Here is a 57671-nt window from a genome sequence, read left to right as displayed (position 1 = left end):
TCAGCTGAGAGTGGGTGCCCCCGCGTTGTCTTAGAAGAGAGGATACAGCAGCACTTCTGTAATTATGAAGCAGTCCTGACAGCGCTAATGATTGACTTTCCTCAGTATATCCCATTGCCAAGTGGCGGCAACTTGGTAAAGTATTTTTCAATGAGAGCCCCCGATCACCGTTACAGGAGGTACTGCAATGAGTAAGCTCGCGAGGATTGCCGGTCTGTTCCTGATAACAACCATGCTTTGCTCCTGCGCCTCGGTATCGGTGGTCGATACCTGGCGCAATCCCAGTTTGAAGGCGCCGAAGCTGCACAGGGTACTGGTGGTCAGCATCACCAAGAAATATTCCAGCCGCAGGGTCTATGAGGACATGCTCTCCAGCGAGCTCGCCAAGCACGGGGTTGAAGCGGTGGCAGGGTACTCCCTGATGCAGCCCGGTGAGAAGTCCGACTGGACGGCGCTGGACGCCGCGGTGAAACAGGCTGGGGCCCAGGCGGTACTGACCCTGCAGACCATCAAGGTCGAACAGCAGACGACGGTCCAGCCCGGCTACGTCACCACCTATCCAGGGCACTGGTATCCTGAGGCCTTCCCCGCCTGGGACCTCTACGGCTATTACGGCTCGATGGCCAATTACGGCCCTGCCTTTATCTCCACCTACGACGTAGCCACCATGCAGGTGAACCTCTTCGATGCAGCCTCCGGAAAACTCCTCTGGGCCGCCACCGTGACCAGCGACGAGCCGGAAAAGATCGTCTCGGTCGGCAAGGACCTGGCGCGGCTGGTGGCAGAAGAACTGGCGAAGCAGGGGCTCATCTGACGGCAAGGGCTTGACGGTTCATGACGCAGGAAAAAGGATTCCCTCGGGCGTCCTTTTTTTATGCCCGGGCCTGATCGTCGACCATCGCGCGGCAACGGGAGGGCGACCTATGCCCCTGAAACCATGGCAGGTGCAGCCTCGCTCCTTTTATGACCGCGACACGGTCACGGTGGCTCATGAGCTACTCGGATCTTTCCTGGTGCACGTAGTGGACGGCGAGGAGCGGGTGGGTAGGATCGTCGAGGTCGAGGCGTATATAGGGCCTCATGATCTTGCCGCTCATTCTTCCAGGGGGCTCACTCCCCGCACCCGGATCCTTTTCGGCCCCCCAGGCTATGCCTACGTCTACCTGGTCTATGGCCTCCACTGGTGCATGAACGTCGTCACCGAGCGGGAGGGGCATGGCTCGGCAGTCCTTTTGCGTGCGCTGGAACCGGTGCAGAACCTGGATGACAAGACGAAAGGTCCCGGGCTGTTGTGTCGGGCCATGCAGATAGACAGCCGGCTGAACGGGCATGACCTCTTGAGCCCGGATTTCTTCGTTGCGGCCGGACCTAGGCCGGAAATCTCGGAAATCGTGGCGCGGCCGAGAATAGGCGTTGATTACTCAGGGATCTGGGCCGGCAAGCTTCTCCGGTTCTATCTGAAAGGGAACAGGTATATCTCCAAACCGTAGCTCTCTCCTACCTCCCTAATCTCCGTCGTTTCTGTCTACGCTCTGCACTTCCTCCTTCCTCGTCACAATCGCCAATGAACCTGGAAATACTTTCCCTGTCTAAGCCTTGAATGCTTGCGAGATCTCGTCTGCGGCAATGAGTAATCGATTCGCCATGACAGCACGAGGAAGGGGGCCTGCATCGAAAAACGAAGAGCCGATTCCTCAAAGATATTCGGTGCTCTTAGTGCAATGCCCTGTCCTTTGGATATAATCAGAGAATTCATGAACTTCGAGAAAGGGCCGCCGGCATGGCTAATGGCAACTCACAGCAGATACGTTTGGGCATAGGCGATGCGCATGTCCCGCTGCACTCGCATATCGCCTACTTCGTGGAAGATGACGAAGACCTGGCCGCGGCCCTCGGGTTTTTAACCGAGGGGCTCAAAGGCCACGACCACTGCGTCATAATCGGCGATCACAAAATGAACGAACGGAGCTGCAGCTTCCTCGCGGGAAGGGGAGTCGACCCAGGTGTCTTGATCGAGACGGGCCGTCTCGCCCTGGTAGGGGGAGTCGACTCCGGCGAAGCCATCGTCGACACTCTGGTCAAGACCTTTTCCCGCATGATCCAGGCTGGTGCCAAGGTCGTCAGGCTCATGGCAAACCTCGGATGGCTCGAACAGGGCTGGCCGTCGGTGATGGATCTTCTTGCCCTTGAAGCAAAGGTCAACCGGATCGCGGAGCGCTTCCCCTGTGTCCTCCTCTGCCTTTACGACATGCGTACCCTGCCGGGCATCATCATGCGCTACGGTGCCCTGGAAACCCACCCTCTCGCCATTCGCGGCCAGACGATCGAAAAGAACCCCTTTTACCTGCCACCCGAGGCCTCTCTCACCCAGCTCGATGAGATGTCGACAACCTTGTGCGACTTCGAGCGCGTCTCCATGGAAAGGCGGCGCAACGAACAGGCCCTGCTGGCCCTGCGCGACATGAGCACGGTGCTCCAGTCGACCCTGGAACTGGACAAGATCCTCGAGGATGTCCTGCGGACAACGGCGGGGGTGGTCGGCGCCGAAAGCGGCATCGCTGCCTTTTGTTCCCCCGATGGCGCCTCCGGATATCTCCACCTCATCAAGGGAGAGGTCGCCTCCCCGGAAGAGGGGTGGACGGGGAGGGAGCCGATTCCGGGGAGGCTCATTTTCCTGCCAACACCATATCTGTCCAACGACGCCAGGCACGACGCCAACATTGACCCGGCAGTTGCCGAACGCTACGGCATCACCGGCGTGATCAGCACCCCGATCCTCGACTCCGGCGGCTTCATGATCGGCTTTCTGGAGATGCACAACAAGGTCGACGGCTCAGGATTCTCTTCCTTTGACCAGGGACAGTTGGCCTCGGCTGCCCAGATAGCCGCCCTGGCCGCCAAAAATGCCAGCGCCTTCCGCAGGATCTCCCTGATGGGGGCAAGGCTTAGGGAAAGCACCGAACGTTATCGACATTTGGTGGAGGGGCTTGATGCCATAGTCTGGGAGGCGGACGCCGAGACATTCCGCTTCACCTACGTGAGCCGGCAGGCCGAGACCATGCTCGGTTACCCCGTTTCCCAGTGGCTGGAGGAATCCGATTTCTGGGCGAGCCACATTCATCCCGACGACAGGGAGAGGGCGGTGGGAATCTGCCGCCTGGCCACCGCCCAAGGCAAGGACCACCGCTTCATCTACCGCTTCATCGCCGCCGACGGGAGGGAGGTGTGGCTGCGCGATCACGCGAGGATCGTCCTTGACAACGAAGGAGCGGTAAGTCAGTTGCGCGGCTTGATGGTCGATATCTCCGAGGCCATGGCACTGCAGGAGGCGCTGCAGAAGAGCGAGGCGAAATTCCGCTCGATCTTCCAGGGTGCGGGCATCGGCATGGCCATGGTCGACGCCGACGGAAGGCTGCTGCAGACCAATCCAGCCCTGCAGTGCATGCTGGGGTACCCGGAACCTGAACTGGAGGAAAAGACCTTTTTCGGGCTGAGCCATCCCGATGATGTCCACTCCGGGGTCACGGGCTTCAGCGCCCTCATGGCCGGCTCCCTCACGCGCTTCCAGGTGGAAAAACGGTTTCTCAGAAAGGACGGCCGGGAGCTGTGGGGATGGGTGACCTTCTCGGCCGTGCAGGTCGACGGCGGAAGCCAGTACGCCATCGCCATGGTCGAGGACATAACCGAGCGCAAGGAGGCCGAGGCCGAGGTCGCGGAACTCCTGGCCCAGGTGCAAAGGGACGCCGCAGAGCTCGAGAAGCGCGTGGCCGAAAGGACCTCCCAGCTGGAGGAGATCAACAGCGAACTCGATTCCTTCGCCCACTCGGTCTCGCACGACCTCAGGGCTCCGCTGCGTGCCATGCAGGGATTCGTGGAGATCCTGCTCGAGGACCTGTCCCTGGGGGACCGGGAGCGTCACCAGTACCTGCAACGGACACTTTTGGCCGCTCAAGGGATGGACCGCCTGATCCAGAACCTGCTGGCTTACAGTCGCCTGAGCCGCCAGGATATCATGCTCAAGCCGGTCAGTCTCGACGAGGTGGTGAAGGAGGCCGCCCAGCAGCTGGAGCTGGCCAGCGGCGGGAAGAAATACCTCCTGGAGGTAGCGGGGCCATTGCCGGAGGTGGTCGGGCACCACGCGGTGCTGGTCCAGGTGGTGCTGAACCTCCTGACCAACGGCGTCAAGTTCGTGCCGGCAGGGGTCACGCCCAGGCTCCGCATCTGGGCTGAACTCTCCGAGGGGCACTGCCGGCTCTACGTGCAGGACAACGGCATAGGCATCCCCCCCGAGCACCAGGAAAGGATCTTCAAGATCTTCGAGCGCCTGCACAGCATGGAGGAATATCCCGGCACCGGGGTGGGGCTCGCCATCGTGCGCAAGGCGGTTACCAGGCTGGGGGGGAAGATCGGGGTCATCTCCCGGGAAGGGGAGGGGAGCCGGTTCTGGATCGAGTTCCCGGTGGCGGGGGGAATTCGCAGCGGCGAATAGCTCTGCGCTCGGCAAGGTCGAGGGGAAAGGGCGTGACGGCCCAAACCGTGAAAGAAAGAGAGATCTGGAGCAAAGATCATGAACGAGAAGCGATCCTCGGAACTGCAAAGACTCAAGGCGGCCCTACGCAGGCAGCGTAAGCTCGCCGAGGAGAAGCTGAGACAGTCTGAGGAGAAATTTAGCAAAGCCTTCAGGCTCGCGCCCGTAGGCATGACCATCACCACGCTGTCCGACGGGAAGTTCGTGGAGATGAACGAGGCGGTCGAGCGCCTGAGCGGCTACCTGCGGGACGAAGTCATCGGGCACAGCGCCTTCGAGTTCAACATCTGGCAGGACCCTTACGAACGGGCCAGGGTGATCTCGGAGGTAACGGAGAAGGGGGAGGTGCGCGAGCGCGAAATGATCATGAAGGACAAGGAGGGGCGCACCTTTTGGGGTTCCTATTCGGCTGTGACGATCGACATCGACGGGCGGAAGCATCTCCTCAGTCTGGTGAGCGATATCGGGGAGCGGAAACGGGCACTGGAAGCGCTGCAGGAAAGCGAAGAGCGTTTCCGGCTCCTGGCCGAAAACGCGCCGGTGCTGATCTGGGTGACCGGGAAGGACAGCCGGTGCACCTATTTCAATAAGACCCGGCTGGAGTTCACCGGAAAGAGGCTGGAAGAGGGGGGCGGCGACGGATGCAAGGCTGACATCCACCCCGACGATTTCGACCGCTGCGTCGGCACCTACCTTTCGGCCTTCAACGAACGTCGCAAGTTCAACATCGAGTACCGTCTGCGGCGCGCCAGCGGCGAGTACGGCTGGATTGTCGATACCGGCGTCCCGCGGCTCTCCGCCAGCGGCGATCTGCTCGGATTTATCGGCACGGGCTTCGACATCACGGAGCAGAAAAGGGTCAAGGATGAGCTGCAGCAGGCGAACCAGCTCCTGGCGCAGAGGGTGGCGGAGCGGACGGCGGAACTGACCGAGAGCATCGAGAAGCTGCAGGGGGAGATCAACGAGCGGATCAGGATGCAGCAGGCTCTGCAGGCGGAAACGACCGAGCGGATCAACGCCCAGTCCGAACTGCGGGAAAAGGAGCTGCTCCTTTTGCACCAGAGCAGACTGGCCGCCATGGGGGAGATGATCGGGAACATCGCCCACCAGTGGCGCCAGCCGCTCAATTCCCTGGCGCTGGTGGTCCAGGACATCCGCGCCACCTACAAGAACGGGACCTTCGATATCGAGTACCTGGACGAGAGCGTCGACAAGATGGTCGGCACCATCCGCCATATGTCCCAGACCATCAACGACTTCACGGACTTCTTCAGGCCCATGAAGGAGAAGGTGGAGTTCTCGGTGCTGGATGTCCTGAAGAAAACGCTTTCGCTGTTGGAGGGGAGCTTTCAATCGCAGCAGATCCAGATCGAAATCGCGGCACCCTCCGACCCGTTGGTGACAGGCTATCCCAACGAGTTCTCCCAGGTGCTGCTGAACATCATGATGAACGCCCGGGACGCCTTTTGCACCCATGAGGTGGCCTCCCCGCTGATCACCATAGAGGTGGCCAAGACCAGGAAGGGGAAATGCCTGCTGACCATCACCGACAACGCAGGGGGGATACCGGAAGAGATCATGGACAAGATCTTCGACCCGTACTTCACGACCAAGGGGCCTGAGAAGGGGACAGGGGTCGGGCTCTTCATGTCCCGCACCATCATAGAGAAGAAGATGGGGGGGACCTTGACCGCACGCAACGCCGGAAAGGGGGCACAGTTCCAGATAGAAGTATGACACGGTTAGAGCACTGGACGGCTGAGCCTGCGCTGGGGCATCCGCAGGGAAAGGAGGCGCTGTGACAACCGCACTCATCATCGAAGATCATCCCGACAACATGGTGCTGATCGGAAGGCTGTTGGAGAAATCGGGATACAAGACGCTGCGGGCCGTGACCGGGGTGGAAGGGTATGAACTTGCCGTGCGGCAAAGACCCGATTTCATCATTCTCGACGTGCAACTCCCGGATATCGACGGCACCGAGGTGCTCTGCAGGATCAGGGCTGAGCTGGGAGAAGGTATCCCCGTCATCGCCATGACGGGCAACGCCATGAACAGCGACCGGGAGAGGATGATGGCCGCGGGGTGCGACTGCTACATCGAGAAACCGTTCGACTCGCTGCAGATCATCGCGCAGATCAGGATGGTGATAGGAGAGGCCGATGACAGCTCCACTTGCTGACCCCGATGTCCATCCCGGGAGCATCACGGTGACGCCCGAATCGCTGGTCCACCTGGGGCGGAACTGGGTCTGGGACATCGCCGCAGACAGGCTTTACTGGTCCGAGGAGCTCATCAGGCTGCACGGCGTCGATCCGGCCACCTTCGACGGTGACGCCGCCTCGGCAGCCAGGCTGGTGCACCCGGATGACCTGCCTAAGCGGGAGCGGGCCATCGCCGAGGCGCTGCAGGGGAAGAGGGTCGAACCGTACGAGTTCCGGGTGCTGCACCCCGACGGCAGCGAGCGGGTGGCCATGCTCAAGGACCTGCAGCTGCTCCGGGGGCCGGACGGCAAGGCCTCCTTCCTGGTCGGCGTGGTGCAGGATATCACCGAGCTCAAACAACTGGAGGAGGAGCTGAAACTATTGAGCGCGGAGCTGGAGGCGCGGGTGCGGGCACGGACCGCGGAACTGGAGAGGGCTAACGCCAGGCTCCAGGAACTGGACCGCCTCAAGTCGATGTTCATCGCCATGACCTCTCACGAACTGCGCACGCCCCTGAACTCGATCCTCGGCTTCATCAGCATGACACTCCACGGTCTCTCCGGCGACCTGAACGAGGAGCAAAGAGACAATCTCTCCCGGGCCTACGGATCGGCCACCCACCTCCTCTCCCTGGTCACCGACGTCATCGACATTTCCAAGATCGAAGCGGGGAAGACCGAAGTCTATCCTGAAAGCATCCTCCTGGGCGAGCTGCTGTCCGAGGCTGCGGGGGGGATACACCCCGAGTTAAGCTCCAAGGGGCTGAGCCTGGAGGTTGACGTTGCGGGGGGGATCACCCTCTTCACCGATAGAAAGAGGCTGCTGCAGTGCCTGATCAACCTCTTGGGCAATGCGGTGAAGTACACCGAGCGAGGCAGGATCTCGGTGGTGGCCAAAACGATCGGCAAGGCGGTCGAGGTTTCGGTCACCGATACCGGTATCGGCATGACCCAAAAGGATCTCGCCAGACTCTTCCAGCCCTTCGAGAGGCTCGACTCGCCGCTCAGGATAAAGACCGGGGGGGCGGGGCTGGGACTGTATCTCACCAGGAAACTCTGCACCGACATCCTGCGTGGCAAGATCTCCGTGCAGAGCAGGGAAGGGGAGGGGAGCACCTTCACCATGACGGTAGCCAGGGACATCAGGGATGCAAGGTGAGGCGGTGACGGGAGAAACCTATGAATATGAAGATTCTGATCGTCGATGACGATGAAAATTCAAGGGTTTTTCTGGAACGCGCGCTTCTTAAGCAGGGCTACCAGGTGGAGAGTGTCCAAAACGGCGCCCAGGCCCTGGCCAAGGCCGACCACTCCCCGCCGGAGCTGATCATCTCCGATATCCTGATGCCGGAGCTCGACGGCTTCGAGCTCTGCCGCAGGGTCAAGACCGACGACCGGCTGCGCGGCATCCCCTTCGTCTTCTACTCGGCCACCTATGTAGCCCAGGAGGACCGGCGGCTGGCGATGAAACTCGGTGCCTCGCGGTTCCTGATCAAGCCGATGCAGCTCGAGGCCTTCATCGGCCTGATCGCGGACGTCATCCGCGAATGCCAGCAGAAAAAGCTGCCGGTTCCGAACCGCCCCCTGGCGGAACGAAACGAGCTCGACCGGATGCAGATGGAGGCGCTGGCCCGGAAACTCGAGGACAAGGTGGCCGAGGTCTATCGCGAAAGGTCGGCGCGCAAGAAGTGCGAGCAGGATTACGAGGAGCTCAAGGCCACCCAGAAAGAGCTGATCAGGGAGGCTGTGGCGAAGGAGCGCCGCAAGGACGACGAGCTTATGCTGCAGGGGCGGCAGGCATTCATGGGCGAAATGATCAACAACATCGCCCACCAGTGGCGTCAGCCCCTCAATACGCTGGGGCTGCTCGCCCAGGACATGCAGATGACCTACAAAATGGGGGACTTCAGCCGGGAGTTTGTCGAGGCAAACCTGAAGAAGACCATGGACCTGATCGGGGAAATGTCCCAGACCATCGAGGACTTCAGCACCTTCTTCAGGCCCGACCGGGCGAAGGTCAACTTCAGGGTCAACAAGATCGTCTCCAAGATCCGCTCCTTCCTGGAAGACGGGTTCAAGGCCAGGGGGATCACCATCGAGGCACGCTACACCGGTGACCCCCTGTTGCGGGGCTACCCCGGCGAGTTGTCGCAGGTGATCCTCAACATCATGATGAACTCCAGGGACGCCTTGGCACGGTGCACGGCCGGGAATCCTTATGTCACCATCCAGGTCATGCCCGACGGCGGCAAGACCGTCATTCTCATCACCGACAACGGCGGCGGGGTACCTCCGGAAATCATCGGCAAGATCTTCGACCCATACTTCACCACCAAGGGGCCGGACGGAGGGACAGGGATCGGACTCTTCATGTCCAAGAGCATCATCGAAAAGAACATGGGTGGCAGCCTCACGGTCAGCAACGTCCCGGGAGGCGCGCAGTTCAGGATCGAGCTTTAAAGCCGCCGACTTCGACAGGCTCTGCGTGAACCGTTGGTGCTCTCCTTGTCGAAGCGGGTTTTAAATAGGTTCAGCTCCGCATGGGTGCAGGTACGGCGAGGCAGGTTCGGGTTCGGGTGGATGGCTGGCTAGGGCGGCGAGGCGGACAATGGGCGAAGCATCGATGACACTGAGAATAGTTCCCGGAGCGGAAGATCATCCCGCCCTGGGAAAGAGCGTCAACAAGGCCCACCTGGTAAATCGGCTGAATTACATCAATTTCCAGGACCAGACGATACTGGTCAACCTGCGGCACGTGATCTACGACAACGCCATCTTCCTGAGGACGCGGCCGCTCCCTTGCGCGGGTGAGCGGCTGGACTGCGTCTGGGCCGAGGAGGAGGGGCTGCGGGAGCTGCTCAAGACCTACCAGTTCGGCTACCTGCTGATCCCGGACGGCAAGAAGTACCTGCTGGTCAACTCCGAGGTCCTGAACGTGGACGAGCGGGGAATCTCCCTGGTACTGCCGGTAACCTGCCGGGAATTCGAGGCCAGGAAGATCAAGCGCCACCCAGCGGACGGAGTCTCTGTGCAGTTGATCCAGCATGCCGCCGTGTTCGAGGGCCGGCTGGTCGATTTCACCCCGGTGGCGTTGCGGATTTCCGGGCTGCCCGCCCCGCCGGCCACCTTCCAGTGGTTCAATCCCGAGGGGGAGTTGAGCCTGCGACTTCTGAAGGGGAATGAAGTCCTCTATTCCGGCGCCTTCGACATCATCTCGCAAAGCTCCGACCAGACGATCTCGCTGGTGCTTAACCAGGTCCACAGCTCCATTCAGCGCTACAAGAGCAAGAGGTACCGCACCATCAGGCAGCAGCTGGTCCCTTCGCCCAACATCGTCTTCGACCACCCGATGATCGACAAGAGGATCAACCTCAAGGTGGTCGACCTCTCGGGAACCGGGCTCGCCGTGGAAGAGAGCGAGGGGGAGTCGGTACTGATGGCCGGCCTGATCATACCAGACCTGAAGCTCACCTTCGCCCAGGGCTTCAGCGTCAACTGCAGGGTACAGGTGGTGTCGCGCAACGTGAGCGGGGAGGCGGAGAGGCTGGTCCGCTGCGGCCTGGTCATCCTGGACATGGACGTGCGCGACCACGTGCGGCTCCTTTCCATCCTGCACCAGGTGGTCAACCAGCGATCCTACGTCGGCACCGAGGTCGACATGAACGACCTGTGGGACTTCTTCTTCGAGACCGGCTTCATCTATCCCGGGAAGTACGCCCACTTCCAGATCAACAAGGAGGAGATCAAGAAGACCTACGCCAAGCTCTACGGCGACAACCCGCAGATAGCCCGCCACTTCATCTACCAGGACCGGGGGGCGATCCTGGGGCACATGGCCATGGTGCGCTTCTACCAGAACTCGTGGATGATCCACCACCACGCCGCACGGAAATCGGTCACCATCAAGGCCGGCCTGGCGGTGCTGGACCAGGTGAGCCACTACCTGAACGAGCTGGAGCACTTCGCCTTCGCGCACCTGCGCTTCGTCTACTGCTACTACCGCCCCGACAACAAGTTCCCCAACCGGGTCTTCGGCGGCTTTGCCAGGCAGAACCGGGACCTGCGGATCTGCTCGGAGGACAAGTTCGGCTATTCCCATTACCGGCACCAGGAGGGAGAGGAGCGGGCGTTCCCCGAACGGTGGGAACTAACCCGGAGCAGCCACTACGACCTGATCGAGCTGGGGAACTTCTACCGCTACCATTCCGGGGGGCTACTGGTCAGGGCCTTCGACCTGGAGCCGGACAGGGCCGAGGAGGACGAGCTGGACCGGGAATACCGCGCTCTAGGTTTCAAAAAGGAGAAGTACTACTACTCGCTACGCAAGGACGGCAGCCTCAAGGCCTTCATCCTGGTGAACTGCACCGATGCAGGCTTCAACATGGCCGAGCTCACCAACTGCGTCACCATGATCATTCTGGACGAGGAACTCCCCCGCGAACTGGTGGAGATTTCCCTGGAGAGGGCGTCACGGCACTATGACGGGCAGGAAATGCCGGTGCTGACCTATCCGCTGTCCTATCTCGACGAGCATTCTTTCCCCTACGACAAGACCTACGTCCTCTGGATACTGAACCTCGAGTACACCGACAACTACTTCGAATACTGCGAAGGCCTCTTCAGGACGGTCAAAAAGAGAGGCGGAGAAGGCATCTGAGCCCGGAGATCGAATGGAAGCTCCCAAGGTCCACGACAGGCCGCTGTACAACAGCAGGATCATCAACTCCTTCATCCTGCTGATCAAGCACAAGTACAGCTATGTCAATGTCTCCGAGCTCCTCGATTACGCCGGGATGAAGGAGTACGAGGTGGCGGATCAGGGGCACTGGTTCAAGCAGGACCAGGTCGACCGCTTCTACGAGAAACTGGTGCAGCTGACCGGGAACCCGAAGATCGCCCGGGAGGCCGGCCGCTACGCCGCCTCGCCCGACGTCATCGGCGCCATGAGGCAGTACATCCTGGGGCTGGTCGACGCCTCCAGCACCTTCGACATCATCAACAAGACCACGGCCAAATTCACCCGGTCGTCCAGCTACGAATCTCGTACCATCTCCTCCAATATGGTCGAGATCGTGGTGACCCCGATCGAGGAGGGGCTGGAGAAGCAGTACCAGTGCGAGAACAGGATCGGCTTCTTCGAGGCCATCGTGCTGATCTTCAACCACAAGCTGACCGACCTGCAGTACTTTCCCGAGATTCAGCACCTCCCTACCATCCAGCAACCCGAGTGCGTCTTCAGGGGCGACAAGGTCTGCCGTTACATCATCACCTGGGAGAAGTCGCTCCATGTCTTCTTGAAGAAGGTGCGCAACGTGGTGGGGGTCTTCCTGGCGGTGTTCTACCTGACCCTGATGTTCACCGGGCACTGGCGCATGATCGTTGAATACCTGCCGGCTTCGCTCTGCGTCTTCCTGCTGCTGGCCATGGGCTCGGAAAAGGGGGAGAAAGGGGCGCTCAAGGCGAGCCTCAACAACACCAAGGAGTCGATCGACAACCTCCTGGACCAGATAGATCTCAACTACAACAACGCCATGCTGACCAACGAGATCGGGCAGACGCTCGGCTCCTTCAGCAGGGTAGAGGAGATGCTGCCGGAGGTGGCGCGCATCATGGCGCACCGGCTCGACTACGACCGCGGCATGATCCTTTTGGCCAACCCCGACCAGAGCAGGCTGGAGGTCGCCGCGAGCTACGGGTACACCCGGGAAGAGCTCCTCTGCCTTGGCGCCTTCCCCTTCAAGCTGGACCAGCCGGACGGCTCCCACGACGTCTACATCGACTCATTCCGGGAGCAGCGCCCCTTCCTGGTCAACGACCTCGAGCACGCCAAGGACACCCTCGGCTCCCGAAGCCTCGCCTGCGCCGAGACCACCGGCACTTTCGCCTTCATCTGCTGCCCGATCTTAAGCGAAGGAGTCTCTCGCGGGGTGCTGGCGGTCGAGAACGTGAAGGCCAAGAAGCCGCTGGTGGAGCGGGATATCAGCCTTCTGATGGGGATCGCCTCCATGATTGGCATCAGCATCCGCAACTGCGAGCTGATCGGCGACCTGGAGCAGGCCAAGGAGGAACTCGAGCAGCGGGTGGCCAAGAGGACCGAGGACCTGGAGAAGAGCCGGAAGAAACTGGAGCTGCAGCACGAGGAGCTGGAGCGGACCTACCACGACCTGGAGTTTGAGACGACCCAAAGGCTCCGGGCGCTGGAGGAACTCTCGCAGAAGGAGCGCATGCTCCTGCAGCAAAGCCGCCTTGCCGCCCTAGGCGAGATGATCAGCAACATCGCCCACCAGTGGCGCCAGCCCCTGAACGAGCTGGGGCTCATCGTGCAGGAGCTCCCCATGATGTATGATAAGGGGAACTTCACCCGGGAATACCTGCGGGAGAGCGTGGCGAAGTTCATGAAGCTGCTGGCCCACACGTCCAAGACCATCGACGACTTCAGGGACTTCTTCAAGCCCGACAAGGAGAAGACCCCGATCGCGGTCAAGGAGGTGGTGGCGCAGACGCTCACCCTGGTCGAGGAAAGCTTCAAGAACCTGCAGATCGAGGTCAGGTTGATTGAGGAAGCGGGACCGGTAATGCTCGGCTATCAGAACGAATTCTCCCAGGTTATCCTCAACCTGCTCTTCAACGCCAGGGACGCCTTTCAGGAGCGGGGCATCCGGCAAAGGGAGGTGGTGATCAGGATCCTGGAGGAGGGGGGCAAGGCGGTGGTGACGGTGACGGACAATGCCGGCGGCATCGCGGAGGAGATCATCGACAGGATCTTCGATCCCTACTTCACCACCAGGGGGCCCGAAAAGGGGACCGGCATCGGTTTGTACATGTCCAAGATCATCATCGAAAAGAACATCTCCGGCAGGCTCTCGGTTCGCAATACGGAAAAGGGCGCGGAGTTCAGGATTGAAGTCGAAAGTATCCGCTGATCTTGAGGAGATACTGTCATAGAGGCGTCTCGTTTCAATATTACATCAGGACCTGTGCCATCAAGCGGGTTAGCCCGTACCTGAAAGGCTCCTGAAAAAGCAATCCAAGTGGCAGCTTCAAACAGGGAACGCTTGCGGCAGTTACAGAAGTTGGCCAAAGAGCATGCACGGGAACCTTCAGCTCTGAGCAGGACCGGCACGCGTTGACAACATTAAGGGGCGGGATAGAATGATTGGGCATTATTCAGCGGTTTGCGATGGTTCCTCAGGTCCAGACTCTGTCACGGCCGAGCTGCCGAAGAAAGTAACTTTGGTGTGCCCGGCCACGCTTGTTTGAGCCGCCGGCACGTTACTCCGGGACGGAGGCGGGGTTCCCCGCAGAGGGGCCGCGGCAACATTATGGAGAAGGCAGATGGCAGAGCCGTGCATCATTCTCATCGAAGACAACCCGGACGACGCCTTCCTGGCCAGCCGCATCATCGCCAAGGTCTGCCCGGAAAAAATCGTGGTGGTACGGGACGGCGAAGAGGCGGTGACCACCTTGACGGACATGGCCGAGGACGGCAGCTACCGGGACATCCGCCTGGTCTTTCTTGATCTCAAGCTCCCCAAGATGAGCGGCATCGACGTGCTGCAGAACATCAGGGGAAACCGGCTCTTGCAGGGGCTTGCCGTGGTGGTGCTGACTTCTTCGGATAACGACCTGGACCAGGAGCGATGCAGGGAGCTGGCGGTGATCGACTACATCTTCAAGCCGATGACCACCGAGCGGCTGCAGCGTGCCCTGGCGCTCCTGAGAGCTCAGGGAGTGCGGTGAATGGAGGGAGCCCGGACAACGGACACAAGATGGGACCGATACCTTACGACATAAGCGGGATCACGCTCCTCTACGTCGAGGACGAGGCCGATGCCAGGAGCATGGTGACCAAGATGCTCGCCATGAACTATCCCAAGCTGAAGATCCTGGCTGCCGAAAACGGCGCCGTGGGCCTCGACCTCTACCGCGAGCACGCTCCCGACATGGTGATAACCGACATCAACATGCCGGTCATGGACGGCATCCGCATGTCCAGGGAGATCAAGGCCATCAACACCGAGGCCAGGATCATCGCCGTGACCGCCCACAGTGACACCTCCTACCTCCTTAACGCCATCGAGATCGGCATCCACTACTACGTCTTGAAACCGATCAACTACGAGGAGCTCTTCGCCGTTACCGACAAGATCCTCGAACAGATCGTGCTGAGGCGGGTTGTCGCGGAACAACACCAGAGGATCATCGAGAGTGAACGGCAGCTGGCCGGGGCCCAGCGGATCGCCCACCTGGGGAGCTGGCAGCGCGACCTGGTTGACGGCAGCATGAACTGGTCCGAGGAGATGTACCGCATCCTGGGCCTGGAGCCGGGTTCCATCGAGGTCACCTACCAGGCCTTCCTCGAGAGGTTCATACCGGAGGACCGGGATGCCCTGGGCAAGGCTCTCCACCAGGCTGTGGACGACAGGGAGGAGGTGGGGGCGCTCTACTGCCGGATCGCCCGCCCCGACGGCACCGAGCGGATTCTGCGGGTGGAAGCGGAGGTACTCCTGGACGGAACGGGGATACCGGCGGTCATGATCGGCACCTCCCACGACGTCACCGAATTGAAGGAGGCGGAGGAAAGGATACGCTCCCTCACCGACGAACTCGAGCGCCGGGTCGTCCAGCGGACCTCGCTCCTGCAGGCGAGCCTCAGGGAGCTGGAGAACTTCAGCTACGTGGTCTCCCACGACCTGCGCGCTCCGGTGGCACGCATGGAGGGCTTCTGCCAGGCGCTGATCGAGGACTGCGGCGACTGCACCAACCCAAACTGCAGACAGTACGCAGAGCGAGCGGAGAGGGTGGTGCGGCAGATCAAGCACATCATCGACGCCTTCAACAACCTGAGCCATTACGCGAAGTGCAGGCTGGTGGTCGGCGAGGTCGACCTCACCGGCATGGCAAAAAACATCGCCGCCGCCTTCCGGCAGAGCGAACCGGAGCGGCAGGTCGAGTTCCGGATCGGCGAGGGAGTGAGGGTCCGCGGCGACCAGCGCCTCCTGCAGGTCGCCATGGAGCACCTTTTGGGCAACGCCTGGAAGTTCACCTCGAAAAAGCCGACCGCGACCATCGAGTTCGGCTACAGCGAAGAGGAAGGGGCCCGGATCTACTACGTGCGCGACAACGGCGCTGGCTTCAACATGAAGTACGTCGATAAGCTGTTCAAACCCTTCCAGACCATCCACAGTCCCGGGGAATACACCTGGGACGGCACGGCCATCGGCCTGGCCACGGTGCACAGCATCATCCTGCGCCACGGCGGCCGGATCTGGGCCGAAGGCGAGGTCGGCAAGGGCGCCACCTTCTATTTCACCCTCGAACCAAACCCCGAGCCGGGAAGCTTCCTCGATATCGTGATAGAGGAAGAGGCCAGTTGACAGCGGGAGCCGGAAACGGTCGCCCTCGCGCCCTGGCCGCCGTCTGCAGCCGGCTGCATTATCCCATCTGGTGAGGAACCATGCCTGACAAGGACGGATCGATAAAATCCATTCCGGAATGCGAGGCCAAGGCTTACCTCGCCGCCATAGTCGACTCGTCCAACGACTGCATCGTCAGCAAGACCCTGGACGGCATGATCAGCAGCTGGAACCGGGGAGCACAGAACCTCTACGGCTACTCCGCCGAGGAAGTGGTAGGCCGCCACATCTCGGTGATCGTCCCCCCCGACCGCCTTGAGGAGCTGGAAAAAGTCACCGAAACCATCAGGCGCGGGGAGAGGGTGGAGCGCTTCCAGACCCAGCGCATCAGGAAGGACGGCAGGCGGATCGACGTCTGCGTGACCCTTTCTCCGATCCACGGCAACGACGGCGCCATCATCGGCGTATCCGCCATCAGCCGCGAGATCACCGAAGAGCTGAAGATGGAAAGGTCGCTTAGGGAAAGCGAGCGGCGCTATCGCACCCTGATCGAGATGGCACGGGACGCGGTAGTGGTGCACCAGGAGGGGCGATTCGTCTATGCCAACTGCGCAGCGCTCGGCATCTACGGCGCCAGATCCCTGGAGGAGCTGCAGCAGATGACGCTGGTAGACCTGGTGCATCCCGACGAGCGCGAGGAGGTCCGAGAGCGGATGCAGCAGCTGTTGGAGGGGGAGGAGATCCCGCTGCGCGAATACCGCCTCTTGCGGGTAAACGGCGAGGAGATACCGGTCGAGACCTCCTCCACCCTGATCGATTACGAGGGCCGCCCCGGGATACAGATCATCGCCCGCGACATCAGCGACCGCAAGAGAGCGGAAGAGGAGCGGGAAGCGATGCTCCGGGACCTCTTCTACGAGCGCTCCCGGTTCCAGACCGTGGTGCGGCAGCTCGCGGTCGGTATCTTCATCGCCGAGGCCCCTTCGGGGAAGCTCCTCTTCGACAACGACGTGTCCAGGCACATCTTCCGCCAGGAACCAGCAAAAGTCGAAAGCCTCGCCGACTACAGCCAGTGGGACATCCGTACCGTCGATGGCAAGCCGATCCCGGTCGAGGAACTGCCGCTGGTGCGCGCACTCAGGGGCGAGGTGGTCACCGAGACCGAGCTCCAGGTGATCAGGGGGGATGGCACCATCGGTTACGTGCGGATGAACGTGGCGCACCTTGCCGATCCCGACGGCGCTATAACTGCTGCCATCGCCATCATCACTGACGTCACAGAAAGGAAGGTCGCCCAGCAGGCCCTGGAGGCCAGCGAAGAGCGTCTGAACCTGGCACTTGACGCGGCTGAGATGGGCTCATGCGATATCGAACTCCCCAGCGGCAGGGGGGTCTGGTCGAACCGGCACTTCCTGCTGCTAGGCTATCCTCCCCCGGTAAACGGAAGCGGAGCCGCCACCATCGAGATGTGGCAGAGCAGGATCCACCCCGATGACCGCGCCATGGTGAGCGACGCCGTGGCTCACGCCAGGAAGGAGAGGACCTTCCTTCGCTCCGAGCACCGCGTCATCCGGGCCGATAATCAGCAGGTGGTGTGGGTGAATATCATGGGTCGTTTCCTGTGCGACGAGAAACGCGGGACCTGCCGCTTCATCGGGGTCATCTTCGATGTTTCCGAGCGCAAGGCCGCTGAGGACGCCTTGCGACGAAACGAATCACGCTTCAGGCTCATGGCCGACTCCATGCCGCAGATCGTCTGGACCGCGGAACCAGACGGATCCATAGACTACGTCAATGCCCATTTCGAGGTCTACAGCGGACTCAGCCGGCAGTCCGAGGAAGTCAGCAGAAACCTTGATAATCCCGCCGCTCTCATCGCGATGATGTTCCATCCTGACGATGTCGAGGTGGCCACGAGGGCCTGGACACACTCGATAGCCACGGGGGAGCCCTATCACACCGAGCTGCGCCTGCGCCGTGCAGATGGCGCCTACCGGTGGCACCTGAACCGCGCCCTTGCCGACAGGGACGAGAGCGGGATGGTACTCAAGTGGTACGGCACCGCGACCGACATCAACGAAATCAGGGAGCTGCAGGAGAAACTGCAGGCCAGCGAGGCCGATCTGAAACTGGCCATAGAGACCACGCAACTGGGGACCTTCGACTGGGACTTGCGCTCCGGGAAGCAGAGGTGGTCCGACATCGCGAGGTCCCATTACGGCCTGCCGCAAGGTGTCGAGGTGACCGGCGCGATCCACATGTCGGCCGTACATCCGGACGATCGGGAACGGGTGCGGCAGGCGATAAAGGCCGCCCTGGATCCGCAGGGGAGCCGGAGCCTCAGTCTCGAATACCGCACCGTCGGGCTCGAGGACGCCAAAACCAGGTGGCTCACGGCGCGTGGTCGGGTGACCTTCGACCAGGAGGATCAGCCGCTGCGACTGTCTGCCGCCTGCCTGGACATCACCGACATCGTAGAGGCCGAGAAAGCACTGAAGGACGAGATCGCAGAGCGCCTGCGGGCTGTGGAAGAGCTCCACAAGCAGGAACAGCTGATGATCAGGCAGGGGAGGCTTGCGGCGATGGGTGAGATGATCGGCAATATCGCCCACCAGTGGCGCCAGCCTCTGAACACCCTGGCGCTCATCGTCCAGGAACTCCCCAGGTACTACGAGCGGAACCTCTTCAGCAAGGAGTACCTGGACCGGTCCGTCACCAAGGCGATGCAGGTAATCAACCACATGTCCAAGACCATCGACGGTTTCAGGAACTTCTTCGGACCGGAGAAGGAGAAGGAGGTTTTCCGGGCCTCCGAAGTCCTGTCCAAAACGGTGTCGATGGTCGAGGCCGCCTTCGCCCAGCTGGACCTGAAGATCGAGATGAGCCTCGACCCGGGGATCGAGATCTTCGGCTACCCCAACGAGTTCTCCCAGGTGCTGCTCAACATCCTGGTCAATGCCAAGGAGGCCATCGTCGAGCGCAAGGTCAGCCATCCCAAGGTGGCGGTTAAGCTTTACCGGGAAGGGGACAAGGCGGTGCTGACCATCACCGACAATGGCGGAGGCATCCCCCAGGAAGTCATGGAAAGGATCTTCGACCCCTACTTCACCACCAAGGGGCCCGACAAGGGAACGGGCATCGGCCTCTTCATGTCCAAGACCATCATCGAGAAGAACATGAACGGCAGCCTGACCGTCCACAACACCGGAGAGGGCGCGGAATTCCGCATCGAGGTCGCAGCATGAAAACCATGAGGGACGAGGTCCGCGACGTCTCGCTGCTCTTCGTCGAAGATGAGATCGAGGCCCGGGAGATGCTCAGCAGGATGCTGGGCATGAACTATCCCACCCTGAAGGTGTACGTGGCCGAGAACGGGGCGGTTGGGCTCGAGCTTTTCCGCCAGTACAAACCGGAAGTGGTGCTGACCGACATCAACATGCCTGTCATGAACGGCATCACCATGGCCCGCCACATCAAGGAGGTCGAGCCCGAGGCCACCATCGTCGCCGTTACGGCCCACAGTGACACCTCGTATCTCTTGAGCGCCATCGAGATCGGCATAGACCATTACGTGCTCAAACCCGTGAACTACACCGAGCTCTTCGCGGTGATCGACAAGGTGGTGGAAAAGCACCTGCTGAAGCGCCTGGTAGCGGAGCAGGTGGAGCGGATTCGCAGGCGCGAGCAGCAGCTTAGCGAAGCCCAGAAGGTGACCCATCTCGGGAGCTGGGAATGGGATGCGGCCAGCGGAGAGGTCACCGCTTCGGACGAGCTCTACCGGATCTTCGGGCTGGACCCGGAGTCGGTCACACCGTCTTACCAGGCGCTCCTGGAAATGGTCCCCTCGGGCGAGCGCGAGTCGCTGGAAAAGGCGGTGCAGCAGGCACTCGAGCAGCAGCAGACGGTAGTCTCGCAGTACTTCCGGATCATCCGGCCGGACGACTCCATGCGCATCCTCCGCGGTCAGCTGGAGATGAGTTTTGATCAGGAGGGAAGACCGCTGTCCATGATCGGCACCTGCCACGACGTCAGCGAACAGAAATCGGCGGAAGCCGCGCTGCGTGCCTCCGAACAGAGGTTCTTCAAGATCTTCCAGGCCACGCCCGACCTGTTGAGCATCACCGACGTGAGGGAAGGGACCTATCTCGAGGTGAACGAGGCTTTCCTGAAGACGCTCGGATACCAGCGTGCCGAGGTCATCGGAAAGACCACCTCCGAACTGCGGGTATGGGCGGACGATCGGGAAAAGGGCTTGCTGCTGAAGGCACTCGAGGGCAAAGAGGAGGTCCGCGATCTCGAGATCCGTTTCCGGGCCCGCGACGGCCTCGATGTCATCGGACTCATGTCGACCGAGCAGATCGAGATCAACGGCAAGGAGTTCCTGCTCGCTCTCTGCAAGGACATCACGGAGAGGAAACGGCTGGAGGAGGACCGCGCCCAGCTGGCGGCCATCGTGGAATCTTCCGATGACGCCATCATAGCCGCCGACAGCGAGGGACTCATCATCAGCTGGAATGCCGGAGCAGAGAAGATGCTCGGCTACTGGGCGGAGGAGGTCAAAGGAAAGCCCTTCACCTTCCTGGCCCCGCCCGAGCGCAGGGACGAGATCTACGAGTTGCAACAGGCGGTCAGGAAGGGCGAGCCGGTAACCCATCTCGATACCATCTACCTCAGAAAACACGGCGGCCAGATCAATGTCTCCCTCACCATGTCGGCCATCAGGGGCCCGGACGGCGCCTTTGTCGGCACCTCCTGCATCGCCCGCGACGTCACCGAGCGGACACGGATGGAAGAGACCATCAAGCACCAGGCCCAGCATGACGCCCTGACCGATCTCCCCAACCGAAAGCTCTTCATGGACTTCCTGGCACTGGAGCTGGCCCAGGCCCGCCGCAACAGGAAGCATCTGGCGGTCCTCTTCCTGGATCTGGACCACTTCAAGCAGATAAACGACACCCTGGGACACGCCACGGGCGACCTGCTGCTGCAGGCGGTGGCCCAAAGGCTCAAGCGCTGCGTGCGCGAGTCCGACACCGTGGCACGCATAGGCGGAGACGAGTTCAACGTGCTGATGCCTGATATGGCACAAAGCGACGACGTCGGCATCGTGGTCGGGAAGATCATGGGGGTATTCGGCACGCCGTTCATGCTGGAGAACCTGGAAATCAGCGCCACCACCAGCGTCGGGATCAGCATGTTCCCCATGGACGGCGACACCAGCGAGGAACTGGTCCGCAAAGCCGACAGCGCCATGTACGTGGCCAAGCAGACCAGCGGCAATTCCTACCAGTTCTACAACGACGAGATCAACACCCGCACCGGCAAACGGCAGAGGATGGAGCGGCTTCTGCGCGTGGCGGTCCAGAAGGGGGAGTTCGAACTCCTCTTCCAGCCCCAGCTGCGGCTCGACACCGGGAAGATCGTCAGCGCCGAGGCGCTTCTGCGGTGGCGACATCCGGAGGAGGGTCTGCTCCTTCCGCATCAGTTCCTGAACGTGGCCGAGGAGACCGGTGCCATCGTCGCCATCGGCGAGTGGGTCATCCATCAGGCCTGCGCCCAGATGAAGAGCTGGCAAAGACTGGGTTATGACTTCTCGGTGACCGTCAACCTCTCCAACCGGGAGTTCCATCAGCCCAACCTGCTGGAAATGACCACCAAGACGCTGGCGGAGACCGGGCTCGACCCGCAACTGCTCGAGCTGGACATCACCGAGAAGGCCATCATGGAGAACCCCAGCTTCTCCATCCGCAACATGAGGCAGCTCGCAGAGCTCGGTGTGAAATTTTCAGTCGACGACTTCGGCATCGGTTCCTCGTCCATGCAGTGGATCAAGCAGCTCCCGATCTGCAGGCTGAAGATCGACAAGAGTTTCATCAAGGACATCCTCAACGAACCAGACGACCTGGCGGTGGTCAGCGCGGTCATCTGCATGTCCCACAACCTCAACATGAAGGTCGATGCAGTCGGCGTGGAATCGCAGGAGCAGCTGAGGCTGATCCGCAGCTACGGCTGCGACGAGGCGCAGGGTGACCTGATCAGCAGACCTCTCCCGCCAGCCGAGTTCGAGAGACTTGTGGCGAACATGTGACTATCGGAGCCAATCATGAGCCAATCATCCCAACCGCTGTGCCTGATCCTGATGCCCTTCGACAAGAGGAAAGACTGTACGGGCCGGGTCATAGACTTCGACTCGGTTTACGAGCGCCTGGTGGTGCCGGCAGTCGAGGCGGCGGGTATGCAGCCGATGCGGGCGGACCAGGGGAGAACCGGCGGCATCGACCGCCACCTCTTCGAACGGCTGGTGCTGTGCGACTACGTGGTCGTCGATCTCACCACCGCCCACCCCAGTATCTTTTACGACCTCGGCGTCAGGCATGCGGCCAAGCCCGGCGCCACCATCCTCCTCTACGCCCAGGGGAGAGCCCAACTTCCCGTCAACGCCACCGCGCTGGGGGGCATCGCCTACCGGGTTTCGCCCCAGGGGCAACCTGAATACGAGGCAAAATACCGCACCGTGATCACCGAGGGGTTGCAGGCGGCTTCCGCGGGAACTGCTGACAGCCCCGTTTATCGGCTGGTGGATAGTTATCCCCACCTCGACCCGCGAATGCGCGACGACCTCCGTGACCAGTTCAACTTCGAGATTGAGATCAAGAAAAGGCTCGATCAGGCGAGGCACCAGGGGGTCGAGCAGGTAAGGGAGGTGGACGGGGCCATCGGCAACATGGCCGAGGCGGAGCCGGGGGTGGTGCTGGAGCTCTTCTTCTCCTACAGGGAGGCCAATGGGTGGGCCGAGATGGAGGAACTGGTCTCGCGCATGTCGCCGGAGCTCGGGGCAAGCGTCCTGGTTCAGGAGCAGCTGGCCTTGGCGCTCAACCGGCTGGGGAGGGGAGAGGAGGCCGAACGGGTGTTGCGGGATCTGATCTCCCGGCGGGGGCCGAGCAGCGTTACCTACGGGAAGCTCGGGAGGGTGCTGAAGGACCAGTGGGAAAAGGCGCTGGAGGGGGGAGACAAGGCCCAGGCCAAGGTGTTGCTGGACAAGGCGGCCACCGCGTATCTGAAGGGATTCGAGGCGGACTGGCGCGACACCTATTCCGGCGTCAACGCCGTAACCCTGATGGAGCTGAAGCAGCCGGCGGACGCGCGCCGACGGGAGATCCTTCCCATCGTGCACTATGCCGTGGAGCAGAGGATCCGCTCCGGCGCAGCCGATTACTGGGATTACGCCACCCTTCTCGAGCTGGCGGTGCTGGCCTGCGACGAGGCCAAGGGGACTGATGCCCTGGGACGGAGCCTGGCCCGGGTGCGGGAGGCATGGGAGGCGCAGGCGACGGCGAAGAAGCTGAAGCTGATCAGGGAGGCACGTCTCGGTCGCGGCGCCGAGTGTCCGGTGTGGGCCGACAACGCAGTGGAGGAACTCCTCAAGGCCGCAGCCCGCGGCACGGCCCGCCCGTAGCCGCCGCTGCCCCCTCGACTCCGCGTCCATTCAGGGAGAAGGGGAGGGGGGCAGGGTGAGGGCGTCAGTCCCGCAGTGGCGCCACTGCCCGTGACAGCAACTTCCCTCACCCGGCCTTCGGCTACCCTCCCCCGAGGGGTAGGGTAGCCCGTTACACCGGCTCCTTCCCGAAGGCCCGCAGAAACAGCGGCAGCAAAAAGGGCGAGTCGGACTTGATGGCTCCTCCCATGAAGTCCATGATTCCCGGCTTGTAGCCGTCATACCAGATCTTCCTGAACATCTCCTCGCTCGTCTTGCAGGAACAATCCACCTCCCCGCCGCGGTTTCCCTTCTCGACGGAAAAAGATTCTCCATCGATCTCGATAGTCAAGGTGACTTCACTGAAGGTGAACCGGTACGTCGTCCTCTTGGTGAAGACACCCTTCCTGAACAAGGGCGTCATTTCTGCTATGATTGCGTCGATCATCTACTCTCCTTGTGAATCATCTTGGACACTCTCCAAAGCCGTTTCTGCCAGTGAACCACCGGAGCCGGTTGTGCAAAAGTGCAGCGGCGATAATATTGATCATCGCCTTCTCTGTCAATGACATTGCCAACCAGCAATGAGAGCAGTACCTCCCGCTATCGCAGCGGTATAATATCACCGGCCCGATCAATCCATCCCCAATTCATTCAAGGCGCAGTTATGAACTCCGAATATCAATCCCTTCCCGACATGTTCAGAGTGCAGGCCTCGCAGCTCGATGCGAAGCCTGCGGTGAGGTTCAGAAAGCAGGGAGAGTGGGTGACGCTGAGCTACCGGCAGTTCTACGACCGCGCCCTGATGGTGGCCCGCGGACTGAGAAAGTTGCAGATACAACCGGGAGACAAGGTAGCCATCCTTTCTGAAAACCGTGCCGGGTGGATAATCGCCGACGTAGGAATTCTGTCGGCCGCGGCAATAACGGTCCCGATCTACTCGACCAATACCCCTGAGCAGATCCAGTATACGCTGAACCACTCCGAGGCCAGGCTTATTTTCATTTCCAACAAGGCCCAGTACCGGAAGCTCCTGAAAATAAGTAATGAGATCCCCAAGGTGCAGATGGTGGTCTCCTTCGAAAGATTCCTCGGAGAGCCCTCCCTTCCTTTGACCACCTTCTACCAGCTGTCCGAGATCGACGATCCCATCCTCCCTGAAGAGCGGGCGGAACTGGAGTCGGTGATCGATGCCATCGATCCGGAAAACCTGGCCACCCTGATCTACACCTCCGGGACAACCGGCACCCCGAAAGGGGTAATGCTATCCCACCGCAACATCCTCTTCGATGTCAGGTACACCATCGAGAAGGCCAGGATAGTCGGCGGTGACGAGGTCTTCCTGAGCTTCCTGCCCCTGAGCCACGTGCTCGAGCGGAGCGTCGGCTACTACCTTCCCATGATGAAAGGCGGGCTCATGGTCTTTGCCGACAGCATCGAGAAGATCGCCGAGAACATGGTGGAGGTCGAGCCGACGGCGATGGTCTGCGTGCCGAGGCTTTTCGAAAAGATCTACTCCCGCATCTTCGAATACGTCCACCAGTTGGCCCTGTACAAGCGGAAGCTCTTCAGGACCGCGCTGGCCATCGGGCGGCGCTACATCTATGGGAGGTATATCGATAAGAAGGTTCCTCTTTGGCTGGCATTCCAATACGCGGTGGCTGACCGGATAATTTTCACCAAGCTCAGAAAGCGCTTCGGCCGCAGGATAAAATTCTGCTGCTGCGGAGGCGCCCCCCTGGACAGCGACATCAACGAGTTCTTCTGGATCATCGGCATACCCATACTGGAAGGCTACGGCCTGACCGAAACCAGCCCCGTGCTCTGCAATAACAATTTCGAAGAGCTGCGTTTCGGCTCCGTCGGGACACCTCTGGAGTTCACCGAGCTCTCGGTTGCCGACGATGGCGAGATCCTCGTCAAAGGGCCGCAAGTGATGATGGGCTACTACAAGGACGACGAAGGGACCAAAGAGGTCATGGATGACGGGTGGTTCAGGACCGGGGATATAGGGCGGCTGGAAGGGCGCTTCCTCTTCATCACCGACCGGAAAAAGGACCTGATCGTCACCGCCGGCGGGAAGAACATCGCGCCGCAGCCGATCGAGAACCTGCTGAAGAGGGACAAGTATATCTCCCAGGCTTTCGTCTACGGCGACCGGAAACCTTACCTGGTCGCGCTGCTGGTGCCGACCATCGAGCGTCTGCTGGAGTTCGCCGTGCAGGAGGGGATCACCTACCACGACCTGGAGGACCTGGTGGTGCACGAGCCGGTGGTGAAGCTCTACGAGGAGCGGGTGGCCGAGGTCAACAGCCAGCTGGCCCATTACGAGACCATCAAGAAGTTCGTGCTCCTGCCGCGGGACTTCAGCATGCAGGCAGGTGAGCTGACCGCAACCCTGAAGCTCAAGCGCAAGGTCGTTGCGGAGAACTACAAGGACAAGATCGACCGGATGTACACCGCGCCGGAAAATTAGCTGCCCGTGCAAAAACCGCCAATGAGGAATAGAATCGAAAGTAGTGGCAGCAGCAGAGCGGGGGGACCATGAAACGGATCAACAAGGTGGCAGTTCTGGGCGCCGGCGTGATGGGGGGCGCCATAGCCGGACATCTGGCAAACGCCGGCATCGAAGTGCTGCTGCTGGATGTAGTTCCCACCGGTGCCGCTGAAGGCGCCGGGCGCGAGGCGCGAAACGCCGTGGCCTTCCAGGCCGTGGAAGCCCTGACCAGGGCCAAACCGGCACCCCTTTATCTCCCCGGATACAGGGAATGCATCGAGATCGGCAACCTCGAGGACGACATCTCCAGGCTCAAGGATTGCGACTGGGTCATAGAGGCGGTAGTCGAGAACATGGAGATAAAGAAGGAGCTCCTCGGCGAAAAGGTAGTGCCCAATCTCAGGGAGGGGGCGGTCCTCTCCACCAACACCAGCGGCCTCTCCGTGAACGAGATGGCGCAGGCGCTCCCCGAGGCGGTGAGGCGCAACTTCATGGCGACCCATTTCTTCAACCCGCCACGTTACATGCGCCTGATGGAGATGGTCCCCTGCGAAGGAAGCGATCCCGCGACGGTGGCATTCATGGCCGACTTCCTCAGCGCCCGCCTGGGCAAGGGGATCGTCTATGCCAAGGACACCCCGAACTTCGTCGCCAACCGGATCGGGACCTATGCAGGCGCTGTCACTTTCAGGCACATGGTCGAGATGGGACTCACCGTCGAGGAGGCAGATGCCATTACCGGTCCGGCCATGGCCCGCCCCAAGACCGCAACCTTTGCCCTTTGGGACCTGGTCGGGATCGACACGGTGGTCCGGGTGATGGACAACAGCTATCAGCTTCTGCAGGAGGACGACGAACGAGAGCTCTTCAAGGTGCCGGAATGCATCAGGGAGATGGTTGCTGCCGGGCTGAAGGGGAAGAAGGCGGGGAAGGGCTTCTACCGCAGAGAGAGCCGGGACGGGGCGAGCGTAAGGCTCTTCTACGACTGCCAAAGGGGCGATTACCGCGACACGGTTTCTCCCAAATTCGCCTCGGTCCTGGCGACCAGGCAGGTTGACGACCCCGGCCTCCGGGTCAAGGCACTTGTCGAGGGCAGCGACCGGGGTGCCGACTTTGCCTGGAAGACCCTTCGCGACACCCTGATCTATACCGCGAAAAGAATCCCTCAGATCGCCGACGACGTGGTCAATGTCGATAACGCCATGAGGTGGGGGTACAACTGGGAACTGGGACCTTTCGAGATCCTCGATGCCATCGGAGTCGCCCATTTCGTGGAGCGAGCTGAAAAAGACGGCATCGCGGTCCCGGAAATGCTCAGAACGGTGGAGCGCTTTTACCGGGTGGAGGAGGGGAGAAGGCTCTACTTCAGCATCAAGGACGGCGGCTACCGGGAAGTTCCCCGGCCGGCGAAGTCCCTCTCCCTCTCGCTTTTAAAAAGCGCCGGTGCGGTGGCCGACCAAAACAGTGCCGCCTCGGTGATCGATCTGGGAGACGGAGTCTTCTGCCTCGAATTCCACTCCAAGATGAATACGGTCGGCGCCGAGACCCTGACCATGGTCCAGAAGGCGGTCCGGCGTGCGGAAGAGCAAGGGGTCGGCCTGGTAATCGCCAACGAAGGGGCGGTCTTCTCGGCGGGGGCGAACCTCATGCTGATCGCCATGGCCATCGCCGAAGGGGCTTACGACGACATCGAGCTGGCGGTCCGCTCCTTCCAGAAGGCGATGATGGCCATCAAGTACTCGAAGATCCCGGTGGTGGCGGCGCCTCACAACCTGGCGATGGGCGGCGGGTGCGAGATCTGCCTCCATGCGGACGCCATCAGCGCCCATGCGGAAACCTACATGGGGCTGGTCGAGATCGGCGTAGGTCTCCTACCCGCCGGCGGCGGCACCAAGGAGATGGCGATCCGGGCGATGAAGCTCGCGGAGAGCCACGACTGCGACGTGATGCCCCTGATAATCAATAACTACCGGAACATCGCCATGGCGAAGATGAGCTCGTCGGCAGCGGAGCTCTTCGAAATGGGGTTGATGCGCAACGGTGACGGCATCTCCATGGACCTCGACCGGCGGATCCACGACGCCAAGGTGAAGGTCATTGCCCTTGCCGCCGACTACCGTCCCGCCCGGCCCGTCACCGGCCTGAGGGCCGCCGGGCGCGATGTGGCATCGGCAATAAAGGCGCAGCTTTGGAACCTGGAGCAGGGGGAATTCATCTCCGGTTACGATCGCTACCTCGCCTCGGGAATAGCTGAGGTTATCACCGGCGGGGATGTTCCCGGCGGAACCTTGATCAGCGAGCAGTACCTGCTCGACCTTGAGCGCGAGATGTTCCTCCGATTCTGCGGCCAGAAGAAGACCGCGGAGCGCATCCAGCACATGCTGAAGAAAGGGAAAGCTTTGAGGAACTGAAAAGACCGTCGGTTCATTCCCCGGCAAGGGGAGGAGGGGGAAAACCGCGGAAAGGAGTCGGAGGACGAAATGTCAAAGGCATACATCCTGGCCGCCTATCGCACGCCCGGCACAAAGGCAAAAAAAGGAAAATTGAGCACCGTCAGGCCTGATGACCTGGCGGCGGCGGCGATAAAGGGCCTGATCGAGCGGACAGGAATCGATCCGGCACAGCTTGACGACGTCATCATGGGGTGCGCCTTCCCCGAAGGGGAGCAGGGGATGAACCTGGCGAGGGTTGCCTCGCTCAAAGCGGGGGTCCCGTACCAGGTACCGGCCCAGACGGTGAACCGCTTCTGCTCCTCCGGGCTTCAGACCATCGCCACCGCCGCGGAGAGGATCATGGCCGGCTTTGCCGACTGCATCATTGCCGGCGGCGCCGAAAGCATGACCATGATCCCCATGGGCGGGAACAAGTTCACCCCGAACCCGGGCTTGATTTCGTCCTGGCCGGAAACCTACGCGGGAATGGGAATCACGGCGGAAATCCTGGTCCGGAGATACGGGGTCTCGCGGGAAGAGCAGGATGCTTTCGCGGCATCGAGCCACCAGAAGGCGGCAGAGGCCATCGGGCAGGGGCGATTCAAGGACGAGATTATCCCTGTCGAGGCGGAACGATGCGTCATTGCCAACGGCAAGGCCAATTGCACCAAGGAATGGGTCGACGCAGACGACGGAGTCCGCAGCGACACCACGGTGGAGGCTCTCGGCAGGCTCAAGCCCGCCTTCAAGGCGAACGGCACCGTAACCGCCGGGAATTCGTCGCAGATGACAGACGGAGCCGCTGCCGCCCTGGTGGTTTCGGAGCGCTTCCTGGAAAGGACAGGGCTAAAACCGATGGCCCGGTTTCTTTCCTTTGCCGTGAAGGGCGTCCCGCCGGAAGTGATGGGTACGGGGCCTATCGAGGCTGTTCCTGCTGCGTTGAAGCTTGCCGGTCTCAGCCGTGAGGATCTCGGGCTGCTCGAGTTCAACGAGGCTTTCGCGGTCCAGAGCCTGATCTGCATCCGTGAACTCGGTCTCGATATGGAGCGTATAAATGTCAATGGTGGTGCCATAGCACTCGGGCACCCCCTCGGCTGCACCGGTGCCAAGCTCACGGCGACGCTCCTGCACGAGATGAAACGACGCGGGGTTAGATACGGCTGCGTCACCATGTGCATCGGCGGCGGCATGGGAGCGGCGGGGATCTTCGAGAAGGTCGAGTAAACCTGGTCACGCAAAGACGCGGGGCAGGAACGTTGCCGAGAGAAGGGTCGTAAAAGAGGTGTCCCATGGCAGCAAGGATCTTCAAAGGCGGCGAGTACCTGGTAACGGAAACCTCGAAGGACGATGTCTTCACCCCCGAGGATTTCTCCAACGAACAGAGGCAGATCGCCGAGACAACCGAGCAGTTCGTGACCCGGGAGGTCCTTCCGTTAAAAGAGGAAATAGAGCACCAGCAATTTGAACACGTCGTCCACCTCATGAAACGATGCGGGGAACTCGGTCTCCTCATGATGGACGTCCCTGAAGAATACGGAGGTCTCGAGCTCGACAAGGCTACCAGCATGCTGGCGGCCGAGAAGATGGCGGGTTCAGGATCGTTCTCCGTCGTCTACGCCGCCCACACCGGTATCGGCACCCTGCCGCTCGTCTACTACGGCACCACCGGGCAGAAGGAGCGCTACCTCGGCAAGCTGATGAGCGGTGAGTGGATCGCCGCCTACTGCCTCACCGAACCCGACTCGGGGAGCGACGCGTTGGCGGCCAAGACCTCCGCTGTCCTTTCCGAAGATGGACGATTCTATGTCCTGAACGGGACCAAGCAGTTCACCACAAACGGCGCCATCGCCGATCTCTATACCCTCTTCGCCAAGGTGGACAAGGAACGCTTCACCGCCTTCCTGGTGGAACGAAAGACGGACGGGCTGACCGTCGGGCCGGAGGAGAAGAAACTGGGGATCAAAGGGTCATCGACCACGCAGGTGATCCTCGAAAACGTGCGGGTCCCGGTCGAGAACGTGCTCGGCGAGATAGGCAAGGGGCACAAGATCGCCTTCAATGTCCTGAACGTGGGACGGTTCAAGCTGGGAGCAGCGGTTACCGGCGCAGCCAAGGGGGCATTGGGCGTGGGAATCAGGTACGCCAACCTGCGCAAGCAATTCGGACGATCTATCGCCTCGTTCGGTGCGATAAAGGAGAAGATCGCCGACCTGACAGCCGAGATCTTCGCCGCCGAATCGCTGGTCTACCGCCTGGCCGGGCTTATCGACGACCGCCTGGCTACCATCCCGAAGGATACCCCCGACTACTACGACGCCTATCAGCGCGGCATCGAGGAGTACGCCATCGAATGCGCCATCGCCAAGGTCTACTGCAGCGAAGTGCTGGCCGACGTGGTCGACGAGGTGGTGCAGATCCACGGCGGCTACGGCTTCATCCAGGAATACCCCGCGGAGCGCTTCTACCGCGACGAGAGAATCAACCGGATATTCGAAGGGACGAACGAGATCAACAGGCTGCTGATCCCGGGGATCTTGCTGACCCGCGCCCTGAAAGGGGAGATCCCGCTGCAGGGCGAGGCGATGAAAGCTTTGGAGTCGCTGACGACGCCGTCTTTTGAGGTGCCGGACGAGAGCGTGCCCTTCTCCGCGGAGAAGGCAACCCTCGCCAACCTCAAGCAGGCTTTCCTGGTGGTGGCGGGGAGTGCTGCGCAGAAATACATGGAGAAGATCAGGGAGGAACAGGAGATTCTCCTGGCCCTGGCTGACGTCGCCATAAACATCTTTGCACTGGAAAGCTGCGTGCTGCGAGCCGAGAAGATGTTGCCCGGGGCAGGGGAGGCAAAGAAAGCCGCGGTTACCGCCGCTGTCAAAACCTGCGCATTCCAGACGGTCGAAAAGACAGCCACCGCGGCCCGCAAGGCGGCATGGTACGTGGGCGAGGGCGACACAGTTGCCATTTTGCTGGGCGGCATCAGACGGTTCACCAAGTACGATGCGACGGGGCTGCTGCAGGCGAAAAGATCTCTCGCAGATGCTGCCAGCGAGGCGGAAAAATATGTATTTTGAGGCCGGCAGGCCCTTGCACTGGCCTCACAGGCAAAGGCTGCGCTCAAGCGCGGTAATCCTTACCTTCCTCCTCATGTTCCACGAAAGATCAGGCCCTTGAACCGGATACCACCCTCCCGAAGCACGCCTCGTCGCCCTCCATTCCCCCTCGAAATTGGACGCTGCTTCGCCTGGCCAGACGACGGCGACATCTGGTACCATTTTGCTGAGGCGTAAAAAGTTGATGACTGCGTCGCGTCATCTGGTACTATGGCCGCGGCGAAAGTGGCCGGTATTGTTAGGAGAAGTATGAAACAGCATACGGTAATGACGCCCTACATGGTGGGGGAGGTTCACTATTACACCGCGGAGTTGGCCGGGGAACTGGTTCTCTTTGATACCGGACCGCCGACCGCCGAGGCGCTGGTGGTACTGGAGCGGTCGGTGGATCTGAAGCGCCTGAAGCACCTCTTCATCACCCATTGTCACGTCGACCATTACGGCCTTGCCGCCTACATAGAGGAGCGCAGCGAAGCGAGGATCCACTTTCCCCGCTATGACGTGCTGAGGTTAGGCCGCATTGAGGAGTGGATGGAGGGCCTTCACCTGCTCCTCATCTCTGCCGGATTCGACGCCGACTTCTGCCGAACGCTTTTGCATGTTTTCCGGTCCGAAGAGGGGTTCCCTCGGTGTCCCAAGAGAATCGAGGTCGCAGAGGAGTCGGAAGCACTGGGAAGACTCGGCCTCGCCGCTGTTTCCTGCCCCGGCCACTCCCAAAGCGACCTCGTCTATGTCGGTGACGGCTTTGCCGTGACCGGTGACCTGTTGTTGCGGGACATATTCCAGTCCCCGCTCCTTGGCCCTGACGTCGAGGACCTCTCCAAACGGTTCAACAATTACCATGCTTACTGTGCCAGCCTCCCGAAACTGGCTGCCCTGAAAGGGCTCACTATTTTCCCTGCGCACAGGGACTTCAGCGGGAGCGTGGACCAGACGATCCTCTTTTACGTCAGGAAGCTGCTGGAAAGGGCAGGGCAGGTCCGGCGGTACGCAGGAATCGAGAAGGTAAGCGAGGTGCTCAAGGCCATCTTCGGCGAGGGTTACACCAATCCGGTCTCGGCCTACATCAAGGCCTCCGAGGTTTTCTTCATGCGGGACTTCCTGGCGGAACCCCTGCGACTCAAATCGGCGCTGCAAGAGGCCGGCCTCTTCCCGGAGCTGCGCGAGCTTTACGGTGCCGCGACGGAATGATCAACTAGATTAGCGTCGGATAATTTTTAATGCTGGTGCTCGGTTCAAGGTTGTGGCAAAATGAGTCTCTGAATTCAAGGAGTCGACCATAACGCAACCGCCGGAGGCAGCCATGGAAGGGGTGTCAAGGGGACATTCTCCGGATCATGCAAATAAAGAGGCTGAACTGTCCGCAGTCCTGAGGCAGGCGGAAGCCGAGCTCGCGCAGCAAAAGCTGGTGGACGAAGAACTTCGCCTGCTGGTGGCATCGCTGGAAAAGCGGCTGACCCGTCTGGATACGGAGCTGGCAGCCAACGTCCAAAAGCTCAGGCTCGAGGGGCACACCAGGGTCGGGGACCAGAAAGAGATATGCCGGCTGAGAGAGAATCTGGTCCACCGGGAGAATGCCTTCGCCACGGTGAATAAGGAGCTTGAGTCGCTGAGCTACGGCATATCCCACGACCTGCGTTCACCGCTCAGGCACCTGATCGGCTTCAGTGACGCCTTGCTGGAAGATTACGGCGGGAACCTGGACGGCATAGCGCGAGGCTATCTTGGTTGCATCGTGAAGGCGGGGCGAAAGATGGAGTCGCTGCTGGAAGCTCTGCTCAACCTGTCGCGGATCATGCGCAAGGAGCTCCTCTTCTCCGAGATCGACCTCAGCGAGATCGCCCGCGGCTGCGCCTCATCTCTGAAGGAATCGGCCCCGGAACGCAAGGTTCTTTTTCAGATTGCGGAGCAAATGCCGGTGCAGGCGGATCTGGAGTTGATGAAAACAGGGATCAGGGAGCTTCTGGCCAACGCCTGGAAATATACCAGCGGCAGGGAGCCGGCGATCATCGAGGTCAGCGCGGTGGAGGAGGGGAACGCCACGGTCTATATCGTTCGCGACAATGGAGCAGGCTTTGACATGCGGTACGCCGAGAAGCTCTTCTCTCCCTTCCAGCGCATGCACAGCGATAGTGAATTTGACGGTACCGGTATGGGACTTGCCATCGCGCAGAGGATCATACACCGCCACGGCGGAAAAATCTGGGCTGACGCCTCGGTAGGTATCGGTGCCAGCTTCTTCTTTACTCTTCCCGGTCGCTCACCCCTCGACAGGTAAGAGTCCCACCAAGCTACTGCTGCCAATTCAAGCCACGTTTGAAGTTTTCCATCCTCACCTTCATGGCGGCCCGGGTCACAGCCTCAGCCTCGAGCGCATTCCCATTCCCGGCCGCTTCCATCAGGTCGGTATAGAAGGCCCGAGCCTGGGCACGGTGCTCCTGGCTGGCGAAGAACTCTCCCTTGAGCTTCGTGTATAGTTCAGCGAATGTGTTCATGATCAGCGGGTAAAGCTTGTTCCCGGACAGCACCGCCAGGGTCAGATGCAGGTGCGAGTCGAACTTCGCCACCGCGCCGGGGCTGTTGCGGAGCTTGTTGGCGCGGCTGAGGAATTCGGCGACCTTGGCGGGGGCGTTTTCCACCGCTCGCCTGGCATAATCAGGCGCAAACTGAACCCTCAGTTCCAGCAGGTGCAGCGCGAGATCCTGCGGAAAGGGTTCGCTGTTCCTGGTGATCGACGACAGCAGCTCTAGATCGCCCTGCGACCAAAAGTCATTGACGATCGTCGCCCGCCGCTGCTGCACCGAAATCCAACCCGACTTCTGCAGCTTCAGCAGTGCCTCCCTCACCGTTGCCCTGCTCACCGCGAAGCGCGCCGCCAGGTCGCGCTCACTCTCAAGATGGCTCCCTGGTTGCGGATTCCCCTTCAGTAGACCTGCCACCAACGCCTTCTCCACCATTTCATGTGTCTTCCTCATAGACCCCCTCTCCTGAATCCACTCAAACGGTCTCGTCATGTGCCAAAAGGTGCTGCTGGCGGCCAACGCCGGAATTATCATAAAACATAGTTTTGCAAATTGGTAGACATTTTTTCACAAATAGAATCTTTTCCGCCAACTGCAGGGCCGTTGAATTGAATTCCTTCGGATGTAATTTCAAGGTATTACCCCTGGGTGCCATGACTGGCTATCAGCAGATCCAGTCGTTATATCCCTGTCACATCACCGGATGAGTTGTCAAAGAAAGAGTATGTATAAAAATATTGAACAAAGTTTTACTAAAAAGAAGCTGAAGGACTTTTGGCTGCGACAAAGGAGGGGGGGACGGGGGAAGGAGAGGAGAGGCGGTGGGAGCGCAAACGAAGGGTGGCCGGGAGAATATATCAGCGTGTTCCAGTGTGGTGCGCGCCGCTACGGGCAAGGGATGTCAGGCATGGCCACCGAGTCATTCGACAGAGTTGAGGCGGTTTCAGATCAACAGGACTTCGCCTCGGAAAGGGTGAAATAGAATGTCGCACCCTCGTTTTCCCTGCCCTCGGCCCAGACGCTGCCGCCATGCCGGTCGATGATTCTCTTGACCGTGCCGAGGCCTATGCCCGTTCCCTCGAATTCCGAGCCGTGCAGACGCTGGAACGGCTGGAAGAGGTTCCCGGCATAGGCCATGTCGAACCCGACCCCGTCGTCCCGTACATAGAAGGCTTCCCTGCCGTCGACGGTGGTCCGGCCGAACTCGATATGGGCACTCTTATGCCCGGTGTACTTCAGGGAATTCCCCAAAAGATTCTCCAGCACCACACGGACCAGGATGCTGTCGCCATCGGCCATCAGCGACGGTTCGATGGTGAAGGCTGCCAGGCAATCGACTTCCGCTTCCCGGAGCATGCTGGCAACGTCTGCGGCGACGGCACTGATGTCGAAGCGCTCGCGCTTCATATCGGTGCGGCCAACCCTGCTCAGCGTCAGCAGATCGTCGATCAGCCTTCCCATCCGGCTGCTCGCGGTGCGGATCCTGTCGAGATAGGAGCGGGCTTCCGGCGGGAGGGCGGTGCCGTGGTCCTCCAGCAGCATGGCACTGTAGCTGTTGATGTGGCGCAGGGGTGCCCGCAGGTCATGGGAGACGGAGTAGCTGAAGGATTCGATCTCCTTCTTGGCGGCCGCCAGCTGCGAGGTCCGCTCCATGACCCGCCGGTCCAGGTCGTCGTTCAGTTCACGAATAGCCTCCTCCGCGGCCTTTCTCTCGGTGATATCCTGGATGGTGCCGATGATCCGGGTGAGCCTCCAGGTCTCGTCCAGCTTCAGCTCGCAACACTCCGCGACCCAGCGCTCCAGGCCGTCCTTTTGCCGGATGACCTTGTATTCCATCTCGAAATTCTTCGAGTTGCTTACACAGGCCAGGTAGCTGTCGATGAACTGTTGCCTGAAGTCGGGATGGACGATCTCGAAGTGTCCGAGGAGGTTCATCGATGAGGTTTCGTCGAGACCCAGGATGTCGACAAGGATGCTGGAGCACGACCAAGTGTCGTGGGCGAGGTCCAGGACATAGCTTCCCAGCTGGGCAATGCTCTGCGTCTCGCGCAACAGGCGGTCACTGTCCGCAAGTTCCAGTTCATGCTGCTTTTGCTCGGTGACGTCTTCCATGATGAGGACTGTGCCGCCGACGTCGCCGTCAGCGTCCAGGAAAGGGGCTGCATTTATCGAGAGCAAGGTCCGCTCCCCGTCGGGACGCTTGACGGCAAGACAGGTGTGGGGGAGGGTGCTTCCGTGCTGCAGCACCTCGCGCAGCGGCAAGTCATCGAGTTCCCCACTCGGAGTGATGGCACAGACCGGAAGGTTATAATGCCCATGCATCAGTTCTTCCTTGGGCCGTCCAAGGATGGCCTCCGCCTTCGGATTGACGAAGGCGATGTCTCCGTTATGCCGCACCAGGACGATACCTACCGGACTGGTGGTGGTGATGACGTCCATGAGGTCGCGCTCCATACGCAACATCTGCTCGACCCATTTTCGTTCGCTGATATCGACCAGGGTACCGACTACCCTGAGAGCCTTTCCCAAACGGTCACGGCGGGCAGATTTGCCCTCGCAGAGAAACCATGCCCATCTCCCCTGCGCAGTCATCAGCCGTAGCTCGACCTTGAAGCTCGGTGCAGTCCCGTCTATGCAACCGACCTTCACCTTTCGGGCCACCTCGCGGTCCTCAGGGTGGATGACATCCCTCCAATCCTCAACCTCGGCCGGTAGCCGTCCGGGTGTGTAACCGAGCATCTCGAAGCAGTAGGGGCTGAAATAGCACTGATTTTTCTCCACGTCCAGGTCCCAGACCCCGGCGCTGGCCGCCTCCATGGCCAGCCGGTGGCGCTCCTCGCTGAGTGCCAGTTCTTCCTGGACGCTGATCCGCGAGGTGATGTCGACGTTGCAGACAAGGTAGCCGCTGAAGTGCCCGTTGCGGTCGCGCGATTCCGCAACAGTCGCCTGCACCCAGCGCACGCTTCCGTCCGCAGCGAGGCACCTCAACTCGCGCGACCACTGGAGCCCGTAAGCCATGGCCGAGGTCCATTCCCGCTCCAGTTCCTGCAGATCCTCATCCAGCGCCAAGGGAGAATGCCCTGCCGGAGCAACATTGACGATCTCAGCGCGACCAAGGCTTGCGCCCAGGAACGTTCCGGCTTTGTCGGTCTGGTGGAACCCTGGACGGGGGGTGGAGAAGAGATTATAGAAGATCTGGCGGCCGTCGTGTCGTGGTGGGAGCGGGATGCTTCCCGGAGGTGAGGAATGGCTGGGGGCGCCTTCATCGTGTAGGTTGCTGCTGCTGTTATCGCCAGCGCGTGACATCAGGTTCATACCGGCCCCCGAACTCAGGCATACATTACCGTCGCATCTTTAAAGCCCCGGCAGCCCAGCCAGAGAAAGTGCTCAGGCTTCCCCGGGTGCCGCACACATTGTACGCGGCCGACTGGATTGGTGAAGCATTATTAAAGATGGCACAAATATACTCTTAACCCGAACAAGAAGCAATTAAAATGAAAGCAGAAGTCTTTGGAAAACTTTTTAAGCAGAGAGGTTGATATTTACTTAGTTTTGTTTAATCTTGATCGGGTGGCGGTGGGTACCAAACTCCACCTCCTGTCCCGAAAAGATAGATAAAGACATCGCCTTCTTGACTGATGATCCGGCTAAGTAGTAAAGAGTATCCTACAATAACAACAGGAGGTGCATGATGCCGGAGACGACAACCTGTCAATGCGGAGCCAAACACACAGGACACATCTGCATGTTGAAGAGCCGCGGGCTCACTCAAGACATTGCCCACATTACCGACCGCCCCACGGTTGTCTGCTTCACCTGCGGTGCGGAGGCGAATTCACCCGACAACGTCTGCGCCCCGATGCCGCTCGAAAAATGAAATGAGCCGAGTTACCAGGAAATGCAACGGTGCGACTTCGGCATTCCCGCCGCACGGGCTCAGTGAGGAAGGGGTTTGTGATGCCTGAATTGCCGGAGGTTGAAGTCACCCGGCTGGGCATCTCCAGCCACCTTGTCGGCCGGCGTATTACCGGCCTTTCCGTCCATAGCGCAAAATTCGGATCGATGATACCACCGGAACTGGGGGCGCTGCTGACCGGCGAGGAAGTACGGGCGGTGGAGCGGCGGGGAAAGTACCTGATCCTGAGATTTCCTTCCGGCTCGCTACTGGTGCACCTCGGTATGACCGGCCACCTGCGCCTGGTACCGAGCGGACGGGAGGCGGGTTCCCATGACCACCTCGATCTCCGCTTCTCCTCAGGTCTCATGCTGAGGCTCAACGACGTCCGCCGGTTCGGCTCCATTCACTGGACCGCAACCGATCCGCTCCAGCACAAGCTCCTTTCGGGGATAGGGCCGGAACCGCTGACCGGCGCCTTCGGCGGCGAGTACCTGTACCAGAAAAGCCGTGGCAAGAAGGTGGCCATCCAGCCCTTCATCATGAACAGTGCCGTGGTAGCCGGTGTCGGCAACATCTATGCGGCTGAGTCGCTCTTCCGCTGCGGCCTTTTGCCGACCACCATCACCGGTGAGCTCTCCATGGATGACTGCCGGCAGCTGGCCGCGGCAATCAAGGAGGTGCTCTCCGTCTCCATCGCCACCGGGCGCTCCACCATGGATTTCGCAGGAAAGGAGGAGCCGCTCGCTTACTTCCCGCAGACCCTTTACGTCTATGGCCGCGGGGGAGAGCCCTGCCGCAAGTGCGGGACCGCCATCATGCGCGGCCGGTTCGGCAAGCGTTCCACCTTCTTCTGTCCCAACTGCCAGCACTAGACCCGGCACCGCATCTCCCCACTTAGGACCGGGCCTCGGGAGTCGAACATCAGCAGGATTCGGGGGAGGATGCCCGCAAAGGAATAGCTGCAGCTTCGTGTTCTCAATCGCACCTTCACCGGAGGCTATGATGAGCCGACTATTCTCACCGATCATGTTCCGCGAGTTGAGCATCAGAAACCGCATCTTCGTGTCGCCCATGTGCATGTACAGCAGCCGCGACGGCCTGCCGACCGAGTGGCACATGGTCCACCTGGGAAGCCGCGCGGTCGGAGGCGCAGGCCTCGTGATGGTCGAGGCCACGGCCGTCACCCCGCAAGGGCGGATTAGCCCCGACGACAGCGGCATGTGGAACAGCGAACAGGCCAAGGCCTTTGTCCCGATCACCCGCTTCATCCGCGAGCAGGGGGCGGTGGCGGGGATCCAGCTGGCCCATGCCGGACGCAAGGCATCTACCGACCACCCATGGAAGGGGGGGCGGCCGCTGGACGCCAAGAACCGCGGCTGGCTGACCATCGCCCCCAGCGCCGAATCTTTCGCTCCGGGCTATCCGTCCCCGCGGGAGGCGACCGCCGAAGACCTGGAGACCATCCTCGGCCAGTTCGCTTCCGCTGCCCGCCGCAGCGTCGAGGCCGGTTTCGAGGTGGTCGAGATCCACCTGGCCCACGGCTACCTGCTGCACGAATTCCTTTCGCCACTGTCCAACAAGCGCACCGACGACTTCGGCGGCTCCCTGGAAAACCGGCTCCGTTTTCCGCTGAGGGTTGTGAAGGCGGTGCGCGAGATCTGGCCTGAACACCTGCCTGTTTTCGCCAGGATCTCGGCCTCGGACTGGATCGACGGGGGATGGGACCTTTCCCAGAGCCTGGAGTTGGCCAGCAGGCTCAAGGGCGTCGGGGTCGATCTCATCGACTGCTCCAGCGGCGGTTTGGTGGCCGAGGCCGCGCCTCCTTTCGGTCCCGGCTTCCAGACCCCTTTCGCCAGCGCTATCCGTCAGGAAGTCGGCATTGCCACCGGCGCGGTCGGCTTCATCACCGAGCCGGCGCAGGCAGAGCAGATCGTGGCCACCGGCCTCGCGGACGCGGTCTTCCTGGCCCGCGCCATGCTGCGGGACCCGTACTGGCCGCTGCACGCCGCCAGGGAGCTGGGAGTCCAGTTGACCTGGCCTGTCCAGTACGAACGCGCTTCACGCTAGCCGCAACGATCGGGGGATTGGAACGCGGGAGGGAAGAGGGGAGGGGAGGGGAGGAGGGTTACGCCTGGACCCGGGTACGAGAGAGGGACGGCGTTAACCGCCCCTCCTTCTTACCTCGGTTCCTGTCAGTCATTACCGAAGGCGAAGACGTGCAGGACTACCAGCGCTGCCGTGGCGCCAATCCAGTATACCCAGCGGTATTCACCGAAGTGGACCTCGATGAACTCCCTGAAGCTCAGTCCCGAGTGGGTTTTCCGGGCGCGCGGCGGGTCGGCGACCTGCGTTCCCTGCAGATCGTTGGCCGCCATCAAGGCCGGGGCCTGCTGCTGATCGGGAAGGGAGAGGTTGATCCCCGGTGAAGGTTCCTTGGCGGCGGGTTGCGCAACTGTCGGCTGCGAGCTAACGAGGAGGGCCAACTCCTCGGCACCTGCTGCTACCGGAGAGAAGGAGATGAGGCAGAGCAAGACGGTCAATTTGCGGAGCATCGGCAACCTCCTTGTCAGAGGGGATCTGCAGTGACTGTTTGATCGGTCCACGGTTCGGCATTAACTGGTGACAGGATGGGGTAAACCGGTGTAAATTATAGCAGCCTTTAGCCGTTCTTAAACGGCAGCTAACCGGAAGGTGAAACCGGCAGTAATAACCAGGAGGAATGGAATGGAAAGATTTCAAACCACCACGGGGTCGAGGACGATCTCCGTGGCTCAAAGTGGGGTAATGCGTGGCGTCTACGGGTGGATGGGAGGAGGGCTCGCGCTTACCGCGCTGGTATCGCTGATGACGGCGTCTTCACCCTCGCTGCTGCAGGCCATCCTCGGCAACCGGGTCCTCTTCTACGCGCTGGTGCTGGGGGAACTGGGCCTGGTAGTCGGGATAAGCGGCGCCATCAACAGGATCAGCGCCTCGACCGCCAGCATCCTCTTCCTCGCCTACGCGGCCCTGAACGGGCTGACGATGGCGACGATCTTCGTGGTCTACACCTCCTCCTCGATCGCCTCGACCTTCCTCGTCACAGCCGGCATGTTCGGCGCCATGAGCCTGTTCGGCTACCTGACCAAGAGCGACCTCTCCTCGTGGGGGAGCTTCCTCTTCATGGGGCTGATCGGCATCGTCATCGCCTCGCTGGTCAACATCTTCCTGCATAGCTCGATGATCTACTGGGTCACCAGCATCTGCGGTGTCATCGTCTTCACCGGTCTGACCGCCTATGACACGCAAAAGATCAGGCAGCAGGGGAATACCGGCCAAAAGGGCGCCATCCTCGGCGCCCTGACACTCTACCTCGACTTTATCAACATGTTCCTGATGCTGCTGAGGCTGCTGGGGAACCGGAGGTAAAGGAGAACCGGCAGTCCCTGCCGTGGTTCGCGGCCGGCGGCCGCTCCTGGAAGAAAAGCCCTCCATCCCGCGATGATTGAGGGCTTTTCTTTATCCGTTACTTGAAGGCGACTCCTACTTCAGCCTGACGCCGTCCTTGCCGATCTCGATGACCCCCTGCTTGTAGAGGTTGCCGATCACGGTCTTGAAGCTCTTCTTGCTCATCCTGAAGAGCTCGTAGATCAGCTCCGGCGAGCTCTTGTCGCCGACCGGCAGAAATCCACCCCTTTCACTGAGCACACGAAGGAAGCTCTCCCTGCTGCCTGCGATGTCCTGCATGCCCCCTTTTCTCAGGCTCACGTCTATCTTGCCGTCGGGGCGGACCTTTTTCACATACCCTTTCACACCGGCACCGAGCTGGTAATCGCCGAAAAGGTCGTTCTTGAACAACAGCCCGGCATAGAGACCATCAACGATGACCTTGGCTCCCAGATCGGAGAATTCGTAGAAGAGAAGCTGGACCTCTTCGCCCCCCTTGTATGGTATGTCGGATCTCTTCAGGAACCTGCCGATCTTTGCCGAAGCGGCAATCCTTTCGGTTCGGTCCAGGTAAACCCGCACCAGGTGTTTTTCGCCTTTCTGCATCGGGCGCGGCTGCTCGCTGAACGGGACCAGCAGATCCTTCTCGAGACCCCAATCGAGGAAGGCCCCGACATTGTCTACCTCCTTGACTTCAAGCACGGCGAACTCTCCGACTTTCGCCTTGGGAGTCTGCGTGGTCGCGACCAGCCGGTCCTCGGAATCGAGATACACGAAAACCTTTGCGTGGTCGCCGGGTCTTAGCCCCTCCTTCACATATTTGGCAGGAAGGAGTATGTCGCCGACCTCCGAGGCCAGGTAGGCTCCTATCGCGGTGAGTCTTTTTACTTCCAGCCTGTTACTCTTTCCTAATTCGAACATTACTTGATCATCTCCATTGAAGCTGTTTTGGTTAAATCCGTTTCACCTGTACGTTAAAGCTAAATTTTTACCGCTGGCGGACGATAACCTGTTGGACTGCATGATTTTCATCTGTCTCAATTATGGGCTAGATGGACATCCGTTTCAAAACCTTTGTTTTAGCGACACCTGGATAATATAAAAAGCTCTTACCATCATCGTCGGCGCACGCTGAAGACGGTAACACGCATAAAGCGTACGATCCCTTTCGGGAGGAATCTTGTATCGTTTCACCCTCAAGACCAAGATGACCTTGGCTATATCGCTGCTGGTAGCCGTCCTGTTGTCGGTGCTGGCATTCTCGGCGGAGCTCTACTTCGTGAGCCAGACCAAGGAGCTTGTTCACAACCAGCAGTTCGCCATGGTATCGGCCATTGCCGAGCAGACAGACGACAAATTGCTCTGCATTCAGACGGAACTCGTGATGGCTGCCGGGACCATCGACCAGTCGATGATGGATGACCCGAGGAAGCTGATGAAGTTTTTCGAGCAAAGGCCTGACACCCAGGCGATGTTCGACAACGGGCTCTTCCTGTTCTCGCCACAGGGAAAGCTGCTCTTCGAGAGCCCGTCGGAAGCAGAGATGCTGGTCAAAGACTATTCCCAGCGGGAGTACCTCAAAAAGACGCTGGAAACCCGGAGCCCGCAGATCTCGGAACCTTTCATCTCGGCCCAGACCCATCGGCACCCCATCATCATGCTCACTGCGCCGATTTACAACCACAGCGGCCGGATCGTCGCCATACTGGGTGGCAGCCTTGACCTGACCAAGAGCAACTTCCTCAGCAGGATCTCCTCGATAAAACAGGGCGAGCAAGGGTATCTCTTTTTGTTCAGCCCGTCCAGGAGAATCCAGATTTCGCACCCCGATCGAGAGCGGATCATGAGACACGAGATCCCCGTGAAGAGAGACGCCCTCTTTGAGAAGGCCGTTGCCGGCTTTGAAGGTACCGGCGAAAGGATCAATACGCGGGGCGTTCCGGTCATCACGGCGTATAAGAGACTCAAGACCACGGGGTGGGTCCTCGGCAGCAACTACCTGCAAAGCGAGGCTTTCGAGCCGGTGCAACGGGCCCGGAGGTTCCTGCTGGCAGCCCTGCTGGTGGTATTTGGGACCTCTTCTGTCGTGGTCTGGCTCCTCATGCGGCATCTGACCGCGCCGCTTATCGACTTTACCCGCCAGATAAGAGTCCTCTCCAGGACCGACGAGGCTGCCCATGTCCGTGTCACCACCGGGAGCAGCGAGGAAATCCAGCTGCTGGGAGATGCCTTCAACCAATTGCTCAGGGAACTGGCCGGGCAGAAGAAAGAACTCCGGAACCAGCTCGACTTCTCGCAGAAAGTGATCGACACCACCCCGATCTCGATATTCTACAAGGACAGGGACGGGAGATACCTCGGCTGCAACAAGGCCTTCGAAACCTTCACCGGCCTTTGCAGGGAATCCCTGCTCGGAAAGACGATCTTCGATATCGCGCCGGTCGAGGTGGCGGAAACGATCGGCAAGGCCGACGGAGAGGTCTGCGGACTAAGGAGCTTGCATCGCCACGAATGCACCCTCCCGGACAGCGAGGGGAAGATTCACCATCTTATCTTCTTCAAAAACGTCTTTCCCGCCGCAGACGGCACGACAGGGGTCATCGGGGCGATGCTTGACGTCACCGAATCAAAGGAAGCACATTCCGCCCTGGAAGCCCAGAAAGAGTTCGCCGAGAGCCTGGTGCAAAACTTCACCCTTCCCACCTTTGTTCTTGATCGGGAGCATCGCGTCGTCATCTGGAATCACGCCTGCGAAGCTCTTACCGGCGTCCCGGCCGTCGACATCCTCGGCTCCGACCAGGTCTCGCGTGTCTTTCACCAAGACGATCGTCGTTTGCTGGCCGAGCTGGTCATCGACGGAGACGGCTGGATGAAGTCCCACCATTACTCCACCATGACAACTCCGGCGCACCTCCCTGACGCGATACAGGCGGAGGCCTGGTATACGGACCAGCAAGGCAAAAAACATTATGTCGCCATGACCGCGGCTCCCATCTTTGACGGCCGTGGCGAGGTCATCTGCGCCATCCAGACCATCGAGGAGATAACGGAGAGGAAGCAGGCCCAGGACGCGCACGAGAAGACCAGGCGTCAGCTTCAGTTGATCCTGGATGCTGCGGGGGAGGGTATCTATGGCATAGACAGGGAAGGGCGTATCACCTTCGTGAACCCTGCCGCCGCGCATATGCTGGGCTGGGAAGCCGAGGAGATGCTGGCCAAGGATCAGCACTCGATGACTCAGCACGGCAGAAATGACGCCACCCCTTATCCGGAGGGCGATTGCCCGATATGCTCGGCAGTTCATGAAGGGCGACCTGCCGACGGCACGGGAGTATTCCGGCACAAGGACGGCACCAGCTTCCCTATAGACTTCGTCAGCACCCCGATACGTGAGGACGGGGAACTCGTCGGAGCCGTAGTAATGTTCAAGGACACCACGGAACGAAACCAGGTCGAGGAGCAGGTTCTCAAGCTCTCCCAGGCGGTGGTGCAGAGCCCCATCTCCATACTCATCACCGACACGTCAGGCAACATCGAGTACGTGAACCCCAAATTCACCCAGATCAGTGGGTACCAGGCGGACGAGGTTCTCGGCCTCAATCCTCGAATCTTCAAATCGGGACGGACCGGGAACGAAGTCTACCAGGACCTGTGGAGCACCATCAGCTCGGGCAGGATCTGGAGCGGGGAGATCTACAACAAGCACAAGGACGGCACGAACTACTGCGAGCACGCAACCATCTCCCCGATCAGGAACAGCTCCGGGGTCATCAGTCATTACATGGCCTTCAAGGAGAACATGACCGACAGGAAGCGCCTTGAAGATCAGTTGCGCCATGCCCAGAAGATGGAGGCGATCGGTCAGCTGGCAGGCGGGGTGGCCCACGACTTCAACAACATCCTGACCGTCATCATGGGATTCGGACAGCTCCTCCACTATTCGCTCGATCCGGAAGACGCCAGGCGAGGGCACATGGAGCAGATCCTGGACGCGGCGGACCGTGCCACGCACCTGACCAAGAGCCTCCTAGCCTTCAGCCGCAAGCAGGTCATGCTGCTTCAGCAGGTGGAATTGAACGATCTGGCCAGGAAGCACACCAAATTCCTCATTAGAATCATAGGGGAGGATGTGGCGCTAAAAACGGCCTTCAGCGAAGAGCGGCTGGTGGTTTTGGCCGACAGCGGGCAGATCGAACAGGTGCTGATGAACCTGGCCACCAACGCCCGCGACGCCATGCCAGGAGGCGGAGAGCTGTCGATCAAGACCGAGACGGTCCAGCTCGGCAAGGAGTTCCAGCTGCAGCATGGCTTCGGCACGCCCGGGCGCTATGCACTCATCACTATCAGCGATACCGGCCAGGGCATGGACGCCGCCACACAGCAGAAGATCTTCGAGCCTTTCTTCACCACCAAGGATCCGGGCCGCGGCACCGGTCTGGGGCTCTCCATCGTCTACGGCATCGTAAAGCAGCACGGCGGCTATATCACCATGGCAAGCCGGTGCGGTTTCGGCACCACCTTCAGTGTCTATCTTCCGCTGGTCACCGAGCATGAGCAAGCGATGCGCAAGGCTCCCGCGCTGGTACCAAACGGCGGGAACGAGACCATCCTGGTGGTGGAGGATGACCCGGCGGTGCGTCGCCTGGTGGAATCGGTGCTGAAGAGATTCGGCTATAAAGTACTCCTGGCCGAAAGCGGAGACGAAGCCATTGAAATATTCCAGCACAAGTGGCAGGATGTCGACCTGGCTCTGATGGACGTGATCATGCCCAATATGAACGGGACCCAGGTCTGCGCCGTCCTGAAGGAGCGCTGCCCGGCCCTGAAAGTCCTCTTCTTGAGCGGCTACACTGCGGATGTCATCGAGGACAAGGGTATTGCGGTTGAGGGTATCGATATCATCAGCAAACCCGCCAAGCCGATCGAACTCGCCAAGAAGGTGAGGGAACTGCTCGACGCGGCCTGAGGGCCGGGAAGGGTGGTCAGGAGGGGGGGCGGAAGAGGGCGACACCCCCATTTTTTCGTGCTAACATGTTGTAATTAAATGGCTTTTCTGGAGGCAACGTGATCATAGAAAACATGACGATGGACGAGTTCGCGTCGGGACTGGAAAACTGCCGCACCGTCTATATTCCTTTCGGCTCCGTCGAGGAGCATGGCAGCCATCTGCCGCTTTCCACAGACACCATAGAGGCCTACGAAGTCGGGAAAAGAGCCGCCGAAAAAGTACCGCTCTTCGTAGCGCCGCCGGTTTACTACGGATCGTGCCGTTCCACAGCGTGTCATCCCGGAACCATCTCCATCAGCACCACGACCTTGAAGGCTCTGCTCAAGGATATCGTGCGCTCGCTGCACGCCCAGGGCCTGATGAACTTCATAGCTCTGACCGGGCATGCCGGCGGATCGCACCGGATGGCGCTGCAGGACGCCGGCGAAGAGCTGATAGCAGAGACCCCGGATATCAACATGGCGGTGGTCACCGAATATGATCTGGCCAAGGACGCCGGTGCCGAACTCATAGAGACCCGTGGCGATTCACATGCCGGCGAGATCGAGACCTCGAGGATCATGCACTCGCATCCGCACCTGGTGAAGGGGCTCAGCCCGTGCGAGTATCCGAACTTTCCCACCGGTATCATCGTCAGGGACAAGCGCAGCTTCTGGCCCGGCGGTGTCTGGGGAGATCCCTCCAAGGCCAGTGCCGAGAAAGGGAGAATGATCGAGTCGCTGGTGGCCGACAAGGTGGTCGAGTTGGTAAAAGCCCTGGAGAGTAGACGCTGGTAAAATGCCCAAAAAAGCGGCTTCCAAATTTGGCTTTTAAAGGGACTTTAGCGTCAGGTGCAGGGGTAAGCCTGGGCTTGTTTTTCGTAGAGTGGCGCCAGGAGCGGTTCCGGCTCTGTGTTGGAGCGAGATCCTTGCCGCGAACCTAAAACGATGGCCGATAGAGACACGGAAGGCACGGAGAAAGTCAAAGGCGGATTCATCTTTGATCCAGCTGTCGAGAAGGCCGGCATAGCCGAAGGAGGCGAGCCGGCTTTTTTATCATCCCTCACCAAACCGATGCAAAGGTCAACAACCACACCTCGTACTTGACATAATATATCTTATGGGACGTAAAAGAGGCGCCCTTGCTTCTCAAGCGGTGGTACACGGCTGTCCGGCTCTGCCGGGCGGTTGTGCCACCGGGACAAGCGGAGCGCGTCAGCTTGGCGAAGCCAGGAAGGCAGACCCCCATCCTGTAACACGGGGGTAACTTTCGCAGACTTCCGGCTAACTAGCTGAATTTACATGAAATGAAAATTCCCGGGCTATTTCAGGTGCTTACGACACTGCTTACACCGTAACATGCTGAAATCAAAAGAAACTGCATCCAGAGGTGAAAAATGCTTCCAATGCACCGGAAAATCAGCCTCCGTCTTGACTCCGATCTCGCTGATCGTCTCCAGAGTCGTGCGGATCAGCAACGGGTGCCTGTGTCCCACCTACTCCGCCACCTCGTACTGCAAGCCTACCGGGTGCGTCGCGGCTTCTCTGATAAACAACTATTTGACACTTTGCCAATAGCAGGTTATATGACTATATAGTCATACACTGAAGGGGTCGCAATGAAAGAGCTTGTTGAGTTCCGCGCTGAAATCCTGAAAGCCTTGGCCCAACCTACCCGATTGAAGATAGTCGATTTTCTACGCGATGGAGAGCGGTGCGTTTGCGAGATTTTCCCCGCCATCGGCGAGGAGCAGTCGAATACCTCCCGCCACTTGAACATGATGCTCGCCGCCGGGGTCCTCTCCCGCCGCAAGGATGGATTGAAGATCTACTACGCCATCAAGCATCCCGAGATCCTGGCGGTCATGGACATCATCACTGACATAGTAAAAGAGGAGATTCACGGGCGGCACAGTCTGCTGAAGGTGATGTGAACGGAGGTGACGCCATGAAAGAACTAGCCATAGAGTGGCGGCATTATGACAAGGAAGGTGCAACTTGCGACCGCTGTGCAGCTACCGGATCGTCAGTTAGTGAAGTAGTTTCCGAACTGACCAACGAGCTGGCCGCAATGGGCGTTTCCGTAACCTTCACGGAAACGCCCCTCCCCGAAGAGCTAATGGCCCAGTCAAATATGATCCTGCTTAACGGAGTGCCCCTGGAAGCTGTTTTGGACAATGCTGCAGCGGATGAAACCCCCTGTCCGTCATGCTCATGCTTGACCGGCTCGGAAACGAGCTGCCGAACAGTTGAGTACGAAGGAAAGACTTACGAGGAGATCCCCGCTGAGCTCATTCGCAGGGCGGCCCACAAAGTCCTCGGGCTGAGCAAGGCGTAATTTTTTTGTCTCATTAAGTGAGTAATCAATCAAGCGCTCATGGAATACCTCATGCTGAAAAGCTTTGCCGACTACATTGTGTTCAGTGTCATTGGCCTCGTCCCCGGTTCACGTGCGGGCGAAGCGCTTGATTTCTTCATCTACGACACCCTGAAGATCTTCCTGCTCCTCACTACCATCATATTTGTGGTAGCGATCATCCGTTCCTCGTTTCCCCCGGAAAAAACCAAACGTATGCTTTCTCACAAGCGGGAATACGTCGGCAACGTCCTGGCTGCATTGCTCGGCATTGTCACCCCTTTCTGCTCCTGTTCGGCGGTGCCGCTTTTCATCGGTTTTGTCGAGTCAGGTGTTCCCTTGGGCGTGACCTTTTCGTTCCTGGTCTCCTCCCCCATGGTTAACGAGGTGGCGCTGATCATGCTCTGGGGGCTCTTTGGTTGGAAGATTGCCCTTATTTATATCGGCACCGGGCTGATGGTAGCTATCGTTGCCGGCATCGCCATCGGAAAACTGAAGATGGAGAAGTACGTCCAGGACTATGTCTGGGAGATGCAGGTAGGCAACTCCGAGATCACGATCATGACCTTCGGAGACAAAATCGATTATGCCCGTGAGTATACTCTGGGTCTTCTGAAGAAGATCTGGCCCTACGTGGTGGTCGGCGTCGGCCTTGGCGCCTTCATCCACGGGTACGTCCCCGCCGACTTCCTGGCGCGCTGGGCCGGGAGGGATAACTTCTTTGCCGTGCCGGTGGCTGTAGCGCTTGGAGTGCCCCTTTACAGTAACGCTGCCGGAGTGATCCCTATCGTCCACGCACTGATGGAGAAGGGAATGGCCATGGGCACAGTGCTGGCTTTCATGATGGCGGTGACCGCCCTCTCCCTGCCGGAAGCGATCATCCTTAAAAACGTGCTGAAGAATCGCCTGTTGGGCGTTTTTTTCGGAACTGTAGCCGTGGCGATCATCATGGTCGGGTACCTGTTCAACGCGATTCTTTAAGGTGAAGTCAGTATGTGCTCCGCCATAGATACCCGCATAACCGGAAAACTCAAGACCGCCATAGGCCTGACTGCAGTCACCCTGCTTGCAGAGGTGGGCGGCGCGTTCTTTGTTTTGGCTGCTTTGTTCGCAGTTCCCGCCTTTGCCGGACCCTGAGGAGGGCACGGCTACCCTGCCTGGGCCGGGTGGAGAAAGTAATAAGCAGTGAACGGTCCCGTCGGGGAGGCGGGACCACTACCATCAATCAAAAAGGAGAGCGTCAATGAAGATCGAGATTCTCGGTACCGGCTGTGCCAAGTGCAAGACCCTCTACGAAAACACGAAGAAAGCGGTTGCAGAAAGCGGCGTCAGCGCCGAGGTGGTGAAGGTGGAGGATATCCAGTCCATCATGAAGTATGGCGTAATGAGTACTCCGGCCCTGGTCATAGACGGCCAGGTCAAGTTTTCCGGCAAAGTGGCCACAGTTGTAGAGATCATGGGGATGCTGTAGGTCCCTGTCTTGTTAATCCTCTTGGAAAGGACATCCGATGAAAATTGTCATTTCAGCACTCGCTATCACCATGCTTCTTGCCGGCGCAGCGCACGCCGAGTTACCGTCAGCGACCGATGCGCTGGTCAGCCGCGCTCTTGTTTCCGGCAAACCCACAGTCATCGACCTCGGCGCCCGCACCTGCATCCCCTGCAAGAAAATGGCGCCGATCCTCGAATCCCTCTCGAAGGAATACCGCGGCAAGGCCTCGGTGCTCTTCATCGACGTCCATGAAAACCAGGCTGCGGCCGACAAGTTCCGCATCCAGATGATACCGACCCAGATCTTCTTCAACGCCCAGGGGAAGGAAGTGAAGCGTCACATCGGCTTCATGGAAAAAACGGAAATAGTCAACGCGCTGAAAGCGGCGGGACTGAAATGACCTTCCTCGATAACATCGAGCAGATCATCACGCTATATCCGATGGTCGCCTTCGGTGCGGTCTTCCTGGCTGGGGTGCTCTCCTCAGCCTCTCCCTGCGTGCTGGCCACCATTCCACTAGTCGTAGGCTTCGTAGGAGGGTCTAGCGATGGCGACCGCGGGAAGGCTTTCCGCTATTCGCTGGCTTTCATCCTGGGCCTGTCACTGACCTTCACCGCCTTCGGTGCTGTGGCCGGACTGCTGGGCACCATGTTCGGCACCCTGGGGGGACCGTGGTACTTCCTCGCAGGTGCCATAGCGCTGGTCATGGGTGGCCAGATGATGGGATTGTATGAAATCCGCCTGCCGGTTCGCCGCGATTTCAAACCTAAACGGGGCGGTTTGATAGGTGTGTTCCTGCTGGGGTTGTTCTTCGGGGTCGTCTCCTCACCTTGCGCAACTCCGGTGCTTGTCGTACTCCTCACTCTTGTTGCCGGGAAGGGCCAAGTGCTCTACGGCATCGCCCTCCTGTTCTGCTACGCTATCGGTCACTGTCTCCTCATGCTCTTTGCGGGCACCTTCACCGGGTTTGTCGAGGGGTTCGCCAAGGCACGCGGAGTGGCCAGCTTCTCGCTGTGGGCCAAACACGTTAGTGGAACTGTTGTTGCTCTGGTGGGAGCATGGTTTGTCTGGCAAGGGTTTTAATCACTACTTTTAGCAACAAGGTAACATGGGCAGGTGATTCAGGCGATGCCGAAGTACCTGCCTTATTTTGAAGCCATTGCATACGATTATCTAGATACATCGATAAGGCGGTTTTCATGACACTCAGGATCATCAATTTGGCGCTCTTCCTCTGCTTCGCCGCCACGTCGGCACGGGGCGAATCGCTCTCACTCAAGGAGTCGCTTGCCAGGGCGGTCGCCAACAACCCTCTCATGACGGAAGGGCGGCTCGGAGTGTCGGCCAGTGAAGAGAGCGTTGTGAGCGCGTTTGCGAAGCACTACCCGAGATTGTCGCTCGATGCCAACGTGACCGCACGCGAGGAGCCGCTCCCGTATATCCCTGCACAAAGTGCGAAGATCGGGCCGCATTTCAGCAACAGCTTCGGCTTCTACACCATCTGGACCAGCATCCCGATCTACCAGGGTGGACAGGTTATGAACGGAGTGGGCCTTGCCGAAGTCAGGAAACAGCTCCAGGAACAGGGCCTGTACTTCACCCGTAACGAGATAATCGCCAACACGGTCAACACCTATAACAAGTTCCTCCAGGTCCAGAAGCTGAAGGAGGCGTCGCAGAGTTCGGTCACCGCTCTCGAGGAGCAGGTAAAGAACTCGCGGCGTGCCTTCGAGTTGGGAAGGATTGCACGGGTAGACCTGCTCAAGGTGGAGGTCCAGTTGGCCAACGAGCGGCAACGGCTGTTGTCGCTGGAGGAGTCACTGATCACCCTGGCGTCAACCCTACACTACCTGATGGGAGAACCACCAAAGGAAGGCGTGCTCATCCCCCTCACTGACACGCTGACAGAACCTCCGCTCCAGGCCGATTTTGACAGGGCACTGGAATCGGCCAAGAGACAGCGCCCCGAATATCTCAGCGCTGTGGCCGGCGTCAAGGAAGCAGACTTCAACCGGAAGATCGTTCGAGGCAGATTTCTCCCCACAATAAATGCCGTGGCCGGCTACCTGGACCAGTACGGTTTCAACCCCTGGCACGAAGAGGCCAACTGGTACACCGGGCTCAACCTCTCCCTTCCCCTCTTCGACAAGTCCCTCTTCGCCGATCTTTCGCGGGAGAGAATCCAGACTGAGCGAGCCCAAGCCAGGCTAGCCGCAGTGGAGAACCAGGTCAGGCTCGACATAAGCACCTCGCTGACCTCTCTTCGGGAAAGCAAAAAGCGGATCGGGGCCGCGGAGGCAGTGCTGGCCCAGGCGCGGGAATCCTTTCGTATCGAGCGGGAGAAATACAACGCCGGCGCCGGGGCCATGGTCGATCTGCTCCTGGCCCAATCCGCCGAGGTAAACGCCGTGGCCAATTACTCTCAGTCGCTCTATGACTACAACGCCGCTGTGGTCGCCTATCGCCGGGCGACCGGAAATCTGGAGGAGTATCTGCAATGAAATCAAAAGCAATCGTGGTCCTGGTAGCGCTTGCCGTTATCGCCGGCGGCATCGGCGTCATAAAGAGCAAGCAGAAAAAGATCGCCAGCCTACCCCGTCCCCAGGCTTCCGCCCCCTCAGTGCAGGTGGTCCCGGTGGACCGGGGAACCATGGAGGTGACGGCCCACTACCTCGCCAGCATCGAGCCCTTCACCAAGAGCGATCTGTCGGCCCGGGTCTCGGGGAGCATCCTTTCCATAACCAAGAGGGAAGGAGATCCGGTCCGTCAGGGCGAGTTGCTGGCGACCATCGACGACCGCGAGTTGGTTGACCATGCCGTGGCGGTAAACGCGGAAGTGCAGGCAACCCGTCAGCGTCTCGCCGGGGCTCAAAGCGCCTACGCCACCCAAAAGTCCATTTATGGACGGGACGAAGCGCTGTACAAGGTTGGAGCCATCTCCAAGGAGGCACTGGAACGTTCGCAGGCCGCGCTGGACGGCGCCAAGGCGGTCGTAGATGCCTACGAGGAGAGCCTCAAAGGTCTGGCGATGAATACCAGGGTGGCAAAAACACAGGCCGGCTATGCCCGTATCACCGCCCCTTTCAGCGGCATAGTCTCCAAACGGTGGGTCGAGCCCGGGGACATGGCCGCACCGGGAAAGCCGATCCTGACCGTGGAGAAGACCTCACCATTCAAGGTGCTGGCGCAGGTGCCTCAGGAGGAATTGACCGGCATCCGCCCCGGCAGCAAGGTTGTGCTCACCAACGGCGGGCAGACTGTTGCCGCCAAGGTCAACCGCGTCTATCCGGCCTTGGGCAAGAACATGCTGGCCACCGTGGAGGTGCTGACGCCCTCCTCCCCCTTCGCCCTTCCCTCTTCGGCAACGGTGGGCTTCGACTTGGTAACGAAGAAGGTCGAGGGAGTTATCGTACCCGACCAGGCGGTGGTGAAGAGCAGTCAGCGGCAGGTGGTCTATGTCATCAGTAACGGCGTGGTGAAAATCAAGCCTGTCAAAGTAGCCGGCTCGGCGAATGGCAAGGCTGCAATCGTCTGCGATTTGGCGCCGGGCGAGCAGGTAGCCGTTGCCCAGGAGAACAAGCTCCTGACCCTGATAGAGGGGTGCCGGGTATCCGTAGCCGGAGGCGGAGCAGGTAATCCGGCACCCGCTGCGGGAGCGCCATCATCCCCAGCTTCGGTAAAGTCAGCCATAGCTGCCACCGGAGGCAGGCCATGAGATTCATGGAAAGCTACATCCGCCGGCCCCACCTCGTCCTCTCGCTGGTGCTACTCCTCTCGCTACTAGGGGTCTTGGGCTATCTGAAGATGCCCTTCAACCTGTTTCCAGATGTGGACCGACCCCAGATCAGTGTGGTGACGGTGATGCCAGGCGCTGCCGCAGGCGACGTGGAGAGCGACATCACCCGCCTGATCGAGAAGGAGGTTTCTACCATAGACCTGGTGCGCAAGGTCACCTCTACCTCCAAGGACGAAGCCTCGGTAGTAACCGCCGAGTTCGAGTACGAAAAGAGTCTCGACGCAGCAGCTACCGACGTTGCCAACGCTCTTAGCAAGATCGCGGCCCGGCTTCCCCAAGGGGTGCGCCCGCCCCAAATATTCAAGATCAGCCAGGCTACCCAGCCTGTGATGACTCTGGCGCTCTCCCCTAAGCTCGATGCGCCGGTCGATCTGCGCAAGCTGCGGGAGTTGGCGGACAACCAGGTCAAAGAAGAACTCCTTCGGGGCGGCGAGATCGCTAACGCAGAAATATTCGGCGGGTACCAGCCCGAAATTCAGGTAACAGTGGACCAGGACAGGCTGACCCGTTTTGGTGTCGGCCTACCGGACATCATGGGGGCGGTATCCGCCCAGAACCAGAACATCCCACAGGGGATGGTGATCAACCGTGAGGGGCAGTACCTTTTCAAAACCGAAGGTTCGGCGAAAAAGGCCCAGGAACTGGCGGCGCTGGTCATTGCCCGGCGGGATACCGGTACTGTCCATCTGCGGGATGTGGCGACTGTAGCGCCGGGGGTGCAGGAGCCGCAATCGGCCTACCGCGGCAACGGCAAGGAGGCCATCGGCATCAACATCCTGCGCAATCAGAACGGTCACGCACTGGACACTATCCAGGCCGTCGATGTGATACTCCCCAAACTCAAGGCCCGCTTTCCTTTCGTTAATTTCGAGATCAGCTATACCCAGAAGGACCTGATCGAACGGAGCGTGGACAACATGCTGGAGGCGCTGCGGGACGCAGTCATCATCACGGTGATCGTGCTGTTCCTCTTCCTGGCCAATCTGCGCACCATGCTTCTCTGCGCCATCGCCATTCCCTTCACCTACCTGATCACCTTCGCCTTCATGTGGCTCTTCGGGTTCGAGTTTCACATGGTGACGCTTACCGGCGTTATTGTGGCGGTTGGGATGCTTTTGGATGACGCCATCGTGGTGATCGAGAACATCGAGCGTCACTACCACGAGTCGAAGCGCGATCTCACAGAGCTCGTTGCGGGCGGGGTCGAGGAGGTCATGCTGGCGATCTTCTCCGGCACCTACGCCACCATCGTGGTCATCATCCCGATCGTCTTTATCGGCGGCTACGTCCAGACCGTGTTGCGTCCCATGGCTCTCGCCCTGACCATCGCCCTGGCGGCATCCTACATCGTCTCGGTCACCATCATACCGATCCTGGCGCCGTTCATACTCAAGAAAACCGCAGGAGAAAACCGTTTCGAGGCGGGTATCAAGAGGCTGAGCGACCTGTTCGTGAACGGCATCCGGGATCTGTTCGTCGGCCTGCTGGCAACGGCGCTCAAACACCGCTTCTGGTTTGTCGCTGCCGCCTTCGTGGTGCTGGTTCTGACCATGAAGTTCGCCAAGCCTCTGGTGGGCCAGACCGTCCAGCCTCCCATGGATACCGGCATCATCAAGATCAATTTCGAGGCCGACGCCAACTCCTCCCTGGCCCAATCGAATGCCATCCTCAGACGCATGGAGGAAGCGATCGGGAAACAGGAAGGTCTGGTCGCGGTCAGCTCGGTGCTCGGCTCCGAACCGGCTGTGGTCTCCTTCGGCAGCGGCAAGAATCCCCAGCAGGGAAATATCACCATCAACCTGGTGGACCGCTTCCACCGCAAGCAGTCTATCTGGCAGGTCGAGAACAACCTCCGCAAGGAGTTCGCCGCTATACCCGGGCTCAAATCGGCGGACATTTTCGAGTTCGGCGCAACCGCCATGTCGAGCATCCGGGCCGCCGTGGATGTCATGGTTACCGGCCCGGACCCCAAGGTGCTCGGCCAGATCGGGCAGGAGGTGAAACAGCGCCTGGAGAAGGCGGGCGGTCTGGAATCGGTGTCGCTCTCCTGGGGGCTGGACAAGAAGGAGGTGCTGTTTCGCGCCGATCGGGAGCGCTGCGCGACTTTCGGGATATCCCCTCGTGATGTAGCGGCTCAGGCCCAAGCCGCCCTGCAGGGAGGCGTAGCCTCCACCTTCAGAGTTGCCAACGAGGACGGATTCCCTGTCCGGATCAGGCTGGCCGAGCCGTACCGCGACAGGGCAGACAAACTTGCCGCCATCAAGGTCAACACACCTATGGGAGCGATACCCCTCGCCTCCCTGGGTACCATGACGGACAGCTACGTGCCCGCCCTGCTCACTCGCCAGGATATGCAGAACAGCATCGACGTCTACGGCTACAAGTCGCGGGCTGCCCTCTCCCATGTTATGGAGAATATCCAGGGGGAATTGGAAGGGATTCAGCTGCCTCCCGGTTACAAGATCTCCCAGGAGGGGGACGCCAAGCAGGGGAAGAGCAATTTCGAGGCGCTCACCATGGCGCTAGGGATCGGCATGGTGCTGCTCTACTTCTCCTTGATTCCCGCATTCAGGTCATTCATCCATCCACTGACCATCATGACCGCCATTCCGCTGGCCCTGATCGGCGCAGTCTGGTCGCTCCTTCTGGCCGGCCGCCAGCAGTCAACCTCCGCCTTCATGGGTGTGATCCTGCTGGCCGGGATCGTGGTGAAGAACTCGATCCTGCTGATCGACTTCATCGAGGTGGCCAAGGAGCGGGGAGCAACGACGATCCAGGCGCTGACTGACAGCGTCCGTGTCCGAACCAGGCCCATTGTCATGACCGCCTTCGGCACGGCTGTCGGAATGCTGCCCATCGCCCTTGAGAGGGCAATCGGCCTCGAGCGGCTGTCGCCGCTGGCAGTGGTCGCCATAGGGGGATTGATGCTCTCCACCTTCCTGACGCTCCTTTACGTACCGATCTTCTACACGATCTTTGAAGACGTGACCGAAATGGTGGGCAAACTCTTCAGACAGCCTGCGAGTACCGGTGATGAGGAGGAAGAGACCGGAAAAATCATTCAACCCTCCGCCACCCCTTGACATTCAAAATATTGCATGTATATATTGTGCATATGCACATTACAAAAAGGGAGGTAGGCAAATGAAAGTATGTTTTCCGGTTCTGGAAAATCGCGGGTTGGAGAGCCAGGTGTACGGACATTTCGGATCGGCACCGGGGTTCGTCATGGTGGACACTGAAACCCACGAGGTGACGGCGATCAACAACAGCGACCGGATCCATCAGCACGGGGCCTGCAATCCGATAGCGGGGCTGGGCGGTCATCGGGTTGATGCCATCGTTGTCGGCGGAATTGGCGGCGGGGCTCTTTACAAACTGAACGCTTCCGGAATTCGGGTATTCCAGGCACAGCAAGGAACCATCGCCCAGAACATCGAGCTCTTCCGGGCCAACGCTCTGCCGGAGTACATGCCGGGCCATACCTGCGGCGGCCACGGCCACGATCATGGATGCTCCCACTAGCCATGCCGCGTCCCCGTAAACCACGCATTTGCATCTGCCCTCATCGAGCGGGATATTCATCCGTTTTCAAACCCGC

At 60.0% G+C, this 57671-nt stretch carries 41 protein-coding genes; 36 read left to right on the top strand and 5 right to left on the bottom strand.

Annotation, left to right across the window (positions count from 1 at the left end):
- Positions 1-187 precede the first annotated feature (187 nt).
- The 14 genes from AC11W3_RS16665 (at position 188) to AC11W3_RS16600 (ending at position 23543) form a co-directional block, all read left to right on the top strand.
- Positions 188-814: a DUF4136 domain-containing protein gene (locus AC11W3_RS16665; protein WP_484091229.1), complete on the top strand. Its 627-nt coding sequence runs from the start codon at positions 188-190 to the stop codon at positions 812-814.
- A 109-nt stretch (positions 815-923) separates the two neighbouring features.
- On the top strand, positions 924-1490 hold the full coding sequence (locus AC11W3_RS16660; protein ID WP_484091228.1) for a DNA-3-methyladenine glycosylase: 567 nt from the start codon (positions 924-926) through the stop codon (positions 1488-1490).
- A 290-nt stretch (positions 1491-1780) separates the two neighbouring features.
- On the top strand, positions 1781-4489 hold the full coding sequence (locus tag AC11W3_RS16655; RefSeq protein ID WP_484093380.1) for a PAS domain S-box protein: 2709 nt from the start codon (positions 1781-1783) through the stop codon (positions 4487-4489).
- Between the two features lie 78 nt (positions 4490-4567).
- Positions 4568-6265, top strand: a complete 1698-nt coding sequence (locus AC11W3_RS16650; RefSeq protein ID WP_484091226.1) for a PAS domain-containing sensor histidine kinase — start codon at positions 4568-4570, stop codon at positions 6263-6265.
- Positions 6266-6326: 61 nt separating this feature from the next.
- Complete coding sequence (locus AC11W3_RS16645; RefSeq protein ID WP_484091225.1) at positions 6327-6710, top strand: response regulator; 384 nt, start codon at positions 6327-6329, stop codon at positions 6708-6710.
- Positions 6691-7890: a PAS domain-containing sensor histidine kinase gene (locus AC11W3_RS16640; protein WP_484091224.1), complete on the top strand. Its 1200-nt coding sequence runs from the start codon at positions 6691-6693 to the stop codon at positions 7888-7890. Before AC11W3_RS16645 ends, AC11W3_RS16640 begins: the two co-directional genes overlap by 20 nt.
- 20 nt (positions 7891-7910) lie before the next feature.
- Positions 7911-9191 (top strand): response regulator, encoded by a 1281-nt coding sequence (locus AC11W3_RS16635; RefSeq protein WP_484091223.1) that lies wholly within the window; start codon positions 7911-7913, stop codon positions 9189-9191.
- Between the two features lie 163 nt (positions 9192-9354).
- The gene (locus tag AC11W3_RS16630) at positions 9355-11388 is read left to right on the top strand and encodes a pilus assembly protein PilZ (protein WP_484091222.1); all 2034 of its coding nucleotides are present in this window, start codon (positions 9355-9357) and stop codon (positions 11386-11388) included.
- Between the two features lie 13 nt (positions 11389-11401).
- Positions 11402-13654, top strand: a complete 2253-nt coding sequence (locus AC11W3_RS16625) for an ATP-binding protein (protein WP_484091221.1) — start codon at positions 11402-11404, stop codon at positions 13652-13654.
- Positions 13655-14066: 412 nt separating this feature from the next.
- Positions 14067-14471, top strand: a complete 405-nt coding sequence (locus AC11W3_RS16620) for a response regulator (protein WP_484091220.1) — start codon at positions 14067-14069, stop codon at positions 14469-14471.
- Between the two features lie 29 nt (positions 14472-14500).
- Positions 14501-16108, top strand: coding sequence for a sensor histidine kinase (locus AC11W3_RS16615; RefSeq protein WP_484091219.1), 1608 nt, complete (start codon positions 14501-14503; stop codon positions 16106-16108).
- Between the two features lie 80 nt (positions 16109-16188).
- Complete coding sequence (locus AC11W3_RS16610; protein WP_484091218.1) at positions 16189-19332, top strand: PAS domain S-box protein; 3144 nt, start codon at positions 16189-16191, stop codon at positions 19330-19332.
- Positions 19329-22175, top strand: a complete 2847-nt coding sequence (locus tag AC11W3_RS16605) for an EAL domain-containing protein (protein ID WP_484091217.1) — start codon at positions 19329-19331, stop codon at positions 22173-22175. Before AC11W3_RS16610 ends, AC11W3_RS16605 begins: the two co-directional genes overlap by 4 nt.
- 15 nt (positions 22176-22190) lie before the next feature.
- A complete protein-coding gene (locus tag AC11W3_RS16600) occupies positions 22191-23543 on the top strand; it encodes a TRAFs-binding domain-containing protein (RefSeq protein ID WP_484091216.1) in 1353 nt (450 codons plus the stop codon).
- Between the two features lie 151 nt (positions 23544-23694).
- Here the strand turns inward: AC11W3_RS16600 and AC11W3_RS16595 are convergent, their stop codons facing one another.
- Complete coding sequence (locus tag AC11W3_RS16595) at positions 23695-24009, bottom strand: hypothetical protein (protein ID WP_484091215.1); 315 nt, start codon at positions 24007-24009, stop codon at positions 23695-23697.
- Between the two features lie 219 nt (positions 24010-24228).
- Between AC11W3_RS16595 and AC11W3_RS16590 the strand changes: the two genes are divergently transcribed.
- The 6 genes from AC11W3_RS16590 to AC11W3_RS16565 all read left to right on the top strand — a co-directional run bounded on the left by AC11W3_RS16590 (position 24229) and on the right by AC11W3_RS16565 (position 33875).
- Entirely contained in the window at positions 24229-26037 is a 1809-nt protein-coding gene (locus AC11W3_RS16590; protein ID WP_484091214.1) for an AMP-dependent synthetase/ligase, read from the top strand.
- A gap of 68 nt (positions 26038-26105) precedes the next feature.
- Positions 26106-28469, top strand: coding sequence for a 3-hydroxyacyl-CoA dehydrogenase/enoyl-CoA hydratase family protein (locus AC11W3_RS16585; RefSeq protein ID WP_484091213.1), 2364 nt, complete (start codon positions 26106-26108; stop codon positions 28467-28469).
- Between the two features lie 69 nt (positions 28470-28538).
- Complete coding sequence (locus AC11W3_RS16580; protein ID WP_484091212.1) at positions 28539-29714, top strand: thiolase family protein; 1176 nt, start codon at positions 28539-28541, stop codon at positions 29712-29714.
- 65 nt (positions 29715-29779) lie between these two features.
- The gene (locus tag AC11W3_RS16575; protein WP_484091211.1) at positions 29780-31558 is read left to right on the top strand and encodes an acyl-CoA dehydrogenase family protein; all 1779 of its coding nucleotides are present in this window, start codon (positions 29780-29782) and stop codon (positions 31556-31558) included.
- A 288-nt stretch (positions 31559-31846) separates the two neighbouring features.
- The gene (locus tag AC11W3_RS16570; RefSeq protein WP_484091210.1) at positions 31847-32788 is read left to right on the top strand and encodes an MBL fold metallo-hydrolase; all 942 of its coding nucleotides are present in this window, start codon (positions 31847-31849) and stop codon (positions 32786-32788) included.
- A gap of 112 nt (positions 32789-32900) precedes the next feature.
- On the top strand, positions 32901-33875 hold the full coding sequence (locus AC11W3_RS16565; RefSeq protein WP_484091209.1) for a sensor histidine kinase: 975 nt from the start codon (positions 32901-32903) through the stop codon (positions 33873-33875).
- A gap of 13 nt (positions 33876-33888) precedes the next feature.
- Here AC11W3_RS16565 and AC11W3_RS16560 read toward each other — a convergent pair whose 3' ends face one another.
- Both AC11W3_RS16560 and AC11W3_RS16555 read right to left on the bottom strand, forming a co-directional pair.
- Positions 33889-34572 (bottom strand): GntR family transcriptional regulator, encoded by a 684-nt coding sequence (locus AC11W3_RS16560; protein ID WP_484091208.1) that lies wholly within the window; start codon positions 34570-34572, stop codon positions 33889-33891.
- A gap of 495 nt (positions 34573-35067) precedes the next feature.
- A complete protein-coding gene (locus tag AC11W3_RS16555) occupies positions 35068-37434 on the bottom strand; it encodes a PAS domain S-box protein (RefSeq protein ID WP_484091207.1) in 2367 nt (788 codons plus the stop codon).
- 642 nt (positions 37435-38076) lie between these two features.
- Here AC11W3_RS16555 and mutM point away from each other — a divergent pair.
- Together mutM and AC11W3_RS16545 are read left to right on the top strand one after the other, a co-directional pair.
- Entirely contained in the window at positions 38077-38889 is an 813-nt protein-coding gene (mutM, locus tag AC11W3_RS16550) for a bifunctional DNA-formamidopyrimidine glycosylase/DNA-(apurinic or apyrimidinic site) lyase (protein ID WP_484091205.1), read from the top strand.
- 130 nt (positions 38890-39019) lie between these two features.
- Positions 39020-40084 (top strand): NADH:flavin oxidoreductase/NADH oxidase, encoded by a 1065-nt coding sequence (locus AC11W3_RS16545; RefSeq protein WP_484091204.1) that lies wholly within the window; start codon positions 39020-39022, stop codon positions 40082-40084.
- A gap of 125 nt (positions 40085-40209) precedes the next feature.
- Here AC11W3_RS16545 and AC11W3_RS16540 read toward each other — a convergent pair whose 3' ends face one another.
- Positions 40210-40569 carry a hypothetical protein gene (locus AC11W3_RS16540; protein WP_484091203.1) on the bottom strand — a complete coding sequence of 120 codons (360 nt, stop codon included), beginning with the start codon at positions 40567-40569 and terminating at the stop codon, positions 40210-40212.
- Positions 40570-40741: 172 nt separating this feature from the next.
- Here AC11W3_RS16540 and AC11W3_RS16535 point away from each other — a divergent pair, with 172 nt between their 5' ends.
- Entirely contained in the window at positions 40742-41422 is a 681-nt protein-coding gene (locus AC11W3_RS16535; RefSeq protein WP_484091202.1) for a Bax inhibitor-1/YccA family protein, read from the top strand.
- 114 nt (positions 41423-41536) lie between these two features.
- Here AC11W3_RS16535 and AC11W3_RS16530 read toward each other — a convergent pair whose 3' ends face one another.
- Positions 41537-42361: a CvfB family protein gene (locus tag AC11W3_RS16530; protein ID WP_484091201.1), complete on the bottom strand. Its 825-nt coding sequence runs from the start codon at positions 42359-42361 to the stop codon at positions 41537-41539.
- Positions 42362-42620: 259 nt separating this feature from the next.
- Between AC11W3_RS16530 and AC11W3_RS16525 the strand changes: the two genes are divergently transcribed.
- From AC11W3_RS16525 to AC11W3_RS16465, 13 genes are all read left to right on the top strand, one after another.
- A complete protein-coding gene (locus AC11W3_RS16525; RefSeq protein ID WP_484091200.1) occupies positions 42621-46406 on the top strand; it encodes a PAS domain S-box protein in 3786 nt (1261 codons plus the stop codon).
- Positions 46407-46504: 98 nt separating this feature from the next.
- Positions 46505-47224 (top strand): creatininase family protein, encoded by a 720-nt coding sequence (locus tag AC11W3_RS16520; RefSeq protein WP_484091199.1) that lies wholly within the window; start codon positions 46505-46507, stop codon positions 47222-47224.
- A gap of 599 nt (positions 47225-47823) precedes the next feature.
- The gene (locus AC11W3_RS16515; protein ID WP_484091198.1) at positions 47824-48024 is read left to right on the top strand and encodes a ribbon-helix-helix protein, CopG family; all 201 of its coding nucleotides are present in this window, start codon (positions 47824-47826) and stop codon (positions 48022-48024) included.
- A gap of 21 nt (positions 48025-48045) precedes the next feature.
- Positions 48046-48360, top strand: coding sequence for an ArsR/SmtB family transcription factor (locus AC11W3_RS16510; protein ID WP_484091197.1), 315 nt, complete (start codon positions 48046-48048; stop codon positions 48358-48360).
- Positions 48361-48374: 14 nt separating this feature from the next.
- A complete protein-coding gene (locus AC11W3_RS16505; protein ID WP_484091196.1) occupies positions 48375-48764 on the top strand; it encodes a DUF2703 domain-containing protein in 390 nt (129 codons plus the stop codon).
- Between the two features lie 51 nt (positions 48765-48815).
- Complete coding sequence (locus AC11W3_RS16500; protein ID WP_484091195.1) at positions 48816-49763, top strand: permease; 948 nt, start codon at positions 48816-48818, stop codon at positions 49761-49763.
- A 262-nt stretch (positions 49764-50025) separates the two neighbouring features.
- Complete coding sequence (locus AC11W3_RS16495) at positions 50026-50253, top strand: thioredoxin family protein (protein WP_484091194.1); 228 nt, start codon at positions 50026-50028, stop codon at positions 50251-50253.
- 37 nt (positions 50254-50290) lie between these two features.
- Positions 50291-50674 carry a thioredoxin family protein gene (locus tag AC11W3_RS16490; RefSeq protein WP_484091193.1) on the top strand — a complete coding sequence of 128 codons (384 nt, stop codon included), beginning with the start codon at positions 50291-50293 and terminating at the stop codon, positions 50672-50674.
- Entirely contained in the window at positions 50671-51357 is a 687-nt protein-coding gene (locus AC11W3_RS16485; RefSeq protein ID WP_484091192.1) for a cytochrome c biogenesis CcdA family protein, read from the top strand. Before AC11W3_RS16490 ends, AC11W3_RS16485 begins: the two co-directional genes overlap by 4 nt.
- Before the next feature lie 116 nt (positions 51358-51473).
- Positions 51474-52775, top strand: a complete 1302-nt coding sequence (locus AC11W3_RS16480) for a TolC family protein (protein ID WP_484091191.1) — start codon at positions 51474-51476, stop codon at positions 52773-52775.
- Positions 52772-53989, top strand: coding sequence for an efflux RND transporter periplasmic adaptor subunit (locus AC11W3_RS16475; protein ID WP_484091190.1), 1218 nt, complete (start codon positions 52772-52774; stop codon positions 53987-53989). Before AC11W3_RS16480 ends, AC11W3_RS16475 begins: the two co-directional genes overlap by 4 nt.
- On the top strand, positions 53986-57153 hold the full coding sequence (locus AC11W3_RS16470; protein ID WP_484091189.1) for an efflux RND transporter permease subunit: 3168 nt from the start codon (positions 53986-53988) through the stop codon (positions 57151-57153). Before AC11W3_RS16475 ends, AC11W3_RS16470 begins: the two co-directional genes overlap by 4 nt.
- A 61-nt stretch (positions 57154-57214) precedes the next feature.
- A complete protein-coding gene (locus AC11W3_RS16465) occupies positions 57215-57595 on the top strand; it encodes a NifB/NifX family molybdenum-iron cluster-binding protein (RefSeq protein WP_484091188.1) in 381 nt (126 codons plus the stop codon).
- The last annotated feature ends 76 nt before the right edge of the window (positions 57596-57671 follow it).

It is taken from the genome of Geomonas sp. (genome assembly GCF_056994735.1).
This window is presented reverse-complemented; position numbering and strand designations above follow the sequence as displayed.

What these genes read in the sequence shown, in the direction of transcription:
- AC11W3_RS16655 (WP_484093380.1), top strand. Translation starts at nt 1,781, where the DNA reads ATGGCTAATGGCAACTCACAGCAGATACGTTTGGGCATAGGCGATGCG.
- AC11W3_RS16555 (WP_484091207.1), bottom strand. Translation starts at nt 37,434, where the DNA reads ATGAACCTGATGTCACGCGCTGGCGATAACAGCAGCAGCAACCTACAC.
- AC11W3_RS16585 (WP_484091213.1), top strand. Translation starts at nt 26,106, where the DNA reads ATGAAACGGATCAACAAGGTGGCAGTTCTGGGCGCCGGCGTGATGGGG.
- AC11W3_RS16580 (WP_484091212.1), top strand. Translation starts at nt 28,539, where the DNA reads ATGTCAAAGGCATACATCCTGGCCGCCTATCGCACGCCCGGCACAAAG.
- AC11W3_RS16565 (WP_484091209.1), top strand. Translation starts at nt 32,901, where the DNA reads ATGGAAGGGGTGTCAAGGGGACATTCTCCGGATCATGCAAATAAAGAG.
- AC11W3_RS16560 (WP_484091208.1), bottom strand. Translation starts at nt 34,572, where the DNA reads ATGAGGAAGACACATGAAATGGTGGAGAAGGCGTTGGTGGCAGGTCTA.
- AC11W3_RS16635 (WP_484091223.1), top strand. Translation starts at nt 7,911, where the DNA reads ATGAATATGAAGATTCTGATCGTCGATGACGATGAAAATTCAAGGGTT.
- mutM (WP_484091205.1), top strand. Translation starts at nt 38,077, where the DNA reads ATGCCTGAATTGCCGGAGGTTGAAGTCACCCGGCTGGGCATCTCCAGC.
- AC11W3_RS16535 (WP_484091202.1), top strand. Translation starts at nt 40,742, where the DNA reads ATGGAAAGATTTCAAACCACCACGGGGTCGAGGACGATCTCCGTGGCT.
- AC11W3_RS16495 (WP_484091194.1), top strand. Translation starts at nt 50,026, where the DNA reads ATGAAGATCGAGATTCTCGGTACCGGCTGTGCCAAGTGCAAGACCCTC.
- AC11W3_RS16505 (WP_484091196.1), top strand. Translation starts at nt 48,375, where the DNA reads ATGAAAGAACTAGCCATAGAGTGGCGGCATTATGACAAGGAAGGTGCA.
- AC11W3_RS16490 (WP_484091193.1), top strand. Translation starts at nt 50,291, where the DNA reads ATGAAAATTGTCATTTCAGCACTCGCTATCACCATGCTTCTTGCCGGC.
- AC11W3_RS16570 (WP_484091210.1), top strand. Translation starts at nt 31,847, where the DNA reads ATGAAACAGCATACGGTAATGACGCCCTACATGGTGGGGGAGGTTCAC.
- AC11W3_RS16485 (WP_484091192.1), top strand. Translation starts at nt 50,671, where the DNA reads ATGACCTTCCTCGATAACATCGAGCAGATCATCACGCTATATCCGATG.
- AC11W3_RS16665 (WP_484091229.1), top strand. Translation starts at nt 188, where the DNA reads ATGAGTAAGCTCGCGAGGATTGCCGGTCTGTTCCTGATAACAACCATG.
- AC11W3_RS16630 (WP_484091222.1), top strand. Translation starts at nt 9,355, where the DNA reads ATGACACTGAGAATAGTTCCCGGAGCGGAAGATCATCCCGCCCTGGGA.
- AC11W3_RS16545 (WP_484091204.1), top strand. Translation starts at nt 39,020, where the DNA reads ATGAGCCGACTATTCTCACCGATCATGTTCCGCGAGTTGAGCATCAGA.
- AC11W3_RS16600 (WP_484091216.1), top strand. Translation starts at nt 22,191, where the DNA reads ATGAGCCAATCATCCCAACCGCTGTGCCTGATCCTGATGCCCTTCGAC.
- AC11W3_RS16540 (WP_484091203.1), bottom strand. Translation starts at nt 40,569, where the DNA reads ATGCTCCGCAAATTGACCGTCTTGCTCTGCCTCATCTCCTTCTCTCCG.
- AC11W3_RS16595 (WP_484091215.1), bottom strand. Translation starts at nt 24,009, where the DNA reads ATGATCGACGCAATCATAGCAGAAATGACGCCCTTGTTCAGGAAGGGT.
- AC11W3_RS16625 (WP_484091221.1), top strand. Translation starts at nt 11,402, where the DNA reads ATGGAAGCTCCCAAGGTCCACGACAGGCCGCTGTACAACAGCAGGATC.
- AC11W3_RS16530 (WP_484091201.1), bottom strand. Translation starts at nt 42,361, where the DNA reads ATGTTCGAATTAGGAAAGAGTAACAGGCTGGAAGTAAAAAGACTCACC.
- AC11W3_RS16610 (WP_484091218.1), top strand. Translation starts at nt 16,189, where the DNA reads ATGCCTGACAAGGACGGATCGATAAAATCCATTCCGGAATGCGAGGCC.
- AC11W3_RS16480 (WP_484091191.1), top strand. Translation starts at nt 51,474, where the DNA reads ATGACACTCAGGATCATCAATTTGGCGCTCTTCCTCTGCTTCGCCGCC.
- AC11W3_RS16510 (WP_484091197.1), top strand. Translation starts at nt 48,046, where the DNA reads ATGAAAGAGCTTGTTGAGTTCCGCGCTGAAATCCTGAAAGCCTTGGCC.
- AC11W3_RS16575 (WP_484091211.1), top strand. Translation starts at nt 29,780, where the DNA reads ATGGCAGCAAGGATCTTCAAAGGCGGCGAGTACCTGGTAACGGAAACC.
- AC11W3_RS16650 (WP_484091226.1), top strand. Translation starts at nt 4,568, where the DNA reads ATGAACGAGAAGCGATCCTCGGAACTGCAAAGACTCAAGGCGGCCCTA.
- AC11W3_RS16615 (WP_484091219.1), top strand. Translation starts at nt 14,501, where the DNA reads ATGGGACCGATACCTTACGACATAAGCGGGATCACGCTCCTCTACGTC.
- AC11W3_RS16500 (WP_484091195.1), top strand. Translation starts at nt 48,816, where the DNA reads ATGCTGAAAAGCTTTGCCGACTACATTGTGTTCAGTGTCATTGGCCTC.
- AC11W3_RS16475 (WP_484091190.1), top strand. Translation starts at nt 52,772, where the DNA reads ATGAAATCAAAAGCAATCGTGGTCCTGGTAGCGCTTGCCGTTATCGCC.
- AC11W3_RS16465 (WP_484091188.1), top strand. Translation starts at nt 57,215, where the DNA reads ATGAAAGTATGTTTTCCGGTTCTGGAAAATCGCGGGTTGGAGAGCCAG.
- AC11W3_RS16640 (WP_484091224.1), top strand. Translation starts at nt 6,691, where the DNA reads ATGACAGCTCCACTTGCTGACCCCGATGTCCATCCCGGGAGCATCACG.
- AC11W3_RS16660 (WP_484091228.1), top strand. Translation starts at nt 924, where the DNA reads ATGCCCCTGAAACCATGGCAGGTGCAGCCTCGCTCCTTTTATGACCGC.
- AC11W3_RS16590 (WP_484091214.1), top strand. Translation starts at nt 24,229, where the DNA reads ATGAACTCCGAATATCAATCCCTTCCCGACATGTTCAGAGTGCAGGCC.
- AC11W3_RS16620 (WP_484091220.1), top strand. Translation starts at nt 14,067, where the DNA reads ATGGCAGAGCCGTGCATCATTCTCATCGAAGACAACCCGGACGACGCC.
- AC11W3_RS16470 (WP_484091189.1), top strand. Translation starts at nt 53,986, where the DNA reads ATGAGATTCATGGAAAGCTACATCCGCCGGCCCCACCTCGTCCTCTCG.
- AC11W3_RS16515 (WP_484091198.1), top strand. Translation starts at nt 47,824, where the DNA reads ATGCTTCCAATGCACCGGAAAATCAGCCTCCGTCTTGACTCCGATCTC.
- AC11W3_RS16605 (WP_484091217.1), top strand. Translation starts at nt 19,329, where the DNA reads ATGAAAACCATGAGGGACGAGGTCCGCGACGTCTCGCTGCTCTTCGTC.